This is a genomic window from Pseudomonas laurentiana (assembly GCF_014648275.1).
GTDB lineage: Bacteria > Pseudomonadota > Gammaproteobacteria > Pseudomonadales > Pseudomonadaceae > Aquipseudomonas > Aquipseudomonas laurentiana.
Genome location: NZ_BMQU01000004.1, coordinates 1 through 57671, shown reverse-complemented (window position 1 = coordinate 57671; position 57671 = coordinate 1). Strand labels below are relative to the sequence as shown.

The window sequence follows — 57671 nt, the reverse complement described above, 5'->3', positions numbered from 1 at the left end:
TAAACGCCGCTGGCGCACCACGTGGGGCTCGGCAGCTGTCACCGCTGCCCGGGTGTGAGGTAGCCATGGGCCTGCAGTTGAGTTGTGCCCAGGCCAGTGCCATCGGTCCGCGCGAGGAAAACCAGGATGCACTGCGCCTGGTGACCCCCGCCCCCGAACTGGCCGCCTGCAAGGGCTACCTGTTCGCCCTGGCCGACGGCGTCAGCCAGTGTGCCGACGGCGGCCTGGCAGCGCGAGCCACCCTGCAGGCCCTCGCCATGGACTACTACAGCACCCCGGCGACCTGGGGTGTCGCCCAGGCCCTGGAGCGTCTATTGCTCGCCCAGAATCGCTGGTTACGGGCCAACGGGGCTGGCCAGCCACTGCTGACCACCCTGACCGCCCTGGTGCTGCGTGGTCGACGGTTCACCCTCGCGCATGTCGGCGACTGCCGCGCCTACCGATGGCATGCCGGTCAATTGCAGCGTCTGAGCCAGGACCACGTCTGGGAACAACCCGGTATGCAGCACGTACTCAAGCGCGCACTCGGCCTCGATGAGCATCTGTTGGTGGATTTCCTCGAAGGTGAACTGCAGGCCGGCGAATGTTATGTGCTACTGAGCGACGGCGTCTGGACCCGCCTGAGTGAGCAGCACATCGCTACCCAACTGCGCGAACAAGCCGATCTGGATCAGGTGGCCCGCACACTGGTCAGTGCCGCACACCGTGCCGGCAGCCAGGACAATGCCAGCGCCTTGCTGGTGCGTGTCGAGGAACTGGGGCCAGCCAATCTGGGCGACAGCCTTGCACAGTTGCAGGACTGGCCATTACCCCCCAGCCTGCGCCCGGGCCAGGTTATCGATGGTTGGACGGTCGACCGCCTGCTCGCGCACAGCCGCCAATCAATGCTCTATCGCGTACGTGACAACCAGCACCAGCATTGGCTGCTGAAAACCCTGCCAGCCAGCCGCCAGGACGACCCCAGTGCACAACAGGGTTTGCTGCTGGAGGAATGGTTCCTGCGCCGGGTTGCCGGACGCTATTTCCCCGAGGTCCATACTGCCGGGCAACGCCAGCACCTGTACTACCTGATGCGCGAGTACAACGGCCAGACCCTGGCCGAGCTGCTCCAGAATGAAGGCCCCCTGCCACTGGCGAAGTGGCAGGACGTGGCCCGCCAACTGCTAAGGGCGGTCGGCCAACTGCACCGACGCAACATCCTGCACCGCGACATCAAGCCGGAAAACCTGCACCTTGCCGATGATCAGCTACGTGTACTGGATTTTGGCCTGGCCTACTGTCAGGGGCTGTCCGAAACACCGACAGAGGGCTTGCCAGGAACACCTTCGTTCATCGCGCCAGAAGCCTTTCAGGGCTGTCCACCCAGCGCACAACACGACCTTTATGCGGTTGGCGTAACACTCTTCTACCTGCTGACTGGCCACTATCCCTACGGCGAGATCGAGGCCTTTCAGCAGCCACGCTTTGGCACACCGACCAGCGCAGCACGCCTACGACCCGATGTGCCCGACTGGCTGGACCGCAACCTGAGCCAGGCCATTGCTGCCGACCCACTGCAACGCTATGAAACAGCCGAACAATGGCTGCTGCTGCTTGAGCAGGGCGACCAACAGTCGCCAGCACTACGGCCTCGCCCACTGCTTGAGCGTGAGCCCCTGAAAGTCTGGCGCGCTCTGGCGCTGCTGTCTCTGCTGCTCAACCTGACGCTGCTCGTCTACCTGCTCAAGTCGTGAAGCGCACGCTAAATCGCAGACGAAAAAAAGCCCGGCCTAAGCCGGGCTTTTTCAAGCATCAGACCAATTACTTGGCTTGAGCTTCAACCTGCGCTTCTACGCGACGGTTTACAGCACGGCCAGCTTCGGTGGCGTTGTCGGCAACCGGACGGGTCTCACCGTAACCAACGGACTGAACGCGGCTCGACTCAACACCGTACTGCTGGGTCAGAACCTGCTTGACGGCGCCAGCGCGACGCTCGGACAGTTTCTGGTTGTAAGCGTCAGGACCAACGGAGTCGGTGTGACCTTCAACAGTGGTGGTGGTCTGTGGGTACTGCTTCATGAAGTCAGCCAGGTTTTTGATGTCGCCGTAGCTGTTTGGCTTCACAACCGACTTGTCGAAGTCGAACTTGACGTCCAGCTCTACACGAACGACTTCAGCAACAGCTGGGCAGCCGTCAGCGTCAACGGTAACGTTGGCTGGGGTGTCTGGGCACTTGTCGACGTTGTCGCAAACGCCATCGTTGTCGCTGTCGGAGCACACTTCAGCAACTGGAGCTGGAGCCGCTTCAACTTTCTTCGAGCCACCGCCGAAGTTCAGACCGATACCGACGCTTGGAGCCCACTCGGTGTCGCCCTGGTCGATGTTGTACTGAGCTTCAACGCCAGCACGGGCGTAGAAGTTGTCGGTGAAGTACAGCTTGGCACCGCCGCCCAGGTTGGCGAAGGTGGAACCGTTACGACCGCCACGACCGTTCTGGCCGATGCTCTGGTCCGAGAAACCAGCGGATACGTAAGGGCGCAGCATGTCACCTGGGTTGTTGAAATGGTACAGGGCATCCAGGGCGGTGTTGGAGCCCTTGATGTTACGACCATCTTCAGCACGGGCGTTGTGGACTTCGTCATAGCCGAGACGCAGTTCAACGTCGTCGGTCAGGAAGTAACCAATCGAGCCGCCGAACAGGTTGCCGTTGTTTTTGAAGTCACGAGCGCTGTCGAACATCTCTTTCTTGGCGAAACCTTCCACCTCGACTGCGCCTTGGCCTTGTGCCAGAGCGCCGAACGAAGTTGCGGCTACAAGAGAACCAATGGCAATGCCCAAGGTGTTTTTCAATTTCATCCGTTAAATCCCCATCTGGTGATTGTTAAGCAGTCCCACCAAATCCGGGGGACAACTCGCGGGCAAGTTTAGCAGAACTTGCCGGTACGTTAGAGATATTTGCGTGCGACTAAGTTTCGGAAATGCCCGCAAATTTCTCACGTAGCTTGTCAAGCGCCCGCTTGTACCGCATTTTCGTGGCGCTCAGACCCATGTGCATGATGTCGGCGATTTCCTGAAATTCCAGCTCTGCGACAAAACGTAGCACCAGAATTTCACGGTCAATCGGGTTCACATGCACTAGCCATCTGTCCAGTCCACCCTTCTCTTCCGGTTTCGGGGCCTTGTCGTCCGAGGCCTCCTCGACCGGGTCGAGGCTCAGGGCATCCATCAAGCGACGCTTGCGTCGCTCTTTGCGGTACTGGGTAATGCATTCGTTGTACGTGATGCTGTAGAGCCAGGTCTTGAACTTGGATTTACCTTCGAAGTTCTTCAGGCCATACAGCACCTTCAGCATGACCTCCTGACAGACATCATCAGCATCCCGATCGTTCCCCAAATAACGTGCACAGACGTTGAACAGGGTCCGCTGATAGCGCCGCATGAGCTCCTCATAGGCGCGAGTAACATGAAACAGCTCCTCATGCGAACGCGCCACCAACTCCTCATCAGTGAGCTCGCGGGGGTCGTAACGCATGGACAGCGAGTGAACTTTATTCAAAACAGATCTGGCCGAGAGTCAGGTCAAATGCCCTGCAAAATGGCCAGAGGCCATTTTGCGGCGGCATACATTAGCAGAAAATGCCTGATCAGCGGCTACTGACTCGCTGTTCCAGCAGAATCCGATTGGACAAGGACACCAATTCACCATCATCTGTCAGCAAGGTCGTCTTGACGGTACCGATCTCCTCGATCTGCCCTTCGACCTCGCCAATCCGCACCTGCTGGCCGACTTGATAGAGTTCGCGCACGTAGATGCCCGCCAGAATCTGCCCGGCAATTTCACGACTGCCGAGCCCCATGGCCAAGGCAACGGCCAGACCAACGGTTATCAAGCCAATCACGATCACGTGGTTGAGCAGGTCCGTCTTGACCTCCAGTTGGCTGATCGCAACGGAGATGCTGATGATGATCACCAGCCCCTGAACGATCCGCCCAACCCCGGCGGCGTACTCCAGGCCTATGCCTTCTGCCGCGCCGCGCACCAGGCCATTGGCAACCTGGGCCAGCATGACACCAGCCAACAACACCAGGGCCGCACCGAACACTTTCGGCAAGTACAGGGCAAGCATGTCCAGCGTAGCCGAAACCCGCTCAAGCCCGAGCGACTCGGCAGCGGAGACCAGGAAAATCAGCAACACGAACCAGTAGACGATCTTGCCGACCAGGGTCGAAATCGGCACCTGGATGCCCACTCGCCCCAGCATCTTGGTCAAACCGGTGCCCGCCATCAGGCGATCCAGGCCCACCTTGGCCAGCAGCTTCGACAGCAGGGTGTCGAGCAGCTTGGCGACGACAAAGCCAAGCAGCACCACCACCAGGGCACCGAACAAATTGGGAATGAAGTTCGCCACTTTGGTCCACAACGCCGTCATGGCGGTGACCAGGCTCTGGGTCCAGAGATCTAGTTCCATATTCAATCGGCCTTATCAGCTTTACGGGCAGAAGCACTGCGGCGTACCGGCGCAACATGCGCCGAGCCATTGTTGAGGGCGATCATCAGCGCCTGGATCCAGCGACCCAGCAAGCTGAAAAGATCACCGGCACCGACCTGGCGGTTGGCGGTTTTCAGGACACGGCCCAGGCAAGCGTCATCATCACGCTCGCGGCCGGAAGGCGAAGCCTTTAGCAGGTCTCGCAGAGATTCTTCAAACGGATCGTGCATAGGCACCTCGCGCAGTATCTGTCAAAGACGAGGCCGCCGTGGCATCGGTCACATGGGCCGCACCGGGCACCCGCATCATCATGTGACGACTCAGACCCAACGCAAGCGCCGAAACAACCACCACTGTCCCAACGCCAACGCGATCAGCAGGACACTGGCAAAGAGAAAGCCGTAGGGGCTTTCAGAACCTGGAATACCGCCGACATTGATCCCCAACAGGCCTGTCAGAAAACTCATGGGCAGAAAAATACAGGTAATGATACCGAAACGGTACATGGTTCTGTTCATCCGCTGATTCAAGCGCCGGTCTTCGTTCTCCAGCACCAGTGCAACACGCTCACGGGTCAACTCCAGCTCTTCGAGGTAGCGAATCAGGCTGTTGTTCAGTTCATTCCAGTAATCAGCGTCTTCCTGGGCGAACCACGGCACCTTGTTACGGGCCAATTGCGCGTAGATTTCCCGCTGTGGTGCCAGGAAGCGACGTAACCCGGCAGCACGACGGCGCATGTGCAGCATGCTGCCATGTTCAGGTGCATACCGTTCGTCGGTTTCCAGCTTTTCTTCTTCGCCGTCCACCTCTTCAGACAGATCACTGACCAGTGCCTGGACCTTTTCGGTCAACAACTGGGCCAGTGCCAACAGCAGCTCGGAGGCCGACTTCGGGCCGCGGCCTTCTGCCAACTGCTGCAAGACCTCATCGGACGCCCGCAACGGACGCAGACGCAGCGAAATCACCCGCTGCGCCTCGGCAAAGATGCGTACCGAGACCATATCTTCCGGCTCGGCACCGGGGTTGAGGTTGACCCCACGCAGAAACAACAGCATCTGCGCATCGGGCAACGACAGCAAACGAGGCCGCGTGTTTTCCTCAAGCAAGAGGTCACAGGCGAACTCGTTCAAGCCGCTGTCCTGGCGCAGCCAGGTCTGGGTCTGCGGGTGACTGCGATCCCAATGCAACCAGAGGCTTTGCTCTGACTGCAGTTGAAGATCGTCCAGTTCAGTCCGGGCAATCGAACGCGCACCGCCTTTTCCATCCAGCACCAGGGCATGTACCAGCCCCCATTGCGCGTTTTCTTCCTCGAACATCCCCACCCCACAGACCAGCTTCAGAACTTACTCAGGCATTTTCAACGGGCTTGGCGAAACGATCACACCGTTATTGTCGGCATAGATATATTCACCCGGACGGAAGGTCACACCGGCAAAGGTCACGACCACATTGAGGTCGCCAATACCACGCTTGTCGGTCTTCTTCGGATGGCTGGCCAGCGCCTGGACGCCAATATTGGTCTGGGCAATGGCGTCGACATCGCGGATGCAGCCGTAAATCACCAGGCCTTCCCAGCCGTTTTTCGCAGCTTTCTCCGCGATCATGTCACCCAGCAAGGCGCACCGCAGCGAGCCGCCACCATCAACCACCAGTACTTTGCCCTTGCCATCAAGGTCGGCCTGCGACTTGACCAGGGAGTTGTCCTCGAAACACTTGATGGTGACGATCTCGCCACCAAAGGAATCACGACCACCGAAGTTACTGAACATCGGCTCCAGCACCTGCACCAGGTCAGGGTAGGCGTCACACAAATCAGGGGTAAGGTAATGCATGGGAAACTCCTGTCACTTGCCAAGACAATGGATGTCGGAACTCACAGTTTCTTGCGATTGACGAGACATGGCGATCCGGCTTTAGGCCAAGGCTACACGTCGATACCGATTCGGTCACCCTCATAGGCGAGTCGGAACACCTTCAAGCCGGCACAGGCACCCTGCTGTATCGGCTGACCACACGGCAAACGAAATTCAATGCCATGCCGCTGGCAGCGCAGCACATCCCCTTCCAGGGTCGCACTGTGCAGAGGGGCACCCTGATGCGGGCAGCGGTTCTCAATCAGCAGCGGCTGATTGTCGACTACCAGCAGCAACAGTTGCTGACCACTCACCTGAAAGGTCTTGCGGTAGCCCTCCTGCAGATTGATCAGACGCTCAAGCGCAACAAACATAGCCCTAACTCAAACATAAAGTGACCAAAACAACAGCAATCGTCACATATTAGCCATAACGAGGCTCTGGAGAAACGCTCTGTTCGCGACTGCCCAGCAGCGGCGCCAGCGGATCGTGCAACCAACGCTCTACCAGAGGCCAGACTTGCACCTGAGCCGGCTTGCTCACCAACATGTCGACATGGCCGAAATTATCAAAGCCCTCGTCCGCGCCCAGCCGCACGAACTGCTTGTGCTCGCTACCCAGTTGCTCGAACAGTTTGCGACAGGCCCAGACGGGGTCCTGATGATCCCCTGCCCCTGCCACTGCCAGCACGGGCACCTGAACATCGGCAAGGCCGGCCCACCAGTCCTGCTTCTTGTCACCGAAACGGCCAAACAACCCATGCCAGCGCATACTTTCCAGTGCCAGGCCGATCGGCTCGTCCTCGGGACCGCGTCCCAGCCGAGCACCAGACAGATGCACAAAGCGCTTGAGCAATAGCCGAGAGGTCCATTCCACCGGCGGAATTTTCAGCGGCCAGTAGATGCGACTGACCTGGGTGCCAAAGAATGCGGCACTGGCCACCTGTTCGGCGCCCAGCCAGTTGCCCCCCAATGCCGCCGCCAGGGTCGTTCCGCCCAAGGAATGCCCCAACCAATGCGGCACCTGGCCCGTCTGCTCACACACAAACGCGGCAATTGCCGGCAGGTCGTAACGAGCGTAATCGGCCACGCGATTTTGCCGATACTCGCGGTTGCGCGGCGACAAGCCATGACCGCGCATTTCCGGCATCCAGACATCGAAGCCAGCCCGAGCCAGATGGGCGCCCAGGCCAATGCCTCGCGGCGAATACCAAAAACGCCGGTTGGAAAAACTGCCGTGCAGAAGGATCACCGGCACACCACGAATCTGTTCCTGATCCGCCAGGCCCAGTCGCGTCACTGCCAGCTCTACCGTGCGATCAGGGCTGTTGCCAGCCTTGATGCGGTAGACATCTTCACTCAGGTCGCCCCGGCGCTCGGCACTGAGCAAGGCCACAGGGAAAAGGCTACTGCTGCTTTGCATAGATCTCTTGCACAAAAAAGGGCGAGCACCATCACTGGAACACGCCCTGAAAAATTCGGTGGAAACGCTCGAGCGCCAAACACCGGCGGTCGAGCGTTTCGTTTCAGCGCATCAGTTTGTTGCGCCTTGCCCCTCGGCCAGGAAGAACCAGGTCTCAAGCACGGAGTCAGGGTTCAGCGAGACGCTCTCGATGCCCTGCTCCATCAGCCACTTGGCCAGGTCCGGATGGTCGGATGGGCCTTGGCCACAGATACCGATGTACTTGCCTGCCTTGTTGCACGCCTGGATAGCGTTGGCCAGCAGCTTCTTGACCGCAGGGTTACGCTCGTCGAACAGGTGGGCAATGATCCCGGAATCACGGTCCAGGCCCAGGGTCAGCTGGGTCAGGTCGTTGGAGCCGATGGAGAAACCATCGAAGAACTCCAGGAATTCATCGGCCAGGATGGCGTTGGATGGCAGTTCGCACATCATGATCACGCGCAGACCATTCACACCACGACCCAGGCCGTTTTCGGCCAGTAGGTCGACCACCTGGCTGGCTTCACCCAGGGTACGGACGAACGGCACCATGATCTCGACGTTGGTCAGGCCCATCTCGTTGCGCACACGCTTGAGCGCACGGCACTCGAGTTCGAAGCAGTCACGGAACGACTCGCTGATGTAACGCGAGGCACCGCGGAAGCCCAGCATCGGGTTTTCTTCTTCCGGCTCGTAGAGCTTGCCGCCGATCAGGTTGGCGTATTCGTTGGACTTGAAGTCCGACAAGCGCACGATGACCTTCTTCGGCCAGAATGCCGCAGCCAGGGTGCTGATGCCTTCAACCAGTTTCTCGACATAGAAGCCGACCGGATCGTCGTAGCCGGCGATACGCTTGTCGACGCTGTCTTTCAGTTCTTGAGGCAGCCCGGCGTAGTTCAGCAGTGCTTTCGGGTGCACGCCGATCATGCGGTTGATGATGAACTCCAGGCGCGCCAGACCGACACCGGCGTTGGGCAACTGGGCAAAGTCGAAGGCACGATCAGGGTTGCCGACGTTCATCATGATCTTGAACGGCAGGTCAGGCATGGCATCGACCGAGTTCTGACGCACATCGAAGCCCAGCTCACCCTCAAAGATGAAACCGGTGTCGCCCTCGGCGCAGGAAACCGTCACGCCCTGGCCATCTTTAAGCACCTGAGTGGCGTTACCACAACCTACGACGGCAGGAATGCCCAGTTCACGCGCAATGATCGCGGCGTGGCAGGTACGCCCGCCCCGGTTGGTAACGATCGCGCTGGCGCGCTTCATGATCGGTTCCCAGTCCGGGTCGGTCATGTCCGAGACCAGCACGTCGCCTGGCTGGACCTTGTCCATTTCGGCGATATCGTGGATCACGCGCACCTTGCCAGCACCGATACGCTGACCGATGGCACGGCCTTCCACCAGCACCTTGCCGGTTTCCTTGAGCAGGTAGCGTTCCATGACATTGGCGCTGGAACGGCTCTTCACCGTTTCAGGACGGGCCTGAACGATGTACAGCTTGCCATCATCACCGTCCTTCGCCCACTCGATGTCCATCGGGCGCTGGTAGTGCTGCTCGATGATCATGGCCTGCTTGGCCAGCTCGGTGACTTCGGCGTCGCTGAGGCAGAAACGGGCACGGTCGGCACGCTCGACATCGACGACCTTGACAGAACGACCGGCCTTGGCCTCGTCGCCGTAGATCATCTTGATCGCCTTGCTGCCCAGGTTGCGGCGCAGGATCGCCGGACGGCCAGCCTGCAGCGTGTTCTTGTGGACGTAGAACTCGTCCGGGTTCACCGCGCCTTGCACCACGGTCTCGCCCAGGCCGTAGGCGCCGGTGATGAAGACCACGTCACGGAAACCCGACTCGGTGTCGAGGGTGAACATTACACCGGCGGTGCCGGTTTCGGAGCGGACCATGCGCTGCACGCCAGCCGACAAGGCCACCAGCTTGTGGTCGAAGCCCTGGTGCACGCGGTAAGCGATGGCACGGTCGTTGAACAGGGAGGCAAAGACTTCCTTGGCGGCGCGGATCACGTTGTCCACACCACGGATATTCAGGAAAGTCTCTTGCTGGCCAGCGAACGAGGCGTCGGGCAGGTCTTCGGCGGTGGCCGAGGAGCGCACGGCGACCGCCATGTTCGGGTTGCCCTGGGACATTTCAGCAAAGGCGGTGCGGATCTCGGCATCCAGACGCGCCGGGAACTCTGCGTCCATCACCCACTGACGAATCTGTGCACCGGTTTTTACCAGGGCGTTGACGTCGTCTACGTCCAGCGCGTCCAGGGCGGCGTGGATACGCTCGTTCAGGCCACTCTGCTCAAGAAAATCACGGTATGCCTGAGCCGTAGTGGCAAAGCCGCCAGGAACCGATACACCGGCGCCGGCAAGGTTACTGATCATCTCGCCGAGGGATGCGTTCTTGCCCCCCACATGCTCCACATCATGGACGCCGAGCTTATCGAGGGAAACTACGTACTCTACCAAGGTGATCTCTCCACTAACTGTATTGGAAAAGCTCAGGACGCCGGCGATTTCGCTAGGAACGTGCCGGGCGCTTGTGGCCTGGACCTGGAAAATAAGTGAGAATGCCGACAAGGGTTGTTCGGCAAACCGAACCTATCATATCCAAGATTCGTCACCAGCTTAAGGCCCATGGCGCAAATGAAACGATCTGCTTTCTTTATTTCCGATGGCACCGGCATCACCGCCGAGACCCTGGGACAAAGCCTACTAGCGCAGTTCGAGAACATTCCCTTCAATAAATTCACGCGACCGTACATTGATAGCGTGGAAAAAGCGCACACCATGGTACAGCAAATCAATGCCGCCGCAGAACGCGATGGTGCGCGCCCGATCATCTTCGACACCATCGTCAATCAGGACATTCGCGAGGTACTGGCGACCTCCAATGGCTTCATGATCGATATTTTTTCGACCTTCCTCTCGCCGTTGGAGCAGGAGCTGACCGCCCATTCGTCCTATTCAGTGGGCAAATCCCACTCGATCGGTGGCAACTCCAACTACATGGAGCGTATCGAGGCGGTGAACTTCGCGCTGGACAACGACGACGGCGCGCGCACCCACTACTACGACAAGGCCGACCTGATCCTGGTGGGTGTGTCGCGCTGCGGCAAGACCCCGACCTGCCTGTACATGGCCATGCAATTCGGCATCCGTGCGGCCAACTACCCACTGACCGAAGACGATATGGAGCGCCTGCAACTGCCCTCGGCCCTGAAACGGCACCAGCACAAGCTCTTCGGCCTGACCATCGACCCGGACCGCCTCACCGCAATCCGTCACGAACGCAAGCCCAACAGTCGCTACGCCAGCTTTGCCCAATGCGAATTCGAAGTTCGCGAAGTGGAGAACCTGTTCCGCCGCGAGAACATTCCCCACATCAACTCCACCCACTTCTCGGTGGAAGAGATCTCCGCGAAGATCCTCGTTGAGAAAGGCGTGGAACGCCGCTTCAAATAACAAACAAGGGTACTGGCACGCCAACTCCCACAGGGATCCGTGCAGAACACTGCATTTTCTGTGGGGGCAGGCTTGCCTGCGATGGCGTCAGCGCGGTGTCAGCTAGTGCGCGGTGCCTGTAATCGTTAGCAAGTCAACGTCCCACAAGGGCCAGCGCCAGTCTTGGGTTTAAAAAACAAACCCCCGCTAAAAAGCGGGGGTTTGTCGGCAGGCTGGTTTCGTTATCCCTGCATCAGAGTGTCGACTGCCCGCTCAATGCCAGGTCCACCAGCTCGCGGTTGGCTACGGCATACATGGCGTAGTCCGTCCCCGTCGCAGCACGCAGTTCTTCAAGCATGGCGCGCCAGCGCTTCACCATCACCGCATGCTGCCCCATCCACAACGCCACGCGTGCGTCCATGTCCTGCGGTGCGTCGACCATCTGCAATACCGAGATGGTAATTGCCCGCTGCTGCAGGTCGATGTCGTCACGGAACGCCTCGCGTGCCAGGGCCTGCCAGTTGTTTTCCACCGGCAGGTTGCTGATTTCCTGCAGGTACCAGGTCAGGTCCAGGGCGCTGCCCACGGCGAAGAAGGCCTTGGCCACTTCGGCTGGGTCTTGCCCGGTTACGTCGGACGCCTCGATGATCGGCAACAGCGTGTACAGGTGCGTCGTACCGGCAACCATCCGTGCCAGCAACTCCGGCACACCGGCTTCGACAAAGCCCTGGTAGCGTGCCTGCCAGCGTTCACGGGTCGGACCTTCCAGCAGTTCGTCCAGCTTCAAGCCCAATGCCGCAATTTTCGGCCCGAAGTGCGCCGCATCGCGCCCGGCATCCTGCTCGTTACGGCGGCTGCGCAGGAACCAGCGAGTAGCCCGCCGCCCAAGACGCATCAGTTCGTCCATCAGGGTCAACTGCACCTCGGCCGAGACCTGATAGTCCAGTGCTTCGATCTGGCGGAACCAGTGCGGCAGATGGAAGATGTCGCGGACAATGACATAGGCGCCGGCAACATTCGCCGGGCTCATGCCCGTGGACTCCTTGAGCCGCTGCACGAAGGTGATGCCCATGTTGTTGACCAGGTCGTTGGCGATCTGGGTGCTGACGATCTCGCGCTTCAGGCGGTGGCGACGCATGGCGTCGGCAAACTTGCTGACCAACGACGGCGGGAACGCCGTCTCCATGTCACGGGTCAGGTAGTCATCGTCCGGCACCAGCGACTTGAGCAGCGCTTCCTTGAGGTCGATCTTGCTGTAGGAAATCAGCACCGACAATTCAGCGCGAGTCAGACCCTGGTTCGCCGCCAGACGCTCAGCCAGTTGCTCTTCGCTCGGCAGGAACTCGATGGCGCGATCCAGCTTGCCACGGCTTTCCAGGTCCGCCATCAAACGCTTGTACTCGGCAATGCGCTCCTTGGCACGACGTGCAGCCAGCGACAACGCCTGGGTCTGCTTGTAGTTGTTGCCCAGCACCAGCGCGGAAACTTCCTCGGTCATGCTGCCCAGCAGCTGGTTACGCTGTTTCTCGGTCATATCGCCAGCCTGCACCACTTCGTTGAGCAGGATCTTGATATTGACCTCGTGGTCAGAGCAGTCCACACCACCGGCGTTATCGATGAAGTCGGTGTTGGTTGCCCCGCCATTCAGGCCGAATTCGACGCGACCAAGCTGGGTCATGCCGAGGTTGCCGCCCTCACCCACCACTTTGCAGCGCAGCTCGTTACCGTCCACGCGCAGCGCGTCGTTGGCCTTGTCGCCAACATCGGCGTGGCTTTCTTCACTCGACTTGACGTAGGTGCCGATACCGCCGTTCCACAGCAGGTCAACCGGTGCCTTGAGCAAGGCGTTGAGCAGCTCGGTCGGGGTCAGCTTGTCGGCTTCGATAGCGAAGCGCTCTTTCATTTGCGGGGTAATCGCAATGCTTTTTGCACTGCGCGGGAAGATCCCGCCGCCTTCGGACATGATGCTGGTGTCGTAGTCACTCCAGGCAGAACGCGGCAAGTCGAACAAGCGCTGGCGCTCGGCGAAGCTGCTGGCTGGCTCCGGGTTCGGATCGATAAAGATGTGCAAGTGGTTGAACGCCGCAACCAGCTGCAGCTTGTCGGACATCAGCAAGCCGTTACCGAACACGTCACCGGCCATGTCGCCAATGCCGATCACGCTGATCGAATCTTCCTGGACATTGATACCGCGCTCGCGGAAATGTCGCTGCACGCCCACCCAGGCACCACGGGCAGTAATACCCATTTTCTTGTGGTCGTAACCGGCCGAGCCGCCCGAAGCGAAGGCATCACCCAGCCAGAAGCCGTAGTCGATGGCAATGCCGTTGGCAATGTCGGAGAAGGTCGCAGTGCCCTTGTCGGCAGCGACTACCAGATACGGGTCATCGTCGTCGTGGCGCACCACGTTGGCCGGCGGTACCAGTGCGCCGTCCTTGAGGTTGTCGGTAATGTCCAGCAGGCCGGAGATGAAGATGCGGTAGCACGCGATACCTTCAGCCTGAATGTCATCACGGCTGCCGCCCAGTGGCAGGCGACGCGGAAGGAAACCACCCTTGGCGCCCACCGGGACAATGACCGAGTTCTTCACCTGCTGCGCCTTCACCAGGCCCAACACTTCGGTACGGAAGTCCTCTTCACGGTCGGACCAGCGCAGGCCGCCGCGCGCCACGTTGCCGAAGCGCAGATGCACGCCCTCGACCCGTGGCGAGTAGACAAATATCTCGAACTTCGGCACCGGCTTGGGCAGTTCCGGGATCAGCTTCGGATTGAACTTGAAGCTGAAGTAGGACTTGTTCTGGCCATTGGCATCGGGCTGATAGAAGTTGGTCCGCAGGGTGGCCTTGATCAGGTCCAGGTAGCGTCGCAGGATGCGGTCTTCGTTGAGCACCTGAACGTCGTCCAGGGCACTGAGAATCGCCTGCTCCAAACGCTGCTGCTTGTCGTCCAGGTCTTCAACGTTGAGCTTGCGCGCCAGGTAGAAGCGGGTCTTGAACAGACGCACCAGCTCGCGGGCAATGTCAGTGTGGTTGTTCAAGGTGCTGGCGATGTAGCCCAGGTCGAAGCCCAGACGAATCTGCTTCAGGTAGCGGGCATAGGCACGCAGCAGCGCAACATCGCGCCATGGCAGGCCGGCAGTCAGCACCAGGCGGTTGAACGCATCGTTCTCCGCATCGCCATTGACGATGTGGACAAAGGCATCCTGCAAGGTGTCGTTGAGTTGCTGGATGTCCAGGTGCAGGCCTTCGCTGTAGGTGAAGGCGAAGTCATGAATCCAGAACTCGCGACCGTTGGCATGACGCAGGCGGTACGGGAACTCGCCCAGTACGCGCAGGCCAAGGTTTTCCAGGATCGGCAGCACATCAGACAGCGCCAGCGGCGTATCGGCGTGGTACAGCTTGCAAAACAGTTGATGCTTACCGGTCTGGGTCAACGGCTGGTAGAAACTCATTACCAGCGGCTTGTGCTCGGAAAGCGCCAGCAGGTGCTGCATGTCGACTACTGCCGAATGAGCAGCAAAACGCTCGCGGTAACCTGCCGGGAAGCCTTTCGGGAAGTCCGCCAGGACATTGGTGCCCTGGGCTTCACCAAAGCTCTCGACGGTCAGGCTGACGTAGTCGTCCTGCCACGAACGACAGGCCTGAATGACTTCATTTTCCAGCTGTTGCGGGTCGATCTCGATGCGGTTCTTGGGGTCAACCCGCAAAATCAGCTGCACACGTGCCAGTACGGACTCGGAGAAGAAGGTCCAGAACTCGCAATCGGTGGCTTTCAGGCGATCCATCAGTACCTGCTGGATCTTCTGCCGCACTTCGGTGGAGTAGATGTCGCGCGGCACATAGGCCAGGCAGTAGCAGAAGCGGCCGTAAGGATCCTTGCGCAGGAAGACGCGGATCTTGTTGCGTTCCTGGATCTGCACAATCGACATGACGGTACTGAACAACTCGTCGACCGGCGTCTGGAACAGGTCGTCGCGGGGCAGGACTTCCAGTACCTGCGCCAGCTCCTTGCCCAGGTGCGCCTTCGGATCGAAGAGCGAACGACGCTCGATTTCGGCGACCTTGCCACGAATGTAAGGGATCGCCCGCACGCTCTCACCGTATACGGTGGAGGTGTAGAGGCCCATGAAACGGCATTCCTTGATGACCTTGCCATCTGCGTCCAGCTGGCGAATCGACACGTAATCCGGGTAGGCCGGACGGTGCACCCGGCTTGGATGAGCAGCCTTGGCAAAGGACAGCAGCAGCGGTTCCTTGAGGTAGTTGACGGCGTAGTCTTCAATACGCAATTCGTCGACGGTCAGGCCCTTGCGCAGCAACCGGGCCAGGCCCAGGAAGGACTGTTCGTCATACTGCAGATGAGCGCCCTGGGCGTCATTGCCGACCACGAACTCCTCGTAGCCAAGGAAGGTGAAGTGGTTGCCCACCATCCACTCGAGGAAGCCCTTGACCTCGGCCTTTTCAGCCTCGGCCGGGGCATAGGCGGTCTGTTCGACCAGCGCGAGCATTTCTCGCACCTTGGCTTTCATCGGCTCGAAATCGGCAACGGCTACCCGCACTTCAGCCAGCACCTGCTCCAACTCACGGGTCAACAGGTTCAGTTCGGCGGCGTTGGCGCAGCGATCAATCTCCAGGTACATCAGCGACTCTTGCAGCACACCCTCTGCCTGAGTGCCTTTGGGCAGGATATCCAGCAATTCGCCCTTGGCACCGCGACGGACGCTCAATACCGTGGTCTGCAGCGTGTGAATGCTGTAGCCGCGCCGGTTCAGCTCGGTGCGTACCGAGTCGACCAGAAACGGCAAGTCGTGGTGCAGCACCTCGACGGCGGTGTGGGTCGACTGCCAGCCATGACGTTCATAGTCGGGGTTGTAGACACGGACCTGCGGTTGGGCGTGATCGAAACGCTCCAGCATGCGCCAGGCTGACAGGGTGCAGCCCGCCAGGTCGGAAAGGCGACGCTGGGTCAGTTCGTCCAGAGAGATGATGCCGAAGAATTGCTCGGCAAACAGCGCCACTTGTGGCAGTGCCTGTTCGCTGATGTGCTGCGCCAGGGCCGCTTGCAGTTGATGCTGGAAGTCGGCTTTGCTGGCTGCGGTGAAGAACGCCATCTGTGGTACTCCGCTTGGGCTTTATTATTGAGTGAAGCGTCGTGCGCGTGCGCCTGATACGGGTCAACGATAGCCAACCCTGAGCAGGAAGACGGTAAAACCATTGGTTACATTCACCCATTCCACGGATGAGCATCTGCAAAAACGACTGCCGCCCCAGAGCAGGCTGTGTCTTTACGGGTGACCATCGACAGCGCAGCTTAACGAGGCGCGGGACGCCACTGCTTGCGCCGCTGCGACATATTCGGTCATTGACGTGCAGCCTGACGTTTATACACCGGCTGAACACTGGCAGAATCATCCCTCTACTTATTGATCGAGCCTTCCATGCAACTGACCACCGCCCAATTGATGGCCACCCCGTGCGACGACGAAGAAGACAACATGGCGACGCTGTGTTGCATCAGCGACAAGGGCGAAATGTTCCTGATGACCCGCTACCCAGACGAAGACGAGGTGGAAATCACCCTCGACGACGAGCCTTCTACCCTCGACGGTCTGAAGATCACCCTCGGCCCGCAGCGCCTGTTGATCGAGGTTGCACCTGGCGACGCGGATGCATTGGGGGGCGACGACCACCTGGAAATCACTCACAGCACGCCGGCCGGCGACCTGGCTGAAGTCGAGGAAACCCTGCAGAACATCCTCAAGGGCACCGGCACCTACGTCAGCGAACTGTAAGGAGGTTAGTCGGCGAGCCCCTGGATAGATTAAAGTATCAGCCCCTGCCGACGGCTTTTTCAGACTGCACCTCGGCCCTTTATCCAGGAACCCTCGACGATGGAACATCGTGAAGCGCTGATCGCGCTGCGCACCTTTCTTTCAACCCAGATTCTTGGCCAGGAAAAACTGGTCGAGCGCTTGCTGATCGTGCTCCTTGCCGATGGCCATATGCTGGTGGAAGGGGCGCCGGGCCTGGCCAAGACCAAGGCGATCAAGGAACTTGCCGAAGGCATCGAAGCCGAGTTCCACCGGATCCAGTTCACCCCGGACCTGCTTCCGGCCGACATCACCGGCACCGAAATCTATCGCCCGGAAACCGGCAGTTTTGTCTTCCAGCAAGGCCCGATCTTCCACAACCTGGTGTTGGCCGATGAAATCAACCGGGCGCCGGCCAAAGTGCAGTCGGCCTTGCTCGAAGCCATGGCCGAGCGCCAGGTCAGCGTCGGGCGCAGCACGTATGACCTCTCGCCCCTGTTCCTGGTGATGGCCACCCAGAACCCGATTGAACAGGAAGGCACTTACCCGCTGCCTGAAGCACAACTCGACCGATTCCTGATGCACGTGAAAATCGGTTTCCCGGACGCCGCCGTCGAGCGACGCATTCTTCAACAAGCGCGCGGCGAAGCCCTTAACGGCGAAACCAAACCGGAGCGCCGGGTCAGTCAGCAGGCCATTTTTGCCGCACGCAAGGAAATCCTCGGCCTGTACATGGCAGACGCGGTGGAGGAATACCTGGTGCAACTGGTCATGGCCACCCGTACGCCAGCCAAATTCGACACCGAGATGGCCGACTGGATCGCCTATGGCGCCAGCCCCCGTGGCTCCATCGCCCTGGATCGCTGTGCGCGGGCTCACGCCTGGCTGGCCGGGCGCGACTTTGTCAGCCCTGAAGACATTCAAGCGGTACTGTTCGACGTGCTGCGTCACCGCATCATCCTGTCCTTTGAAGCCGAGGCTGCGGGCATTGACCAGGACCGGGTGATCCAGCGCATCCTCGACGTCGTAGCCGTGGCCTGACCCCATGCCCTCTCAGCTGCTGGCGACCCCCGGCGTTCGTATCGGTCTATCAGAACTGATCGAAATGCGTCATCGCGTGCGCGAGGTGCAGCTGTTTGCCGCCCCCGGCCAACGCAGCCCGCTGATCGGCCTGCACCACTCGAAACTGCGCGGACGCGGCGTGGACTTCGATCAGGTGCGGGTCTATCAAGCCGGAGACGACGTACGCAACATCGACTGGCGGGTTACTGCCCGCACCCAGGAGCCGCACACCAAACTGTTTCACGAAGAACGCGAGCGCCCCATTTACATTCTGGTCGAACAGAGCCACCGGCTGTTCTTCGGCTCCGGACTGATGTTCAAGTCGGTACTTGCCGCCCAGGCTGCGGCACTGATCGGCTGGGCGGCATTGGGCCACAATGATCGTATCGGTGGCCTGGTGTTCGGCGACAATGCGTATTACGAGATCAAGCCGCGTCGCAGCAAGCAGAGCCTGCTGCAATTGCTCAACCGTCTGGCCCGGGCCAATCAGGGGTTGCACACCGAAGCGCAACCTCAAGGCGATACCTTGAGCATGGCCTTGCGGCGGGCGCGGGAAGTCCTGCGCCCCGGCAGCCTGGCCATCGTCATTTGTGACGAACGGGCACTGAGCACCAGCGTCGAGCAACAACTGAGCCTGCTTTCACGGCATTGCGACCTGTTGCTGTTGCCGCTCTCCGACCCCCTTGACCATGCCCTGCCGGCGGCCGGTTTGTTGCGTTTCGCCCAACGCGGCGCGCAACTGGAACTGGACACCCTCGACGCCAATCTGCGTCAGAGCTACCGTAGCCAAAGCGAGGCACGCATTGAGCGCTGGGAGCTGCTGGCACAGAAACTGCGCGTGGTGCTCATGCCATTGAGCACCCAGAGTGAGATGATTGAACAACTGCGCGAGTACCTCAATCCGCAACGTCCAGGGCAAAAACGATGAACGACCTGGAGCAGCTGCAACCCTTGATCACACCTGACCCAATCAGCCTTTGGCCACCTGCGCCGGGCTGGTGGGCATTACTCCTGCTCTTGCCACTGCTCGGCTGGGGCGCCTGGCGCCTGCGTCACTGGCGGCCCGCGAAAAAGCCTATCGTGCGTGCCGAGTTACCCCTTGACCCCATACGCCTTGAAGCGCTGGCCGAGTTGGCACGCCTGAGCAAGCCCTACGACGGTGCCCCCGCCGGTGCCTGGCTGCAACAGATCAATGCGCTACTCAAACGGCTCTGCCGCAATCATTACCCGGGCAGCCATAGCCACACCCTCAATGGTCGGCAATGGCTGGCGTTTCTCGACAATCGCTGCCCGGCGGCGGGCCTGACCCGCTGGATGGTGCTGGTCGAAGGCGCCTACAAGCCCGAGTGCAAGCTCGATGACAAGGCCATCGCCGGCCTGACCCAAGCGGTTGAAATCTGGATCCGTAAACATGTTTGAGCTGGCCTGGCCATGGGTCTTCACCCTCTTGCCGCTGCCTTGGCTGGCGCGCTGGCTGCTGCCCGTCGCCGACAGCGGCGAGCCGGTCCTCAAGGTCGCCTTCCTGGATGAGCTGGAAGGCCTGGCTGGGCGCCGCGCCCGGCTGAACCTGCCCACTTGGCGGCAACAGGCACCGTTCATCGTGGTCTGGCTGTTGCTGTTGCTGGCCGCCGCACGCCCTCAATGGCTAGGTGAGCCCGTGCCTGTAGCGGCCAGCGGCCGTGATCTGTTGGTCGCCGTAGACGTTTCCGGCTCGATGGACTTTCCTGACATGCACTGGCAGGACGACGACGTCAGCCGCCTGACCCTGGTGAAACAGCTTCTGGGCGACTTTCTCCAGGCCCGTCAGGGAGACCGCGTCGGCCTGATCCTGTTTGGCAGCCAGGCCTACCTGCAGGCCCCCCTGACGTTCGACCGGCGCACCGTGCATACCTTCCTCAATGAAGCGCAAATCGGGATCGCCGGCAAGAACACCGCCATTGGTGATGCCATCGGCCTTGCCGTGAAGCGCTTGCGTCAACGCCCAACACAGAGCCGGGTGCTGATCCTGGTCACCGACGGGGCCAACAACGGCGGACAGATCCACCCGCTGACTGCCGCACGCCTGGCCGCCCAGGAAAGCGTGAAAATCTATACCATCGGCATCGGCGCCGACCCCGAGCAAAGCGGCACTGCTGGCCTGCTGGGCATCAACCCGAGCCTGGACCTGGATGAAGCCTCGCTCAAGGAAATTGCCGAGCTGACACACGGTGCCTATTTCCGGGCCCGCGACGGCAACGAACTGACCGCAATCAGTGACACCCTCGACCGCCTGGAGCCGGTGGCCCAACAACCGACGCAGGCCCGTACCGCCGAGGCCCTGTATAGCTGGCCACTGGCACTGGCGCTGCTGTTCAGCGTACTGCTGGTGGTCCGCGAGCGTTGGCACGACAATCCGTTGCAGCGCCTGCTCAGCAACCGACACTTCCTGCAACCGCACCCTGACTGGCGTGAACGCCTTAAACGTCTGCGTCTACGGAGGCGCCGATGATCGAACTCTGGCCGCAATGGCTACGCCCTGTCTGGCTACTGGTAGTACCGCTACTGGGCTGGTTGCTGTGGAAACTCTGGCATCGCCAGAAACGTGCCGGTCGCTGGCAGATGATCCTGCCTCCAGCATTCCATGCGGTACTGCTTGGCGGTGGTAGCGGTCGCGACAGCAAGTTGCCATGGATTGCGTTGGGGGTGGCGTGGCTCCTGACGGTCATCGCCTTGCTCGGGCCGAGCTGGCAGCGCCTGGAGGAAACCCGGCAGCGCCCTGCCGACCCGCTGGTGGTCCTGCTGGAGTTGACCCCGCAGATGCTCGCCACGGATAGCCCGCCCACGCGCCTGGAACAGGCACGACGAAAACTGCTCGACCTGCTCGAACACCGCCGCGACAGCCAGACGGCGATCATCGTCTATGCCGGAAGCGCGCATACGCTGGTACCGCTTTCTGACGACCTGGATACCAGCCGCAATCTGCTTGAGGCTCTGGACCCCTCGATCATGCCGCAAGCCGGGCAGCGCGCCGACCTGGCTGTACGCAAGGGCCTGGCGCTGCTGTCACAAGCCGGCCTTGGCCAAGGTCGTTTATTGCTGATTGGCTCCTCGTTGAGCCCTGAGGAACGGCAAGGCATTGCTCAGGCGCTGGGCCATCATGGGCCCAAACTGCTGATGCTGGGTGTTGGCAGCGCCGAAGGCGCGCCGGTAAAGCAGAGTAATGGCGAATTCCTCAAGGACGCTGAAGGCACGATTCTCATGCCTCGCCTGGACAGTGCAAGCCTGAGGGACTTTGTCATGGAGACGGGTGGCAAGTACCGCCATGCTCGAATCGATGACCTGGACCTGCGTGGCCTCGGCCTGTTCGCCCCGCCAAGGGCGCTGCACAACGACGGCCAGACCGTGCAGCTGGACAGTTGGGCCGACCAGGGCTACTGGCTGCTGCTACCGCTCTTGCTGCTGGCGGCCTGTGCGGGCCGTCGCGGCTGGCTGCTCTGCCTGCCATTGCTGTGGGTGCTGCCACAACCCAGCTATGCGTTTGAACTTGCTGACCTGTGGCTACGCCCCGACCAGCAAGGCCAGCGCCTGCTTGAGCAACAACGCCCCGCAGAGGCTGCCCGACGCTTCCAGGACCCGCAATGGAAAGCCTTGGCGCTGTACGAGGCCGGTGACTATGCCGGCGCTGTGCGTCTGTTCGCCCAAAGCAACACCGCGATTGCCCACTACAATCGCGGTAATGCCCTCGCACGCAGCGGAGAACTGGACGCTGCAGTGGATGCCTATGAGCAGGCGCTGGAGCGCCAACCGGAACTTCAGCCCGCCATTACGAACAAAGCATTGGTCGAGGAACTGCTGCGCCAGCAAAAAGCGGCAGAGCAGGAACAGGCGGCGGCAACTGAAACTGAAACCGAGCAGAACGCACCCGGCACAACGACTGACAGCAACACGAACAGCAGCACGACCTCTGCGGCTGACAGCGAGCACAACACTGACGCCGCGCAAGAACAGCAAGGCCAGAACCCGTCGTCGGGGACAGAGCAAACGCAACAGGGAAACAGCAGCGGCCAGGATGACGAAACCACCCATCCGCCGCAACGGCCAAGCGACAGCAGCCTCGACGCCGAACAGCGCCAGGCGCTTGAGCAATGGTTACGGCAGATCCCGGACAACCCTGCCGAACTGCTGCGCCGAAAATTTTGGTATGAACAGCAACAACACCAGGAAACTCATTGATGAGACGCGCCTGCGCCCTCGTTTTCAGCCTTGCCCTCAGCCTGCAGGTGCAGGCCGCCGCGTTGCTTGCCAGCGTTGACCGCACGCGCCTGAACGCCGGTGAAACGCTCGAATTGACCCTCCAGACCCAGGACATCACCCAGTTTGGCAAGCCCGACCTGGAGCCACTGCAGGCCAGTTTCGAGGTTCGTGGCACCCGCCAGGTAAACAACCTGACCACCCTCAACGGCGAAACCCAGGCCAGTACACGCTGGATCATCACCCTGCTACCGCGCCAAAGCGGTAGCCTGCAGATTCCCGCGCTGCACCTGGGCGAAGTCAGCAGCCAACCGATCGAGCTTCAGGTGCTGCAAGCACAGGACAACGTCATTGAAAACCTGGCACCGGTTTTCATCGAGGCCAGCCTCGACCAGAACAGCATTTATGTGCAGGCCCAAGCCGTTTTGACCCTGAGGATCTACCACTCGGTAGCCTTGTACGATGACAGTAGCCTGAGCCGGCTCCAACTGGACGGCGCGAAGGTCGAACCGCTGGGCGAATCACGGACCTACGAGAAAGAGATCAACGGTGTACGCCATGGTGTGATCGAAATGCGCTATGCGATCTACCCACAACGCAGCGGCGACCTGACCATTCCATCCCTGACCTTCAGCGCCACCACCGTAGAGCCGGCGACAGATCAAGACAGCGCCCCGCGCAGCGGCAAGCAAACCCACGTGAGTTCTGCGCAGATCACGCTGCAGGCCAAACCCATACCGGCAAGCTACCCTGCCAACACACCCTGGCTACCGGCACGCAACCTGACCCTGGAAGAACACTGGAGCCCCGACCCGACGCAAGCCGCGACACAAATCGGCGACTCACTGACCCGCTCCGTGACCATCAAGGCCGAAGGCCTGTCCAGTACACAGATACCGCCGCTACCCGGCGTGGAAGTAACAGGCCTGCGTCGCTACCCCGACCAGCCGCAACTGCGTAATGAGATCAACGACCGCGGCCTGCTCGGTAGCCGCGAAGAGCGCGAGGCGCTGGTGCCAACGCACGCGGGTACGCTTGAGCTACCGAACCAGGACGTCATTTGGTGGAACACCCGGGAAGACCATCTGGAACGTAGCAGCCTGCAAGCACAGACCCTGCAGATTCAGGACAATCCAGCGCTAAGCGCGGATACGCCGAGCACCTCTGTACCGCTTGAAAGCGGTCCGCTTTGGCCTTGGCAACTCAGCACACTGATACTCGCACTGACCACCCTGAGTGGCTTCGCCCTCTGGTGGCGTGCCCGCTCACAACCGGCCGTGCTGCGCGCAGCTCAAAGTGGTCCAAGCCCACGCACACTGCTTGACGACCTCAAGCGCGCCTGTCAGGCCAACGACCCGCAAGCGACCCGGCAAGCCCTCGACGCCTGGGCTCGCCAGCAACCCGAAACCCTTGCCGAAATGGCGGCTCGCTTCGTTCCATTGTCCGATGCGCTGGATGGTTTGAACGGCGCGCTCTACAGCGAAACAGGCCAATACTGGCAAGGTGAAGAGCTGTGGCGGGCCATTGGCACGATCCCTACCGCAGAACAGGCTCAACCGACACCCGGCGAAAGTAGTAGTCTGCCACCCCTCTATCCCAAGTAATCAGCCGCTCTAGCCTGCACATCTTCAGGCTTCCTTAAGATAACTCATCGACACTTGCTCCCAACGATACACAGGAGCAAGCACGATGCCTGAGCCCACCGACGCCATTTGGCCCTTCGCTTTACCGCTTCGGCTAGCACCTGAGAACAGCCCCCTGCTGAGCCTGGTGCAGGCCTTGCCCGACAGCGATGAGCGTCCGCTGTTCGAAGACTTCATCCGCCAGCGTTTTCGCTTGGTACATGGCGCAGAAATACGTCTCTTCATGCCTGAACTGTTCGGCCTGAAAGACCAAAGCAATACCTTGTGTGCCGTCGCAGGGCTACGCCGTGCCAGCACCTCACGGTTGTTTCTGGAACAGTATCTGGATGCGCCAATCGAGCACTACATCCAGTCAGAGAACCAACAACCGACGCCACGCGAGCAGATTGTCGAGGTCGGCAATCTGGCCGCCAGCGATACAGGCAGCGCCCGCCTGAGCATCATCGCCATGACCTGGCTGTTAGGTGCCGCCGGCTTTCAATGGGTGTCGTTTACCGGCAATACCGGTCTGGTCAACAGCTTCCATCGCCTCGGCCTCAAGCCCAACACCCTGTGCGCAGCAGATCCTCAGCGCCTGGGCGATGAGCGCCACACGTGGGGCCAGTATTACGACAGCCGTCCGAGTGTCCACATTGGCAACATCTGCAGTGGCTTCCAACACTTGGCCAAGGTCGGGCTGTTCAAACGACTTGGCCTGCCTCCAGTCGACCGAGAGACCTGCAATGTCGCCTGAACTCAGCCTGTTTGAAAATCAGCTGCAACGCTATGCACAGGAACGCCCTTTTGCCCCGGCCCTATGGGGTGACGAACTACGCCTGGACTATGAATCGTTATGGGCCGAAGTCAGTTACCGCCGAAAAATCTTGAGTGAGCAGCCTGAAGGCGTCGTGGTACTCGCGGTGGACAACGGGCCCGAAGCCATGTTGTGGGACCTGGCGGTGCTCTTTGAAAAGCGCCCTTGCCTGACCCTGCCCCCATTTTTCAGCCCCGCGCAACGCCTGCACTGCCTGGAGCAATGCCAGGCCCCGCTGGTCGTTGCAGAGCCAGGCATGGCCAGCGAGCTCGAATCGGCTGGCTACCGTGACCACGGCAAGCTCTGGTACAAAGCCGTGACCTCTACTGTGGCACTGCCAGAGGGAACCGCGAAGATCACCTTCACGTCAGGCACGACCGGCGCCCCCAAAGGCGTTTGCCTGAGTGCCGAGAGTTTCTTGCGGGTAGCCCGTGAGCTGGCCGCTGCCAGTGAGGCCGTCAAGCCAGAGCATCACCTGGCGCTGTTGCCCCTGGCAATCCTGTTGGAAAACCTCGGTTGCTATGCAGCCCTCTTCGCAGGCGCTGTGCTGAGCCTGCCAAGCCAGGCCAGCCTGGGAATTCGTGGCGCCAGCGGCGTCGATGCCCCGACCTTTCTGGCGTGCCTGGCGTCCCGTCGTCCACACAGCCTGATTCTGGTACCGCAACTGCTACAACTGCTGGTCGGCGCCGCCCGGGCGCATGCCTTCGACCCCTCCTGCCTGCGCTTTGCCGCAGTAGGCGGCGCCAGGGTATCTCCAAGCCTGCTCCACAGTGCACACCAGCTCGGCATCCCAGCCTATGAAGGCTACGGTTTGTCCGAGTGTGCTTCGGTGGTGTGCCTGAACGTGCCTGGCGCTATCAAGCCGGGAAGCGTCGGACGGCCACTTCCGCACCTGAAGGTCAAACTGGCCGACGACGGCGAGGTGCTGATCCAGGGCTCGACGATGCTGGGGTACATGGGAAGCCCGGCCCAAGCGACGGAGTGGCTCGCCAGCGGAGACATAGGCGAATTCGACGCCGATGGCTTTCTGTACATCAAAGGCCGCAAGAAACACCAGTTCGTTACCAGCTATGGCCGCAACGTCAATCCCGAATGGGTGGAGGCAGAACTGACACAAGGCGGAGTCATTGCCCAGGCGTTTGTCCACGGCGAGGCCCTGCCCTACAACGCGGCCCTGCTCTGGCCCCATGACCCGACCTGCAGCGACCAGGTACTTGCCGATGCCGTAGCCCAGGCCAACGCAGCCTTGCCTGACTATGCACGCGTGCATCACTGGCTGCGCTTGCCGCAACCCTTTACCCCTGCCAATGGCCTGCTGACTGCCAATGGCCGACCACGCCGCGATGCCATCCTTGAGCAGTATCAGGCGGCGCTGGAGTCCTTTAATCGTTCCGAGGAACTGTCGTCATGAGTTTTTTTGAAACCCTGCAAGCCGCCACTGCACAGGAACGCAACGCGCTGTTTGAAGTACCGGTCATCCGCAAGGCGCTGGCCGGAGAGGTGACGCTGGAGAGCTATCGCGCCTTCCTGATCCAGGCCTACTACCATGTTCGCCATACCGTACCGTTGATGATGGCGTGCGGGGCTCGCCTGCCCGAACGACTGGAATGGCTACGCCACGCGGTCTGTGAATACATCGAAGACGAGTACGGCCACGAACAGTGGGTACTGAACGATATCGTCGCCTGCGGCGGCGACCGTGAAGCGGTGCGCACCGGCCAACCCGACCAACCCATCGAACTGATGGTTGCGTTTCTCTATGACCTGATCGCACGGCATAACCCGGTAGGCCTGTTTGGCATGGTCAACGTGCTTGAAGGCACCAGCATTGCGTTGGCAACCCATGCCGCCGAGCGCATTCGCGACCGCCTGGCACTGCCTGAGGAGGCCTTCAGCTACCTGAACTCCCATGGTGCTCTGGATATCGGGCACATGCAGACCTACCGCAAACTGATGGACCAACTGGACGACCCTGCCGATCAGGCCGCCGTCATTCACGCCTCGAAAGTGGTCTACCGGCTGTACGCGGACATGTTCCGGGCGCTGCCGCAAAACACCCAATCGCCAACCCTGCTGGAGAGCAATCATGCGGCTCAATGAAGCCCGAGTCGTACTCACCGGTGCCAGTGGCGGCATTGGCCTGGCAATCACCAACGCGCTGCTCGCCAGCGGTGCCCAGGTACTGGCGGTGTCACGCCATGAAGACGCCTTGCGCCCAAGCATGGCGCGTTATCCAAGCCAACTGCGCTGGGTGTCGGCAGACCTGACCTGTGCAACAGACCGGAACAAGGTACTCAATGCCGCCCAGGCCATGGGTGGCATCAACCTGCTGATCAATGCCGCCGGCGTGAACCAGTTCGCCATGCTTGAGCAACTGGAAGACAGCGACATCAGCCACATGCTGGACCTGAACATCATTGCCCCGATTTCGCTGACGCGCGTGCTGCTGCCGCTCCTCAGAGAGGCCCCCGCGGCCATGGTGGTGAATGTCGGCTCAACCTATGGCTCGATCGGCTACCCCGGGTACTCCCCCTACTGTGCCAGCAAGTTTGCCTTGCGCGGCTTCTCCGAAGCGCTGCGCCGAGAACTGGCCGATACCCGGGTGAACGTACTCTATGTTGCCCCACGGGCGACCCAGACGCGCATGAACAGCGCCGCTGCGCAGGCGCTCAACGATGCCTTGAAAGCCAATACCGATGACCCGGAAATGGTCGCCAATGCGGTGATCCATGCCATTGCAGGTGACCGTCGCGACTTATACCTGGGCTGGCCTGAACGGTTTTTTGTAAGCCTCAACCACTTGCTGCCAAGCCTGGTAGACCGCGCCCTGCGCAAGCAGCTGCCGTTGATCAGACGCTTCAGTCATATTGACTCCACGGAGAAAAACAAACCATGAAGAAACTGCTGATCGCCCTGTTGGCTACGGCCTCGAGTACGTCGCTGTGGGCGATGGACGCCAACGACCAACAACGCCTGAGCGACATTCAGCAACAATGGGCCAAGATCCAGTACGAAACCCCGGAGGGTAAACGGGCCGATGCTTTCGAGCAGTTGGCCGCCAAGGCCAATGCCTTCTCCAAAGAACGCCCTGCCACCGCTGAAGCCTGGATCTGGTCCGGTATCGTCACCAGCAGTTGGGCAGGCGCCCAAGGCGGGCTTGGTGCCTTGGGCAAGGTCAAAGAGGCCCGCAGTGACCTGGAAAAAGCCTTGTCGATCGACCCGACGGCACTCCAGGGTTCTGCCTACGCCAGCCTCGCTGCCCTGTATGATCGAGTGCCCGGCTGGCCCGTAGGCTTCGGCGACAGCGACAAGGCCGACACACTGCTCAAGCAAGCCCTGAAGATTAACCCCAACGGTATAGACAACCTGTACTTCTGGGGCGACCATCTCTATCGCCAGAAGCACTACGCAGAAGCCAAGGCGGCCTTGCTCAAGGCACAACAGGCCCCTGCTCGTCCGGACCGGGAAAGCGCCGATAAAGGGCGACACAAGGACATCCAGGCGCTGCTGGTTGACGTAGACAAAAAACTCAACTGACCAAGGAGCCGGCATGCGACTGCTGCTGATCGAGGACGATGTTTCGCTGGGTGAAGGCATCTACCAGGCACTGAGCCGCGATGGCTATACCACCGACTGGATCAAGGACGGTAGCAGCGCGTTGCACTCGCTACTGAGCGAAACCTTCGACCTGGCCATCCTCGATCTTGGCCTGCCGCGCATGGACGGGCTGGAAGTATTGCGCCGCCTGCGCAGCAGCGGCTCGAACCTGCCAGTGCTGATCCTGACCGCACGCGATGCCACCGAAGACCGCATTGCCGGCCTTGATGCCGGTGCAGACGACTACCTGGTCAAACCTTTCGACCTGGCCGAACTCAAGGCGCGCCTGCGCGCCTTGATGCGGCGCAGTGCCGGGCGGGCACAACTGCGCATCGAACATGCCGGCATCAGCCTGGACCCTGTCAGCCACCAGGTCACCTATCAGGGACAGCCGGTTTCATTGACCCCCAAAGAGTACCAACTGCTGTATGAGCTGCTGTCGCCTCCCGGACGGGTCATGACCCGCGAACGGCTGACACAGTTGCTCTACGGTTGGAATGATGAAGCAGAAAGCAACACGCTCGAGGTTCATATTCATCACCTGCGCAAGAAGCTCTCCAGCGACTTGATCCGGACCATTCGAGGCGTTGGCTACCTGGTGCAAGAAGCACAATGAAATCAATTCGGCAGCGCACCCTGACCCTGATCATCGGCCTGTTGATCGGCGGCCTGATGACCCTGTCCGTGCTCAACCTGCACGACAGCAACCACGAAATTGCCGAAGTCTACGACGCCCAACTGGCACAAAATGCCCGCTTGCTACAGGGCATCATGCGTATGCCGATGCACAGCAGCGACCACACCGAACTGTACCGTGCGTTCAACGAGGCCCTGGGACAGGCAACCCCGAAAGTCGATGGGCACCCCTATGAAAGCAAAATGGCCTTTCAGGTCTGGACCCTCGACGGCCAGTTGCTGGTACATACGGCCAGTGCGCCAAGTTTCACCGCACCACCGAGCGATGCCGGTTTCAACAACGTGGTCGATCTGAAGAACCAGCAATGGCGTACCTTCGTATTGGTCGACACCGAACATTCACTGCGTATCTGGGTTGGTGAGCGCGACGATGTGCGCAACGACCTGGTCAACCGCATCGTTCGCCACACCCTGGGGCCCAACCTGATCGGCAGCCTGTTGTTAGCTATGATGATCTGGTTCGCAATTGGCTGGGGGCTCAAACCACTGGCCAATATGGCCACGACACTACGCGCCCGTCACCCGGGTTCACTGGAACCCATTCAGCTGTCGCCACTGCCCAGCGAGCTGGAGCCCATGCAGGCCGCACTCAATCGACTGCTGGGGCAGATCCAGGAAGTCCTTGGTCGGGAGCGACGTTTCATCGCCGATGCGGCCCACGAGTTGCGCACCCCGCTGGCAGTGCTCAGGGTACACGCGCAGAACCTGCAGGAGGCCCGTGACGATACTGAACGCCAACAGTCCCTGCACAACCTGATTGCCGGTGTGGACCGAGCTTCACGGCTGGTCAATCAACTGCTGACCATGGCACGCCTGGAGCCACGGCTTGGCAGTGCACCGCTACAACCCATCGACCTGACGGCCAGTGTCCGTGACTCACTGGCGCAACTGACGCCCTGGCTGCTCGACAGGGGGCTGGAGGTGAGCCTGGAGGCGCCTGAAACGCCCCTGCGGATACTGGGCGAAAGCGCAACCCTCGATATTGCCTTGAACAATCTGGTCACCAATGCCGCGAATTTCTCACCCAAAGGCGGGCTGATCACCGTGCGCCTGGAGGAGACTGCCAGCGAAGTGCTGCTGAGCGTCGAAGACCAAGGCCCTGGCATCGACCCTGAACACCGTGATCGCCTGTTCGAGCGCTTCTTCAGCCGTGGCAACGACCAAGGCGCCGGCCTCGGCCTGGCCATTGTGCAAACCATCGCCAAGCGCCTCGGCGCAAATGTCAGCCTCGACAACCTGCCGCAGGGTGGCCTGCGCGCAAGCGTCCACTTCCCTCAGGCACACGCCTGAAGTTCACCGACTCACGGTTGTCTCGGCCCTGTCGATCCCGGAAACTGGCAACCCCTGGGCGTAGTCGCGCTACCATAGACGACCGCCCCTGCTGGCCAACGCTGCCCAGAGCGACCCGGTTTCCTCTGCACAGGACTTTCAATGCGTCTGTTTCACACCTCCGACTGGCACCTGGGGCAAACCCTCCACAGCCAGGAACGTGACTTCGAACATGCCTGCTTTCTCGACTGGCTGCTCGGCCAACTGGCCCTGCGTCAACCCGATGCCCTGCTGATCGCTGGCGACATTTTCGATACGGTCAACCCGCCGGTCAAAGCCCAGGAACGGCTGTACGACTTCATCGTCCGCGCTCACGAACAGCAACCAACGCTGGATATCGTGATCATCGCCGGCAACCATGACTCCGGTGCCCGTATCGAACTGCCGGCTCCGCTGATGCGCCGTCTGCGCACCCATGCCCTGGGCCGTGTGCAGTGGCTGGATGACGGCCAGCTCGACAGTGATCGCTTGCTGATTCCACTGACCGATGCCAAAGGCAAGACCCGCGCCTGGTGCCTGGCCCTGCCCTTCCTGCGCCCTGCCGAAGTCACTGGCGCGCAGTTGGGTGACGACTACCTGCTCGGCATTGCCCAGGTACATGAGCGCCTGATCGCCGCCGCCGAAAGCCGACGCAAGCCGGGGCAGGCCCTGGTCGCCATCAGCCATGCGCATATGGCTGGCGGGTCGATTTCAGAAGACTCCGAGCGCAGCCTGATCATCGGCAACGCCGAAGCACTGTCGGCCAAACTGTTCAGCGATTCGGTCGCGTATGTCGCCCTGGGTCACCTGCACAAACCGCAGCGGGTCAACGGTGAGGAACGCATTCGCTACAGCGGTTCACCGCTGCCCTTGTCATTCTCGGAAATCGGCTATCAACACCAGATACTCGAAGTGGAGCTGGACGGCGCCGTACTGCGCAGCGTCGAGCCACGGCAGGTGCCGCGGGCCGTGCACCTGCAACGCCTGGGCCCGGCCCCGCTACGCGAAGTACTGGAACACCTGGCAGCACTGCCGGAAGTCGACCTGCTCGCCGACCTGCAACGCCAGCCCTGGCTTGAGGTGCGCGTACGCCTGGACGAGCCGCAACCCGACCTGCGCCAGCAAATCGAACTCGCGCTACATGGCAAGGCCGTACGCCTGGTGCGGATCGCCGTCGAGTATGCGGGTGTTCAACAGGACGATGACGACAGCAGCGCCTTGATTGAGCTCGGTCAGGTCAGCCCTCAGGACCTGTTCAGTCGCGCCTGGGAGCAGGCCTATGGCAGTGCCGTGGACGCGCAGACGCTGGCCGACTTCGCCCAACTGCTGCAGGACGTGCAACAGGAGGAGCACCCATGAAAATTCTCGCCATTCGCCTGAAGAACCTTGCATCCCTGGCGGGTCCTTTCGAAGTCGACTTCACCGCCGAGCCCCTGGCCAGTGCCGGCCTGTTCGCCATCACGGGGCCCACCGGCGCGGGCAAGAGTACCCTGCTCGACGCGCTGTGCCTGGCCCTGTTCGGCGCGGTTCCGCGCCTGAACAGCATTGGCCGGGAAACCAAACTGCCGGAAGTCGACAGCGAGATCCTCACCAGCGACCCACGCACCCTGCTACGCCGGGGCACCGGCAGCGGCTTTGCCGAGGTTGATTTCGTCGGTATCGACGGCCACCACTATCGGGCACGCTGGGAGACCAACCGCGCCCGCGACAAAGCCAGCGGCAAACTGCAAGGCAGCCGCCAGAGCCTGCACGACCTGGACGGTAACCAGTTACTGAGCAGCCAGAGCAAAAGCGAGTACAAGCAGCTGATCGAGGCCAAGCTGGGGCTCAACTTCGAGCAGTTCACCCGTGCGGTAATGCTGGCCCAAAGCGAGTTCAGCGCTTTCCTCAAGGCTGACGACAAGGACCGCAGCGAACTGCTGGAAAAACTCACCAACACGGCGATCTACAGCCAGTTGGGGCGGCGTGCCTACAGCAAGAGCAAAGAAGCCGAAGAGATCCACAAGGCCTTGCAACAACAGGCCAGTGGTGTCACGCCGCTCAGCCCTGAGGCACGCGCCGAACTCGATCAGCGCGTTGAGCAGGCACAACGCCAATTCAAGACCGAACAGGCGCAACTGCGCCAGTTCGAGCAGCAGCGCAGTTGGCTGACGGAACGAGACCAGTTGCAGGCGCAACAACGTGCGGCAGCCGAAGACGCCCACAGTGCCCAGCAACATTGGGAGCAACTGGCCGCAGAACGCTTGAGCCTGGAGCGCCTGGAACAGTTGGCACCACAGCGCCATCAGTTTGCCCGACAACTGGAGCTGAGCCACCAGCGCTCGCCACTGGCCATGGCCATTGAACAACAGCGCCAACAACAGGTTGAGTTGCAGACGGCCCAGCAACAGCTGGAACAAGACCTGCGTCGCGCACACGAAGTGCTGACCCAGGCACTGGCTCATCAGGCGCAAAACGCGCCGCTGCTGCGCCAAGCCTTCGCCGAACAAGACACCTTGGCGCGCCTGGAACAGGAACTGGCCGACAGCCTCGCCCTGCACCAGCAGGCCGAGCAAGCCTCCCGCGATGGCCAACAGCAGCTGCAGGGCCTGATCGAACAACAGCGCAACGGTGAGCGCCTCACCCAACTGGACGAACACCTTGCGCACAGTGCGCACCTGTCCGGCCTGGGCGAAGCCTGGAACGCCTACCGGGGCCAACTGCAGCAACTGATGCTCATTGGCAATCGACTCAACAAAGGCCGCGAGGAACTGCCGGCCCTGCAGCAACGCGCCATGGATGCGGCCCGCCAACTGGAAGAACAGCGCACCCACCTGGCGCAGATCTACCACGAAGCCGGCGCTGAACCCGAGGCCCTGGCCGAGCAGATCAGCCTGCTGGGGACGCTGCTGCAAGACAACCGCAAGCAACAACGCGCCGTCGAAGAGCTGACCCGGCTCTGGACCAGCCAGCAGGAACTGGAAAAACACATCCACGCCTTGCGCGAACGCCAGCAGGCCGCTCAACAGCAACGCGAACAGTTGATCAGCGAGGGGCTGCAAGGCAAACAAGACCTGATTGCCGCCGAGCAGGCACTGAACCTCACACGGCAGTTGCTTGAGCGTCAGCGCCTGGCTCGCAGTGCCAGCGTCGAAGAACTCCGAGCGCAATTGCAGGACGACCAGCCTTGTCCCGTCTGCGGCAGTCAGGAACACCCGTACCACCATCCCGAAGCGCTGTTGCAAAGCCTGGGCCGACATGACCTGGATGAAGAAACCAGCGCCCAACGTGTCGTCGACGGGCTGAAAGAAAAACTGGATGAACTGCGGGCGAAACTGGCCGGCGTTAACAGCCAGATCAAGGAATACCTGCACCAGCATGAGCACCTTGTCACTCAACAGCAGGCGTTGGCCCCCAGCCTTGATGCTCACCCGCTCTATGCCCAGTTGGCCCATCAGGACAGCAACGCCTGCTCGGCCTGGCTAGCACTTCAACTACGCCGTCTGGACGATGACATCAATCGGGATGAACAACGCCAGCACACGCTGCTCACCCTTCAGCAGGATGCCACCCGCCTGCAACAGCAACTGCAGGTGGCCATCGAGGCCAGCCAGCAAGCGTCCCTGCACCTGAGCCAGCAACAACAAGCGCTGAGTGACGACGAGGAGCGCCTGGAACAGGCGCTGGCAAGCTTCGCCGGCCTGCTGCCTGCCGACATCGTGCAAGCACTGCGTCAGGAACCGTCGGCCGCCTTCCTGCAACTCGACCAGCAACTGGCTCAGCGCCTGGAACTGGTCGACCGGCAAAAAGACGAACAGCAGGACTTCAACGAACGCCAGCAGCAGCTGGAAAAGGCCAACCTGCAACAACAGGCGCGGGTACAAAAGCTGGAGGAACTGCAGCAGCAGGTGGTTGCCCGGCAAACACAACAGCAACAGGCAAAAGCCACCCTCGACGGCCTGCTTGGCGAGCACGAAAACGCCCAGCACTGGCAACACCAACTGGAGCAGGCCGTTGAACAGGCGCGTAACGCGCACGCAACCACACAGCAGCAACTGCAGGACAGCCTTGCCCGTTCAATCGAGCTGACAGCCGAGCTCAAGGCCAAAGAGCAACAGCGAGAAGCCCTGGAGCAGGAATGCCGCCAACTGGAGGCAGTCATTGGCCAGTGGCGACAGGCCCATCCTGAGCTGGACGATGCCGGCCTGGCACAGTTACTGGCGTTCGATGACGAACAACTCGGTCAGTTACGTCAGCGCCTGCAAGACGCCAAAAAGGCCATCGAGCAGACTCAAGTGCTGGTGCAAGAGCGCGAACAGCGCCTTCAGCAGCATCAGGCCCAGGCCAATGGTGAACTGCCCGCCGATCAGTTGGAACAGGCCATGGCCGCGCTGCAGCAACAGCTGCACAGCCGCGAGCAACAGTGTGCCGAACTGCGCGCCGAGCAAGCCGACGACCAACGCCGTCAACAGGCCAACCAAGCACTGGCAGCACACATTGCCCAAGCCTATACCGAGTGGCAACGCTGGGCGCGCCTGAACGCCCTGATCGGTTCTGCCACTGGCGATACCTTCCGCAAGATCGCCCAGGGCTACAACCTCGACGTGCTGGTGCACCACGCCAACGCACAGCTACGTCAATTGGCCCGCCGCTACCGGCTCAAACGCGGTGGCAGCCTGCTAGGCCTGCTGGTGCAGGACACCGAGATGGGCGATGAGCTGCGCTCGGTGCACTCATTGTCCGGGGGCGAAACCTTCCTGGTCTCGCTGGCACTGGCCCTGGGGCTGGCCTCGATGGCCTCGAGTACGCTGAAGATCGAGTCACTGTTCATCGACGAAGGCTTCGGCAGCCTCGACCCGGAATCGCTGCAACTGGCCATGGACGCACTGGACGGTTTGCAGGCTCAAGGCCGCAAGGTCGCGGTGATCTCTCACGTGCAGGAAATGCACGAGCGAATTCCGGTACAGATCCAGGTTCGGCGCCAAGGCAATGGCCTGAGTACCCTGGAGGTCAGCGGATGATCCTCTATTCGTTTCGGCGCTGCCCCTACGCCATGCGTGCGCGCATGGCCTTGCGCTACAGCCAATGCCCGGTAGAAATCCGCGAGGTCAGCCTCAAGGAAAAACCAGCCGAGATGCTGGCCTTGTCACCCAAAGGCACCGTGCCGGTGTTGAGTGTCGAGGGCCACGTACTGGAGGAGAGCCTGGACATCATGCGCTGGGCCTTGGCCCGGCATGACCCGCAAGACTGGCTGCTGAGGACCGACGCACAGGCTGCGCAACAGGCCAACGCACTGATAGCGCGTAACGACAGCGTGTTCAAAGTCAGGCTCAATCATTACAAGTATGCCGAGCGCTACCCGGCGCATTCGCGAGAGGATTACCGACAGCTGGCCTGTGAAATCCTGGATGACCTGGAGATGCGGCTGGCGCACCACGACTACCTGCTCACTTCACATCCGAGCCTGGCGGATGTAGCCCTGATGCCGTTCATTCGGCAGTTCGCCGGGGTCGAACCGGACTGGTTTGCCCAGGCCCCCTACCCCCGGCTACGAGCATGGCTGCAGGGCTGGCTGGAGTCGGCGCTGTTCAAGGCGATCATGGCCCGCTGAGGCCACTCGCCATTTTCTGGGGCTTGTCCATTTGTCGGCGTGCGCTGCCCTTGTGGGAGCGGGCTTGCCCGCGATGGGGGGGTGGCGTATCAGCAGGTGCGCGGCGCCTGTATTGCAGGCAAGACCTGCTTCCATAAGGAGCGCACGGCTCAATTCATCAATTGACGAACTTCAGGTCCGAAGGTGCATCCTGGGCAAGCTTCTGCACGGTCTTGCCCAGCAGGCCGGTATGCCGATCACGCTGGATAACCACGATCTCGTTGCTCTTCTGGTTGGCGACCAGCACATAGTCACCACTCGGGTCGAGCGTGAACTCGCGAGGATGATCACCCTCCACGGAACGCCGTTGCAGGGGCGTCAGCGTTCCCTTGACCGGGTCGATTGCGAACACCCGCAATTCGTTGGCGGTACCGCGGTTGCTCACGTACAGGAAACGCCCGTCCGGCGAGAGGTGCAAGGCACCTGCCGCTTTGCTCGCCGGATCCTGCGTATCGCTCAAGGGTAGCCGTTGACGCTCGACAAGGCTGCCATCCCGGGCGTCGAACACCACCACTTCGGCGCTCATCTCCAGGGTCAGGTACGCCTGTCTGCCGTTGGCTGCGAATACCAGATGGCGAGGCCCACTACCCGGCGGCAGGCTGACCGATGCCGGGCTGGCCGGGCTCAAGGGGTGCTCGAGGTCAGTACGGTCGTAGCGGTAGACAAACACCTTGTCGGCACCCAGGTCGCAGGCGAACACATAGCGCCCATCCGGCGACAGTACCGCGGCATGCACATGAGAACCGGCCTGACGCTCAGGATTGACGTAGCTGGGCGGGTGGCGCTCTTGTTGCACCACCGGCAACAAACGCCCGTCAGCCGCCACAGGCAGCACCGACAGGCTACCGCCCGGTGTCGGCTGAACCGCATAGTTCGCGACGAACAGGTAATGGCCATCGTCGCTGAGGCTGGCGTGGGTCGGTTCGTCGCCCAGGCTGTCGATGCGATTGAGCGGGCTTAAGACACCACTGCCGGGGCTAATCGCAAAGCTGCTGACCTGCCCGCGCCCGGCGCCGTTCTCATTGACCGCGAACAGCAAGCGACGGTCACCGGACACAACCAGCCACGATGGGTTGACGCTCGACACCACCTGCAGCGGCACTGGCGCGATGTGCCCACGCTGGCTGTCAAAACGGTAGCGATAGATCCCTTCGCTACGGCCCTCGGTGTAGCTGCCGACCAGCAGTTCGTGCCCCTGTGCTGTGGCAGTCATGGCAATGGCACTATTGATCAATAGAGACATCAGTAGACGTTTCATCGTCGTCCTCTTCCGAGGCGCGCAAGGCACTCATGCACACCAGACGGTGCTCGACGCCGTCGGCCGCGATCAACCAGTCGCCGCCCTCCGCGCGGGCCGCATTGACCTGCTCGATGCTGAACTGCCAGCGCTTGAGAGCACGGCCATCCATGCATTCAACCCGCAGGCCGGTCTCATCGAAGGTGAAATCAAAAGCATGCAGGCCGTCGATCAGCAGCATGTCGCTGGCTTGCAAAGCGTGGGAAAGGGTCGTCATGAGCGCGGCATCATCTTGCGGAAAAGCACAATGATACTCCAATGCAAACGACATCGCCGGCAACGCCAGCCCCCGAAGGAGCCGGGATTGCCGGCAACGCCAGCCCCCGAAGGAGCCGGGATTGCCGGCGATGCGCTCAACCGGGCGATCAATGGGCGAAAATCGACCCACCCTCCTTGCCCGCCAGTTTCTCCGGCTTGATCAGGAAACGTGCCAGTGCCGGCAACAACCACAACGCACCGAACATGTTCCAAAGCAACATGAAGGTCAGCATCAAGCCCATGTCGGCCTGGAACTTGATCGCCGAGAAGATCCAGGTCGCGACGCCGATGGCCAGGCACAAGCCGGTGAACAACACCGCCTTGCCGGTGGACTTGAGGGTTTGATAGTAGGCTTCTTGCAGCGGCAACCCGGCGCGCAAGAAGCTCTCCAGGCGGCTGTAGATGTAAATGCCATAGTCCACCCCGATACCCACACCCAGCGCCACCACGGGCAGGGTTGCCACCTTCACCCCGATACCCATGAAGGCCATCAGCGCATTGCCCAACACCGAGGTCAGTACCAGCGGCAGGACAATGCACAAGGTCGCGGCAAAGGAGCGGAAGGTGATCATGCACATCACGGCCACACAGATGTACACCAGGATCAGGATGGTCAGCTCGGCCGACTTGATCACGTCATTGGTCGCGGCCTCGATCCCGGCATTGCCCGCCGCCAGCAGGAACTCCAGGCCGTCCTTGTTGTGTTCCGCAGCGAAGGCCTTGGCTGCCGTGACCACACGCTCCAGGGTTTCAGCCTTGTGGTCGTTGAGGAACACCAGCACCGGTGCCAGCGAACAGTCGCTGTTGTAGAGACCGTCGGCACGGGAGATCGAACTGTTCAGCACATCCGGGTTACGCGACAGGGTTTCCCATTTCAGGTTGCCCTCGTTCATGCCCTTGATGACCTGTTTGGACACGGTCACCAGCGAGATCGCCGACTGCACGCCCGGGGTGTTTTCCATCGTCCACATCAGCTCGTCGATCGGCGCCATGGTCGAATAGACCGAACAGCCTTCGGACGGTGTCTTGACCATGATCACCAGCACATCGGAGCTGGTCGAGTAATTGCTGATGATGAAGCGGTTGTCCAGGTTGTAGCGTGAGTCGGGGCGCAGTTCAGGTGCGCCTTGGTCGAGGTCACCGATCTTCAGGTTCTGGCTGTACCAGAGACCACCACCGAAAGCGAACAGGGCCAGCACCACTGACACAGGCGCTACCTTGGCGCTGGCGAAGCCGGACAGCAGCCGCCAGAACGGGTGCTCACGCGTGGCATCGCGCTTGCTGCGCTCGATAGCCTTCTTGCTGATGCCAACGTAGGAAATCGCCACCGGCAGCAGGATCAGGTTGGTAAAGACGATGACTGCAACACCGATGGAAGCACCAATGGCCAACTCGCGGATCACCCCGATATCGATGATCAGCAGGGTGATGAAACCCACCGCGTCGGCCAGGATGGCGATCATCCCCGGCAAGAACAGTTGGCGGAAGGTTCGTCGCGCCGCGATCAGGGCGTTGTCGGCATCGCTGGACTGCAAGGCGATACCGTTGATCTTCTGCACCCCATGGGAAATGCCGATGGCGAAGATCAGAAACGGCACCAGCATCGAGTATGGGTCCAGGCCGAACCCCACCGCGTGCATCAGGCCCAGTTGCCAGACCACCGCCACCAAGGTGGTGATCAATACGGCGATGGTGCTGCGGATACACCAGGTAAACCAGTACAGCAGCACCCAGGTAATGAGCAGGGCGACACCGAAGAACATCGCCACCATCATCAGGCCATCGATCAGGTCACCCACTTTCTTGGCGAAACCGACGATATGGATTTTGACATTGGGGTTCTGCGCCTGGAACTTGTCGCGGATCTTCTCTTCCAGCTGATGGGAGAACTGCTGGTAATCCAGCTTGATCTGTTTACCCTGGTCCTGTGGGTCGGGGTAAGACTCCAGCAGCGGTACATCGACAATGCTGGATTTGAAGTTGTTGGCCACCAGGCGGCCGATCTGCCCAGACTTGAGCACGTTGCTGCGCAGTTCATCCAGGCTGTCGGCGGAGCCATCGTAGGTCTTCGGAATGACCTCGCCACCGGCAAAGCCCTCTTCGGTCACCTCGGTCCAGCGAATGTTCGGGCTCCACAATGACTTGAGCGCAGAACGGTCGACACCGGGAATGTAGAACACCTCATCATGGATCTGCCGCAGGGTTTCCATGTACTGCTTGTCGAAGATATCGCCATCGACTGCTTCCACCGAGATCCGCACCGTATTGCCAAGGTTGGCCAGGTCGTTACGGTGTTCGAGCATTTTCTCGATGAACGGATGCTCAAGCGGGATCATCTTCTCGAAGCTGGTCGAGGGGCGGATCAAGGTGGCCTGCCAGAACAGGAACAGGCTGACGACCAGGCAGATGAAGATGACCGCGGGGCGATTGTTGAAAATCAGGCGCTCAAGCACTGACGCCTTGTCCTTGTGGTGCTGGTTCATGCCAAACGATTCACGACTGGTCATGGTTGTACCCCCTCGGCGCCAGAGGATGCAGCGATATGCACGCCACCCTGGCCGACCAGAATCAGCTTGCCATCCGTGAGTGCGCTGGCAGCCGCCAGCGCGATACGATCGGTCCGGTTATAGACACTGAAGCGTGCACCATCGTCAGTGCTGCGCAGAACGCTGCCGCCATTACCGACCAGTACCAGGCTGCCATCATCCAGCAGCGTCGCGCTGGACAAGCCAAACTCAAGCTGACCGCGTTCGGCCTGCAGGGGGATGGTTTGCCAGGTGTCGCCAAAGTCGGTAGAGCGAAACAGATTGCCGCGCAAACCATAAGCCAGCAGCGTGCGCGGTTGCGCCGTACCGACCACACCGAACAACGACCCTTGATAGGGGCTTTCCACCCGGTTCCAGGTTTGCCCAGCGTCGGCTGAACGGAACATCACGCCCTGCTCACCGACGATAAACAGGCCTGCATCTTTCACCGCCGCGATACCATTGAGGTGCAGTTGATCTTCGTTGTCCAGGCGGTCACTGACCTCCTGCCAGGCTGCGCCACCATCAACGGTTTCAAGCAAGGCCCCGTAAGCCCCAACGGCAAAACCGTGCTGCGGGTCCTGGAACCACACATCCAGCAGAGGCGCTTCACGCTTGAGGTCTTCGAATTGCTTGCTCCAGGTCGCACCGCCGTCACTGCTGGCGAGGATCTGCGCATCATGCCCCACCGCCCAGCCATGGCTGGCATCGACAAAGTAAACCGCCGTGAGCATCTGCCGGGTAGGTACCCGTGCCTGGGTCCAGGTCTGCCCCTGGTCATCGGAAAAGAGGATGTGGCCACGGTCACCGACCGCTACCAGCCGCGCGCCGGCCTTGGTGACATCGAGCAGCAGACTGTGGGCAGCCTTGTCGGAATCAATGGCGTAGACCGTTGCAGAAGCTGCTGGCGCCTGCGCCGCCTCGATAGCATTGGCAAACATGCCCAGGGCCAACGCCAGAAGGCTGCTGCCAACCAGCACCGTCGCGCCCCTGCGCCCTTGCCCTGCACCATACCCGGTGCGCGCCATGACGGGCTCACCCATAGATCTCTCCCCCGATTTAATTGTTATTTGGGTCAAATCTATTTGCGGGCACTGCCAAAAACCCTGTTCCAGAGCCCCGCAATAGCTGAGAACCATCCTATCGGGGTTTAGAAAGGGCTGACAACGAACAAGACGTTATCTTTTGTTAAGCGCGGGAACGGAGAGGACGAGTGCGTGGCGCCTGCATCGTTGGCAAGCCAACGCTCACAGGGCCTTGTGTAGCCCTGTGGGAGCCGACTTGCCGGCGACGGCATCAGCGAACGCTGACGCTGACGCTGACGCCTGCAAGCGTGTGAAAACAACCGTCAAGCGAGGCTTTTGCTGACCACCTCATAGACATCACTGGACAGCGCACCAGACGCGAGAATGCGCTCCAGCTCACCCTTCATCAGCGCCTGACGCGCAGCGTCGTACTTGCGCCAGCGGGTCAGCGGTGCCAGTTGCCGCGAGGCGATCTGTGGATTCAGCGCATTGAGCTCAATCACCAGGTCCGCCAGGAAGCGATAGCCAGAACCGTCTGCCGCATGGAAGTTAACCAGGTTCTGCCCGGCAAAAGCGCCAATCAGGGCACGCACCTTGTTCGGATTCTTCATGGTGAAGGCCGGATGCTGCATCAATGCTTTAACCCGTGCCAAACCGCCCGGCAAGGTACTCGCAGCCTGGACACTGAACCACTGGTCCATCACCAACGGATTGTCCTTGAAGTGTTCGGCGAAGGTCTCCAGCGCCTTGGCCCGTTCGGCCTCGAACGACGAGTTGACCAGCACGGCCAGCGCGGTCAGGCGCTCGGTCATGTTGTCACACGCGTCGAACTGCTCCAGGGTCGCTTCCAGTACCTGTGGTTTGCCACTGAGCATCAGGTACGAGAGCACGATGTTCTGCAGGCTGCGACGGGCAAAATGCTCGGCTTCGGCAACATACGCGGTGTTGCGCGACACCGCGCGATTGGCCTGGTAACGGGCCCACAATGCGTCGAACAACTGCTCGGACAATTGTTTGCGGGCGAACTCGCGGGCCGTATGGATCGCGTCGACATCCGCCACTTCACTGATTTCAGTGAGGTAGGCCTCACTCGGCAACGAAAGCATTTCAGCGACCATCGCCTGATCCAGTTGATCATTGCTCAGGACGCTGCCCAGTGCCGTGACCAGACGCGGGTCCAGCACCAGCTCCGCGCCCCGCTTGTACTGCTCGATCAGTTCTTGCAGGACCTGCACCGACAGTTGCTGGCCTGCTTCCCAACGGTTGAAGCCGTCGCTGTCATGCTGCATCAGGAACATCAGTTGGTCGCGGTCATACGGGAAGCTCAGCTTGACCGGTGCACTGAAGCCGCGCAGCAGTGAAGGCAGTGGCTTGGCCGCAACATCGACAAAGGTGAAGGTTTGTTCAGCCTCGGTCACCGACAGCACGCGGCTGGTGCCTTCGGCGGCCGCCTCACCGAGCAGACGCAGTGGCACGTCGTTGCCCTGCGCATCGAGCAGGCCCAGTTCTACCGGGATGACGAAAGGCTGCTTTTCCTGTTTGTCCGGAGTTTGTGGATAACTCTGCCGGAAGGTCAGGCTGTAGGTCTGCGCGGCGCTGTCATAGGCATCGCTGACCGCCAGGCGTGGCGTCCCGGCCTGGCTGTACCAGCGCTTGAACTGGCTCAGGTCGACACCGTTGGCATCTTCCATGGCCTTGATGAAGTCATCGCAGGTTACCGCCTGGCCATCATGGCGCTCGAAGTACAGGTCACTGCCCTTGCGGAAGCCTTCAGCCCCCAACAGGGTGCGCACCATCCGCACCACTTCCGACCCCTTCTCATACACGGTCAGGGTGTAGAAGTTGGAAATCTCGATGAAGCTGTCCGGGCGTACGGCATGGGCCATTGGACCGGCATCTTCGGCAAACTGGTGGGTACGCAGGTAGGCCACGTCTTCGATACGCTTGACCGTCCGCGAGTTCATGTCGGCCGAGAACTCGGCATCGCGGAACACGGTAAAGCCTTCCTTGAGCGACAGCTGGAACCAGTCGCGGCAGGTCACGCGGTTACCCGACCAGTTGTGGAAGTATTCGTGGGCAACCACCGCCTCGACACGCTGGTGCGCAGCGTCGGTAGCGGTTTCGGCGCGAGCCAGCACGCAGCTGGAGTTGAAGATGTTCAGACCCTTGTTTTCCATGGCGCCCATGTTGAAGTCGTTGACCGCAACAATCATGAAGATGTCCAGGTCGTACTCACGCCCATAGACCTCTTCGTCCCAGCGCATGGACTTCTTCAGGCTGGTCATGGCGTGCTGGCACTTGTCGATGTTTTCCGGCTCGACATAAATGCGCAGGGTCACGTCACGCCCCGACTGGCGGGTGAAGGTATCTTCGACACACCACAGGTCGCCCGCTACCAGCGCAAACAGGTAGGCCGGCTTCATGAACGGGTCTTCCCAGGTCGCCCAATGCCGGCCGTCTTCGCCAGGCCCGGTGCCGACCGGATTACCGTTGGACAACAGCACCGGGTAACGATGCTGCTCGGCAATCACCGTGGTGGTGAATTTACTCATCACATCCGGACGGTCGAGGTAATAGGTGATCTTGCGAAAGCCCTCGGCTTCGCACTGGGTGCAGAACATGCCACTCGATTTGTACAGGCCTTCCAGCGCAGTGTTGCTTTCCGGATGGATCTTGACCGTGGTGTCGAGGGTGAAGCGGGCGGCCGTTGGTTGCAGGCTCAGGTGGCTATCGCTCAGCTCATACTCGGTAGCGCTCAGTTCGCGGTCGTCGAGCTGTACCGACAGCAGTTCCAGTTGCTGGCCATCCAGCGCCAACGGTGGCAAGCCAGCCCCGCGCGCCGGGTTGCGGCGCATGACCAACTGCGCGTGGACCAGTGTGTGGTCCTCGAACAACTCGAAGGTCAGGTGGGTCTCGTCGATCAGGTACTCGGGGGCCTGATAGTCCTTGAGGTAAATCACTTGCGGCTGTTCGGTACGCATGTGGCGATCCTTTTACTGATGCACGGCGAGTTGATAGGCCGTGTACTTGCGAATATTGATCACGCCGGTGTCGAAGATCAGGTACTGGCCCTTGATGCCCAGCAGCGTGCCTTCAGCCACCGGATTCTTGTCCAGGTTGAAGCTGACGATCTTGCTCGGGTAGGCCTCGACCGGATAGCGAATGTCGACGGGCTGAGCGTCTGACAACGGCTGGATGGCCTGCAGACCAAAGCGTGCGTGCAACGCCTGGAGACCTTCGTCGCACTGTTCGAACAGTTGATCGCGCACGGCAACCAGGTCCACTGCCTCGGCATCGCCCTTGAGCAACGCACGCCAGTTGGTGCGGTCCGGTACATGGGCACGGAACAGGTCCTCGACCAGCCCCGACTGTTGCCGGGTGGCCACACGCATGATCGGCAGTGCCTGGCTGGCCCCCTGATCGAGCCAGCGGGTCGGCAACTGGCTGGCACGGGTAATACCGACCTTGAGCCCGGACGAGTTGGCCAGGTAGACGATATGGTCCGTCATGCAGAACTGTTCGCCCCACGCCGGCTCACGGCAGGTGCCCTGGTCGTAGTGACACTTCTCCGGGGCCATGATGCAGACATCGCACTGGGCCAGCTTGCTCATGCAGGGGTAACAGTAACCCTGGCTGAAGCTGGTCTTGGTCTTGCGCCCACAATGGATGCAGTGGATTGCCCCCAGGTACTCAAGACGCACGGTAGTGCCCAGCAAGGGATTGACCGGTACTTCACTGTCGCCAAGACGAAACGCGTATTGAACCAAAGGCGATTCGAGGCGCGCCGACATTTTGCTGATGGATCCGCGACCGAGCTCGATCAATGGAGCGCATCCGACTTGAACAGAATGTTAGGCACCGGTGCCGACTTCGACGCGCACTCCTGCGGGCCCATGTAGCCCGTACGCTGTTCTTCCGGCAGGTTCTGCATTTCCCAGGCGATGACCGCCTGCAACGACAGCTCCTTCTGCTCGGCAGTGAGCTTGCGCCCGTCGGACCATTTACCGATTTCTACGGCGAGTTTCAGGCTCTCGTAGATTTCCGGGGTGATGTTTTCGATCATTTGCGAAAAAGTGGACATAGCGTCTCCAAAAATCAAGTCGTCAGTTTACGCCGGGCCAGCGCCCCGCCCAAGAGCCCGCTCAGGCAACCGACCAACAACCCACCGACATGGGCGGCGTTGGCGATCTGGCCGAAGCCGAGCAAGCTGATCAGGCCGGACAAGCACAGCAGCAGCCAGATCAGCATCATGACCAACACCCCACGCGGCATGCGATACATCGGATTGGGGGCAAGCCACTGATACAACCAGATGTAACCCAACAGGCCGTAAAGCACCCCGGACAATCCACCAAACAGGCTCGGACCACCGAACTGGTACTGTGCAGCGTTGGACACCACGCCAAACAGCAGCGTCAGGCCAAGCATCGCCCACGCGCCCTGGCGCCATTCGATACGGCGGCCCAGCTCCCAGAACCACATGCCGTTCATGGCCAGGTGCAACACGCCGAAATGCACCAGCATGGGTGTCGCCAGGCGCCACCACTGCCCCTTGGCCAGGCTCTCGGCCAGCGGTGTGAAGTAGAGGTAGTCGCCATGCACGGTGAAATCGAGAAAGGTCAGCCAACTCAAGGTCGACAGGTTGTCACCCAGGCCCGTCAGGCCTGCCACCACCAGGCACAGCAGCAAGATCGCCGCGGTGGCCTTGCTTGCGCGAAGTTGCTCGACGACACCGGGCCGTATTGACTCAGTGTTTGGCAGTGGCTCGGCGGCAAACTCGGCATTGCCTTCCGGGAAACGCTGATACAGCGCCAGCACTTCGCCGGCCAGCGGCTCACTGACCCATAAGACCTGCTCGCCGCCCTCCTCACTGACCCGGTGCGGTACCTGCAGGCGCCTCAGCAAGCCGATAAAACCACTCAGGTCGATGCTCAACGGCAGGCGCAGCACCTCGACCACATTCACCACGCTCATACGTTGGCCTCCGGCCGCTCGACATCGACCCAGACGAACTTGTGCGGATCGAGCCGGGTTTCATTGTCCAGCCGATAAGCCACCAACTTGCCGTAAAGCACCGCACTGTAGTCAAGGCAAGCCAGGTTAGGCCGAATCGGTGCGGGCTTGCCACTGCGCCAGTAATGCCCGACAAAGAGCATCGGCTCATCCTCACCGTAGCGCAGCAGATTACTTTTTTGCGTGTGGGTCAGCGGCGTGCTGGCAACCTGTTCAGGCAAGGCATCGGGCTGGAAAACGATGTCGCCGTAGGTCTGCGGGTCTTCTTCCCAGAACTTGGTACGGAAGAACGCTCGGGTCAGGCCGTCGCCACCGGTCAGGGTCAAGCCGCCCGGCAGACGCATGTCGGTACCCCGCAACAGGCGATTGCATACGACAGAGGCAAAGCTGTCGGACACAGCCGACGCCTGGACGAAATGCTCGTCGATGCAACCGTTCGGACGTTCCAGCCGCAACGGCTCGATCAGGTTGGCGTCCCAACAGGCGTGAACCAAGCGAAAACGCCCGGCATCAAGGAACAACGGCAGCTCATAGAACCAACCGAGAAAATCGTGCCAATCAGCAGGATGATGAGCGAACTGGGTCAGTGTCGCGTCAATCAAGTGGGCATGACGCGGCGTGTGTTCACGCACATAGGTCTTGCCACTGCCCGGCAAGGCTGGAGTGCTCCAGCCCAGCGCACTGAACTCGTGGTTACCCATGATGCAACGGGCCTGGCCGGCCTCGACCATGTCATGCACAAGGTGCAGCGCCTCGCGGATCCGTGGCCCACGGTCAATAATGTCGCCCAGAAACAGCGCCTGACGCTGCGCATGCCTCCAGACTCCCCCCAGGCGTCTGTAGCCAAGGGTTTCAAGCAGGTGTTCAAGGGTTTGGGCGCACCCATGTACATCACCGATCAGATCGTAACTGCGCGCGGGATCGAGCATCAGTCGCCTCCACCGCCCAAACGGCTGCCCCAGCCGAGTTTTGTTCTGCACACCTCGTAGTAATTGTGGTCCAGCGGATGAATCAAGCGCAGCTTTTGCGGCTTTTTGTTCACCGTGATGGTGTCACCCGGGGCACAGGTAAAGTGGTTCTGACCGTCACAGGAAACCTGCGGGTAAATTTGCAGGTCCTTGGACACGACGATCTTCAGTTCGCTGTTGCCGTCGACTACGATCGGTCGCCCGGACAGGGTGTGCGGGTACATCGGCACGATGACGATAGCGTCGAGTTTGGGGTGCATGATCGGCCCACCCGCCGACAGCGCATAGGCGGTCGAGCCGGTCGGGGTGGCGACGATCAGACCGTCGGCCTTCTGGCTGCAGACGAACTGGCCGTCAATGTAGATCTCGAACTCGATCATCCGCGTCGACTTGCCCGGATGCAGCACCACGTCGTTCAGCGCATCACCCTGGCCAATGGCCTCGCCATGCCGGCGTACTTCGGCCTGAAGCAGGAAGCGGTTTTCCACCAGGTAATGGCCATCGAGTACTTCAGCGACCTTCACCTCAAGCTCGTCGGGGCGAATATCGGTGAGAAAGCCAAGGCTGCCACGGTTGATCCCCAATACCGGGATATTGTGCCGGGCCAAGGCTCGGGCGGCACCCAACAGGCTGCCGTCGCCCCCTACCACGATGACCATGTCGCAGACTTCGCCGAGCAACTTGCGCGACGAGGTTTGCAGGCCATGGCCTGGCAGTACTTCGGCGATGGTGTCCTCAAGGATGACGTGCAGATGCCGCGCCAGCAGGAATTTTTTCAGTCGGCGAATGGTATCGAGCACCTGGGAACTGCCAAGGCGGCCGATGATACCGATATTGCGAAATTGCTCCATGGGGCTCCTGCAAGGCTCTGCGGCGGGTGAAATGGCCAGTGGGCGAAAGACTCCGATTATGGGCGAAAGCGCTATGCAGCGGCAAACGCTGGCGTTTTTTCGCAATCCATCGGGCATCGGGGCTATGCTCGCAGAATGAACCCTTTTCCTGACCTGACCGACCTGCCCCGCCAACTGCGCCAAGCGCAGGTCCGTGATCTGGCCTGGGTAATCCTGGCCCCGCCGATGCTCAGCGCGACGCCCTGGCCTCAGCGCCACCCGCTGCGAGGCAGCGACTGGGTAGGGCAACCGGAACACCTGCGCCAATGGCTGTACGACCTGGATCAGGACAGCGGCCCCCTGCTGCATTGGCTGGCGCAGGCCGCCAACCGACGACTGGGCCTGTACTACGAACGCCTCTGGCAGTTTGCACTGCACCATGCTCCCGGGATCGAGTTACTGGCCGCCAACCTGCCGATCCGTGATGGAGGGCACACACTGGGCGAACTCGACATCCTCCTGCGTGACCACGAAGGCGTGCATCACCTTGAGCTGGCCATCAAGCTCTACCTGGGCCCCCAGGCGGGAGGCGGCAGCGATCCGGCGCTATGGCTGGGCCCCGGCTGTCATGACCGCCTCGACCTCAAACTGGCCCACCTGGCACAGCACCAACTCCCCATCTCGGCCCGCGCCGAAAGCCGCGAAGCCCTGGCAGCCCTGGATATCGAACAGTTCAGCGCGCACTTGTGGCTGGGCGGCTACCTGCTCTATCCCTGGCCGGGCCATACCGCATCGCCCCGTGGGGCGAATCCCCAGCACCTCAAAGGCCGCTGGCTACATCAACGGGACTGGCCGGCTTTTTTTGCGCAGAGCCCGGCCGGTCGCTGGCAACACCTGCCGCGCCACGCCTGGCTGGCACCAGCACGCTACCCGGCTGAACAGACGTGGACAACCGAGCACCTGCAGGCTTGGCTAGACGCCCTCGACCCACTGGCCCCGGCACAACTGATGGTAAGGCTGGTGGAAACCGGGTCCGGCGACTGGGAGGAGGCCGAACGCGTTTTCCTGGTGGCCGATGCCTGGCCGAATCTGCCCGGCTGACAGACGCCCTTCGCGCCCCTAGACAACCGTCAAGCGCAGCGCCAGCGCCATCAGGGTCAGCAGCAACACCGGCACGGTAAGGACAATGCCGACCTTGAAGTAATACCCCCAACCAATGTGTACGCCCTTGCGCTCAAGCACATGCAGCCAGAGCAGGGTCGCCAGGCTGCCGATCGGGGTGATTTTCGGCCCCAGGTCGCTGCCAATGACGTTGGCATAGACCATCGCTTCCTTGACCACACCCGTGGCCTGGCTGGCGTCGATGGACAAGGCGCCGATCAAGACGGTCGGCAAATTGTTCATGATCGACGACAAGACAGCGCTGAGCAGCCCTGTGCCCAGTGCCGCCCCCCATACACCGGAGCGGGCGAACGTATCGAGCAAGGTGGCCAACTGCCCGGTCAACCCCGCATTGCGCAAGCCATACACCACCAGGTACATACCCAGCGAGAAGATCACGATATGCCATGGGGCTTCCTTGAGCACCTTGCGCGTGGAAATAGCGTGACCACGGGCAGCGACCAGCAGCAAGACAGCCGCACACACCGCCGAGATCGCACTGATTGGAATGCCGAGCGGTTCCAGGGCAAAGCACCCCAATAACAAGATCAGCAACACCAGCCAACCGGCCACGAAGGTGGCCGGATCCTGAACCGCACTGCGCGGCTGATCCAGTTGCAGCGGGTTGTAGTCGCGCGGAATGTCACGGCGAAAGAACCACATCAGGATACCCAGCGTTGCCGCCACACTCACCAGGTTCACTGGCAGCATGACGGCAGCATATCGGTTGAAACCAATGCCGAAAAAATCCGCCGAAACGATGTTCACCAGGTTCGACACCACCAATGGCAAGCTGGCGGTGTCTGCAACAAAGCCTGCAGCCATGACGAATGCCAGGGTCGCCGCTGGCGAAAAACGCAAGGCCAGCAACATGGCAACGACGATAGGCGTCAGGATCAGCGCCGCGCCGTCGTTGGCAAACAGTGCCGACACCAGCGCCCCCAGCAACACAATGTAAGCGAACAGCCGCCGCCCGCTGCCACGCCCCCACCGCGCCACATGCAAGGCCGCCCAGGCGAAGAAGCCCGCTGCGTCGAGGAGCAGGCTGATGATGATCAATGCGATGAAGGTACCGGTAGCGTTCCAGATGATCTGCCAGACCACGGGAATGTCGCTCCACTGCACCACACCACTGAACAGCGCCAACAAGGCCCCGAAGGTCGCGCTCCAACCGACACCGAGCCCCTTGGGTTGCCAGATCACCAAGGTGATAGTCAGCAGAAATATCAATGACGCCATCAGCATGAGACAACAGCCTTGCACAAGGTAGAGGGGAAAAGTCGATAGAGTTTAACGAGCGTTCGTTTGCTCGCTAACGAAATTTTGCTGCAATTTCCCCTATGATCTGTGAAACAAACAATTACAGTTAATGTTCGGCGCCAACAAGAGCGCGAAATACGACCTGATAACGAGGAGCTCATATGACGCTAACCAACACCCGGGACCGCTACGGCAGCCTGTCGATTGCCCTTCACTGGCTGATGCTGATACTGCTGGCAGCGGTGTATGCCTGTATCGAGCTACGGGGCATCTTCCCCAAGGACAGCGCCGAGCGCGCCCTGATGAAAGACCTGCACTTCATGCTTGGCCTGAGCGTATTCGTGTTGGTCTGGCTGCGCCTGTTGCTGCGTGTCATCAGCCCGACACCCCGTATCGAACCCAACCCACCCGCCTGGCAGCGCGGCCTGGCGACACTGATGCATTGGGCGCTGTACGCCATGATGATCGGTCTGCCTGTGGCGGGCTGGCTGATTCTCAGCGCCAACGACAAACCGATCCCGTTCTACGGTATCAACCTGCCAGCCTTGGTTGCGCCAGACCCAGACCTGGGCAAGCAGATCAAGGGCTGGCATGAGTTGATCGCCTCACTGGGCTACTGGCTGATCGGCCTGCACGCCCTGGCAGGGCTATATCACCATTACGTCAGCCGCGACAACACATTGCGTCGCATGCTGCCTAAAGCCGACTAAACCAGCCCACGGCGGCCTTGCAGGCCGCCGGTGTGCAGGAAAATCAGCCGCGTGCCCGGCGCGAAGGCGCCCTGCTCCACCTGCTCGTACAGGGCGAGCAGGGCTTTTCCGGTGTACAGCGGTTCCAGAGGAATGCCCGACTCTGCCTCGGAGGCCTCAATAAACGCCAACAGCGCGGCATCGACCTTGGCAAAGCCTCCGCGACTAGCCTCATGCAGCACGTAACCTGCGCGGCCTGCACCCAGCAAGCTATCGACCTGCTCGGCAACACCATGGTCGCCAGGCACCGCCAAAGCGCCCTGCACCCAGTGAGCGCCTGTTTCAGCCGCCACCAGTCCGGCCAATGTGGTACCGGTCCCTACCGCCAACCACCAGCCATCGTAATCAGGCCACCCCAGCGCCGAGAGCTGACAACGGGCCTGCTCCACGATCCGTGCACACCCTTTGACGCCCTGCGCCCCGCCGCCACCTTCAGGCACACAATGCCAGCCAGGGTAGCGAGCGAGCCAAGGCACCCAGAAGCCCGGTTCATGCCGCGCCCGATAGCCGCCATAACCTAACCAGTGCAGCTCCATTCCAAAGCTGTGCAGGTCTCGGACCGTGGGCGTGTCCTGTGGATGGCCACGCAGCAAACCGACCGTACGAAAGCCAAAACGAAGACCCGCGGCCGCAAGCGCATGAAGGTGATTGGAATGCGCCCCCCCCAGGCTGATGATGCCGGGAGCTGCCGCGGCACGTGCCTCACGTACGTGCTCCAGCAGTTTGAACCACTTGTTGCCACTGATCAGCGGGTCGATGAGGTCAAGGCGCAGGACGGCCACCTCGACACCCGCACGGCTCAACCAGGGCAGTGACAGCGGCTGAAGTGGGGCCAGGGGGAGTGACTCGAACATTGGAGCAGCAGACTCGGTACTGGGCGGGAGGCGCAGTCTAGCGCACCCCGCCGTACCGGCTACATCAGAGTTCGGCCGCCAGCCGCGAGCCCTGATTGATTGCGCGTTTGGCATCCAGCTCCGCCGCGACATCGGCCCCCCCGATCAAGTGCACCGACTGGCCGGCAGCCTGCAAGCCGTCATACAGCTCACGCAGTGGCTCCTGACCGGCACAGATAACCACATTGTCGACCGGCAGAAGCTGCGGCTCGCCTTCGCCAATACGGACATGCAGCCCTTCATCATCGATGTTCAGGTACTCGACGCTGTTGAGCATCTGCACCTGCTTGTTTTTCAAACCGGCGCGATGAATCCAGCCAGTGGTCTTGCCCAGCCCATCCCCCACCTTGGATTTCTTGCGCTGCAACAGGAATACCTGACGGGCCGGCGCATGCGGTTGCGGATGCACCCCGGCAACGCCGCCACGGGCCTGCAGGGTGGTATCAATGCCCCACTCCTTCCAGAACGCCTCACGGTCCTGGCTGGTCGCCACGCCTTGGTGAACCAGGTATTCGGACACATCAAAGCCGATGCCACCGGCACCGATGACCGCCACACGCTGGCCTACTGGCTTACGGGCCAGCAAGACGTCCAGATAGCTCAACACCTTGGCATGCTCGATACCGGGAATTGCCGGCAAACGCGGCGCAATGCCGGTCGCCAGAATGACCTCATCGTAGCCGCCGTCGAGCAACTGTTCGACACTCATGCGGCGGTTGAGGCATACCTCGACACCGGTGGTCTGCAGCTTGCGCTTGAAGTAGCGCAGGGTTTCATAAAACTCTTCCTTGCCCGGCACACGCTTGGCAACGTTGAACTGCCCGCCAATCTCACTGGCTGAATCGAACAGGGTGACCTGATGCCCACGCTCAGCGGCCACCGTAGCGGCTGCAAGGCCGGCAGGGCCTGCCCCGACCACCGCAATTTTCTTCAACTGACGGGTCGGCAGGTAGTTGAGCTCGGTTTCATGGCACGCACGCGGGTTGACCAGGCAACTGGTCAGCTTGCCGCCAAAGGTGTGATCCAGGCATGCCTGGTTGCAGCCAATACAGGTATTGATCTCGTCAGCACGCCCCGCCGCAGCCTTGTTGACGAACTCCGGGTCAGCCAGGAACGGACGCGCCATCGAAACCATGTCGGCGTCGCCCTCGGCGAGGATCTGCTCAGCGACCTCAGGCGTATTGATGCGGTTGGTCGTAATCAGCGGGATCGTCACCGAACCACGCAACTTGGCGGTGACCTTACTGAAGGCGGCACGCGGCACCTTGGTCGCAATAGTCGGAATACGCGCTTCGTGCCAACCGATACCGGTGTTGATCAGCGTGGCTCCGGCCAACTCAATGGCCTTGGCCAACTGCACGATCTCCTCCCAGTTACTGCCGCCCTCGATCAGGTCAAGCATCGACAGGCGGAAGATAATGATGAAATTCGGCCCGACCGCCTCACGCACCCGGCGCACGATCTCCACCGCCAGGCGCATGCGGTTCTCGTAACTGCCACCCCAGCGGTCCGTGCGGTGGTTGGTATGGGCCGCCAGGAACTGGTTGATGAAGTAACCTTCCGAGCCCATGATCTCGACGCCATCGTAATCGGCGCTCTGTGCCAGCACGGCACAGTTCACGAAATCCCGAATCTGCTTCTCGATACCCTCCTCGTCCAGCGCCTTGGGCTTGAACGGGTTGATCGGCGCCTGAATGGCACTGGGTGCAACCTGCTTGGGGCTGTAGGCATACCGCCCGGCATGGAGAATCTGCAGACAAATCTTGCCACCTGCCTCATGCACCGCCTGAGTCACGATACGGTGCTTCTGCGCCTCCTCCGGGGTGCTCAGTTTGGCTGCACCGGCATACACCCCCCCCTCTTCGTTGGGACCAATACCGCCGGTCACCATCAACCCCACCCCACCCCGGGCGCGCTCGGCAAAATAAGCCGCCATACGCTCGAAACCACCTGGCCGCTCTTCAAGGCCGGTGTGCATCGATCCCATCAAGGTACGGTTACGCAACGTGGTGAACCCCAGGTCTAGCGGAGCCAACAGATGCGGGTATTGGGCAGCGGCCATAACGTACTCCACGGCAAGCGTTAATCACGGAATGCGGGCGTCTCGACCGTTGGCGGAGCCCGTCAGTTATCTGAATCCGACATTAAAGAGCTGCGCCCAGTCGCTCAATGACCGAAAGTGACAACTTATTGATCCAACCGCGCAGCACGACTACCCTAGGGGCTCAACTCCTCTGCCGGCCTTGCCCGCCCCATGCAAAAACTCCTGCTCGGCGCACTTGCCCTCGTTGTCATCACCATGCTGTGCGGCTATGGGCTGTGGACGGAGCAACGTCCTGTAGGCCATTACCTGTCAGACCTGCGTATCGAGCTGACGCTGAATCAGGGCGTGCCCGCCAACCAGGGCAACTTGCTGGGCATCGAGCCAGAACTTTTCCCCGGCGACTATCAAAGCCTGCAGCGCTTGCACCTGAAACTGGCGGCGTACCTGCAACACGCACGTGAGCTGGGCCTGATCAACGCCAAGACGGTTGTCATCCTGCCCGAACACATCGGCACCTGGCTTTGGGCGCGCGGCGAAAAGAACGAAATGTACCAGGCCACACGCCTTGACCAGGCCCGACAATGGCTGGAGTTGAGCAACCCGTTCCACTACGGTCTGGCGATGCTTCGCGCCACGGGAGATGACCGCCGTTCCGACGCTCACCTGCGCATGAAAGCGAGTCAGATGGCAGCCGACTATCAAGCAGTGTTCGGTGGCCTGGCACGCGAGTTCGACGTCACGCTAGTGGCAGGCTCCATTGTCCTGCCCGAGCCCTATATCAAGGACGGCAGGCTTCGAGTGGGCTCAGGCCCCCTGTACAACAGCAGTGTGGTGTTCGCCAACGACGGCTCGGTGCTAGGCCAGCCCTTGCGCCAACAACACCCGGACAATGCCGTACGCCGCTTCATTCATGAGGGCGATCAACCCTTGCAGGTGCTGGAGACGCCAGCTGGGCGCCTGGGTGTACTGGTGGGCAGCGACAGCTGGTACCCGGACAACTACCGCCAGCTCGAGCATCAGGCAGTACACCTGATTGCCAACCCGGCGTTCATTGGTGCCAAGAATGGCTGGAACGCCCCCTGGCGCGGCAACCGCCATCAACCGCTGGCGACACAACTGCCGCTTAAGCCCGGAGAGGTGAGTGAAGGCGAAGCCTGGCAACGCCTGATACTTGCCAGCAAAGGCAGTGAACAGGCCAGCATGAGTGTGTTCCTGCAAGGTCGGTTCTGGGAAATCAGCGCAAACGGCGAGGGCTTTGCCAGCCGTAATGGCCAAAACTTCAGCGTCAGCGCCAAACCTGGCGCGCGGCTGCTCAACCTTTGGCTGTAAGACAATGCCTAGTCCACGGGTACGCCTGGGAGATCTATCGGTAGGGTTTATCCAGAGCCTGGAGGAAACCTTGCGATACCTCGGTCACGACCCGGCGCCGCTGCTAGCACACTACGGCCTGGAGCCGGCGCGCCTGGCCGAGCCGGGTGCCCGGCTATCGATACCGCGCTACATGCACCTGGGCCATGCCGCTATCACCCTCACCGGCAACCCGGCCCTGGGCCTGCACATGGGCCGCCTGAGCCGTATGAGCCAGGCAGGCCTGGCCGGGGTCACCGCCGCCCAGGCACCCACCGTAGGCGAAGCTGCTCGCACCCTGCTGCGCTTTGAACCCCTGTATGCCGCCAACTACCGGGGGCAGTCGACGTTTCATGAAGACCCCCAAGGGGCTTGGCTGCGCTTCTATTCGATCAGCCCATACAACGCCTACAACCGCTTCGTGGTCGACTCACTCCTGGCGGGCTGGTTGACGCAACTGTCGAGTGTGGCAGGCATGCCCCTGCAGGCCGAACGCATCGATATAGAGTTTGAGGCACCCGCCTATGCCGAACAGTATCAAGGACTGAGCCTGACGCCTGTCCATTTTGCGGCCCAGACCAACCAGTTACGCCTGAGCCGCAGCCAGCTCGAACTGCGCAACCGCACTCATTGCCCTAGCACCTGGCAGCACCTTCTGCAGTTATGCGAACGTGAACTGGAACAGCGCACCCGTATTCGCAGCCTCAGCGAACGTATCGTGCAACTGCTGGGGCCGCTACTCAGCGGTGGGCATGAACCGGATCTGGAAGAAGTCGCCAGCCGCCTGCAGCTTCCGACCTGGACGCTACGACGTAAACTGGCTGAGGAAGGCACGCAATTCCGGAGCATTCTCAACGACACGCGACGCGACCTGGCGATGGCCTACATCCGTGATACGGAGTTAGCCTTCGGCGAGATCGCCTACCTGTTGGGATTTGCTTCGGCAGAGGCCTTCCAGCGCGCCTTCAAGCGTTGGAGCGGGGTCACCCCGGGAGATTTCCGCCGCAGTCAACGGCGCACGGCCTAGAGCTCTGTAGCGTCATCTGCCGGTTCAGGCAGATCGAGTTCGTAGGCGTTGTAGTCGAGAAGCTCTTCTTGATAGTCGTCCATTGCCTGCTCCATTTCTCTCATTCATGTCATTGATTCGTCATTCACCTTAAAGTGCCGGGGTGAAGGAAAAATGACAAGACCACCGTTTGAAATAAACGTAGCAGACGCTGGACGATTTATCTGCGCCCTTTACGGGGCTGGTTGTTCCGCGCTGACCGTGGGGTTCGCCACGGGTGCTGGCTCACTGCGTACAGGCGTGAGCGGAGCAGCAGGTACTTCCTGAACCGTGATCGGCGCCGCGTCGACCGGAGGCGCCACAGGCTTCGAGCCGGCACTGTCATTGGCCACTGGCGGAGCGGGCGGCGCAACGGGTGGTGGCACCAGGGGCGCCGGCTCTGGCGCGCTGGCTGGCGCTGCCGGGGTTGGGGTCGGGGTCGGGGTTGGGGTTGGGGTTGGAGCCAGATTGCTTTCCGGTACGCCCAGCTCAACCGCTGGCACAGCCACAGGAGCGTGCTCAGGCGCCTTCTCAGGCTCAGTCGCTTTCTTCTGCGGCTTCTTCTGCTCTTTGGGCAGGAAGCTCTCAACCAACGCGAAGTAGCGCTCATAGAACTTGGCCGACGTAACGGTCTCGCTGGCCACCTTGACCATGGAGTCGTCAGTGGAGCCAATGGGCATCGACACCGAGCCAAGCACCCCAACCCCAAGACTGGCCGAGGTATTGGACTTTTTCAGCGCATAGCGGTCTTGCAGGGCGTTGGCGAACATGGTCGAGCGCTTGGCACTGCTATTGTCAGCCGCACAGACCACATTGAAACTGATCTGCATGTGGGTATCGCCGGTCTGCTGGAAACTCTTGTTCCCCGTGAGCTGACCCGCACCGCTGGAGGTGATGATGTAGCCCTGGCTGAGCAAGGCGCGTCGTGCGGCCTCACAGGAACTGGCCTCGCTCACTGGAAAGCTGCGTGAGAAGGTGCCCGAATCGTCGAAATTCTCATGCTCGTAGATGGCGGCTTTTTTTGAGGAGCAGCCGGAAACACCCGCCAGCACTAGGGCCAGCCCGAGCGCACCGAAGACGGTTGACTTTGACATTGCAAATCCTGGGGGAGAACGTTCGGCGCCTATTGTGCAACACAACGGCGAATCACTGAAGTGTCGAGGCAAGATTGGGCAGTAAATTGCCCGGAAGCGCCCAGACCTCGAGGCAGCGACCAAATCGAGTAGGAGGCGAGTTCACACCCGCCGTCCTCTCACACCACCGTGCGTACGGTTCCGTAC

At 61.0% G+C, this 57671-nt stretch carries 48 protein-coding genes (1 of these 48 running past the window's edge); 24 read left to right on the top strand and 24 right to left on the bottom strand.

The features are described 5' to 3' along the window. Positions 1-58 carry the end of a nitrate/nitrite transporter gene (locus IE038_RS05655; protein ID WP_163935334.1) on the top strand. Its footprint begins 1154 nt before the window's first position, so 58 of the gene's 1212 nt are visible here — the last part of the coding sequence; the start codon falls outside the window, past its left edge; the stop codon is at positions 56-58. A gap of 7 nt (positions 59-65) precedes the next feature. Continuing rightward, on the top strand, positions 66-1733 hold the full coding sequence (locus IE038_RS05650; RefSeq protein WP_163935337.1) for a bifunctional protein-serine/threonine kinase/phosphatase: 1668 nt from the start codon (positions 66-68) through the stop codon (positions 1731-1733). 67 nt (positions 1734-1800) lie between these two features. On the opposite strand, the gene IE038_RS05645 is transcribed toward IE038_RS05650, so the two are convergent. The 9 genes from IE038_RS05645 to ppsA all read right to left on the bottom strand — a co-directional run bounded on the left by IE038_RS05645 (position 1801) and on the right by ppsA (position 10234). Then, entirely contained in the window at positions 1801-2835 is a 1035-nt protein-coding gene (locus IE038_RS05645) for an OmpA family protein (RefSeq protein ID WP_189395290.1), read from the bottom strand. A 109-nt stretch (positions 2836-2944) separates the two neighbouring features. Beyond that, positions 2945-3535 carry an RNA polymerase sigma factor SigX gene (sigX, locus tag IE038_RS05640; RefSeq protein WP_176717403.1) on the bottom strand — a complete coding sequence of 197 codons (591 nt, stop codon included), beginning with the start codon at positions 3533-3535 and terminating at the stop codon, positions 2945-2947. Between the two features lie 88 nt (positions 3536-3623). Further along, positions 3624-4448, bottom strand: coding sequence for a mechanosensitive ion channel family protein (locus IE038_RS05635; RefSeq protein WP_163939583.1), 825 nt, complete (start codon positions 4446-4448; stop codon positions 3624-3626). Positions 4449-4450: 2 nt separating this feature from the next. Next, positions 4451-4705 carry a CrfX protein gene (locus IE038_RS05630; protein WP_176717402.1) on the bottom strand — a complete coding sequence of 85 codons (255 nt, stop codon included), beginning with the start codon at positions 4703-4705 and terminating at the stop codon, positions 4451-4453. 84 nt (positions 4706-4789) lie between these two features. After that, positions 4790-5785, bottom strand: coding sequence for a divalent cation transporter CmaX (gene cmaX, locus IE038_RS05625; protein WP_163939585.1), 996 nt, complete (start codon positions 5783-5785; stop codon positions 4790-4792). A 27-nt stretch (positions 5786-5812) separates the two neighbouring features. Next, positions 5813-6301 (bottom strand): ribonuclease E activity regulator RraA, encoded by a 489-nt coding sequence (rraA, locus tag IE038_RS05620; RefSeq protein ID WP_189395289.1) that lies wholly within the window; start codon positions 6299-6301, stop codon positions 5813-5815. A gap of 92 nt (positions 6302-6393) precedes the next feature. After that, the gene (locus IE038_RS05615) at positions 6394-6696 is read right to left on the bottom strand and encodes a Rieske (2Fe-2S) protein (RefSeq protein WP_163939587.1); all 303 of its coding nucleotides are present in this window, start codon (positions 6694-6696) and stop codon (positions 6394-6396) included. A 49-nt stretch (positions 6697-6745) separates the two neighbouring features. After that, the gene (locus IE038_RS05610) at positions 6746-7744 is read right to left on the bottom strand and encodes an alpha/beta fold hydrolase (RefSeq protein ID WP_163939588.1); all 999 of its coding nucleotides are present in this window, start codon (positions 7742-7744) and stop codon (positions 6746-6748) included. 111 nt (positions 7745-7855) lie between these two features. After that, the gene (ppsA, locus tag IE038_RS05605; protein ID WP_163939590.1) at positions 7856-10234 is read right to left on the bottom strand and encodes a phosphoenolpyruvate synthase; all 2379 of its coding nucleotides are present in this window, start codon (positions 10232-10234) and stop codon (positions 7856-7858) included. Positions 10235-10411: 177 nt separating this feature from the next. Here ppsA and ppsR point away from each other — a divergent pair, with 177 nt between their 5' ends. Further along, positions 10412-11230: a posphoenolpyruvate synthetase regulatory kinase/phosphorylase PpsR gene (ppsR, locus tag IE038_RS05600; protein ID WP_163939592.1), complete on the top strand. Its 819-nt coding sequence runs from the start codon at positions 10412-10414 to the stop codon at positions 11228-11230. A gap of 232 nt (positions 11231-11462) precedes the next feature. Here the strand turns inward: ppsR and IE038_RS05595 are convergent, their stop codons facing one another. After that, positions 11463-16319, bottom strand: a complete 4857-nt coding sequence (locus tag IE038_RS05595) for an NAD-glutamate dehydrogenase (protein WP_163935588.1) — start codon at positions 16317-16319, stop codon at positions 11463-11465. Positions 16320-16646: 327 nt separating this feature from the next. Here IE038_RS05595 and IE038_RS05590 point away from each other — a divergent pair, with 327 nt between their 5' ends. From IE038_RS05590 to IE038_RS05510, 17 genes are all read left to right on the top strand, one after another. Continuing rightward, positions 16647-17000 (top strand): hypothetical protein, encoded by a 354-nt coding sequence (locus IE038_RS05590; RefSeq protein ID WP_189395288.1) that lies wholly within the window; start codon positions 16647-16649, stop codon positions 16998-17000. Positions 17001-17099: 99 nt separating this feature from the next. Then, positions 17100-18059, top strand: coding sequence for an AAA family ATPase (locus tag IE038_RS05585; RefSeq protein WP_163935594.1), 960 nt, complete (start codon positions 17100-17102; stop codon positions 18057-18059). A gap of 4 nt (positions 18060-18063) precedes the next feature. Then, positions 18064-19008 carry a DUF58 domain-containing protein gene (locus IE038_RS05580; protein ID WP_163935597.1) on the top strand — a complete coding sequence of 315 codons (945 nt, stop codon included), beginning with the start codon at positions 18064-18066 and terminating at the stop codon, positions 19006-19008. Next, entirely contained in the window at positions 19005-19499 is a 495-nt protein-coding gene (locus tag IE038_RS05575; RefSeq protein ID WP_163935600.1) for a DUF4381 domain-containing protein, read from the top strand. Before IE038_RS05580 ends, IE038_RS05575 begins: the two co-directional genes overlap by 4 nt. Beyond that, positions 19492-20568: a vWA domain-containing protein gene (locus IE038_RS05570; RefSeq protein WP_163935603.1), complete on the top strand. Its 1077-nt coding sequence runs from the start codon at positions 19492-19494 to the stop codon at positions 20566-20568. Before IE038_RS05575 ends, IE038_RS05570 begins: the two co-directional genes overlap by 8 nt. Beyond that, positions 20565-22292, top strand: a complete 1728-nt coding sequence (locus tag IE038_RS05565) for a tetratricopeptide repeat protein (protein ID WP_163935606.1) — start codon at positions 20565-20567, stop codon at positions 22290-22292. Before IE038_RS05570 ends, IE038_RS05565 begins: the two co-directional genes overlap by 4 nt. Next, a complete protein-coding gene (locus IE038_RS05560; RefSeq protein WP_189395287.1) occupies positions 22292-23914 on the top strand; it encodes a BatD family protein in 1623 nt (540 codons plus the stop codon). The genes IE038_RS05565 and IE038_RS05560 overlap by 1 nt, the downstream gene beginning before the upstream one ends. Positions 23915-23999: 85 nt before the next feature. Further along, a complete protein-coding gene (locus tag IE038_RS05555) occupies positions 24000-24686 on the top strand; it encodes a thermostable hemolysin (protein ID WP_163939764.1) in 687 nt (228 codons plus the stop codon). Then, the gene (locus IE038_RS05550) at positions 24676-26157 is read left to right on the top strand and encodes an AMP-binding protein (protein ID WP_189395286.1); all 1482 of its coding nucleotides are present in this window, start codon (positions 24676-24678) and stop codon (positions 26155-26157) included. The genes IE038_RS05555 and IE038_RS05550 overlap by 11 nt, the downstream gene beginning before the upstream one ends. After that, the gene (locus tag IE038_RS05545) at positions 26154-26846 is read left to right on the top strand and encodes an iron-containing redox enzyme family protein (RefSeq protein WP_163936499.1); all 693 of its coding nucleotides are present in this window, start codon (positions 26154-26156) and stop codon (positions 26844-26846) included. The genes IE038_RS05550 and IE038_RS05545 overlap by 4 nt, the downstream gene beginning before the upstream one ends. Further along, positions 26833-27642: an SDR family oxidoreductase gene (locus tag IE038_RS05540; RefSeq protein WP_189395285.1), complete on the top strand. Its 810-nt coding sequence runs from the start codon at positions 26833-26835 to the stop codon at positions 27640-27642. The genes IE038_RS05545 and IE038_RS05540 overlap by 14 nt, the downstream gene beginning before the upstream one ends. Next, the gene (locus IE038_RS05535; RefSeq protein ID WP_163936496.1) at positions 27639-28283 is read left to right on the top strand and encodes a hypothetical protein; all 645 of its coding nucleotides are present in this window, start codon (positions 27639-27641) and stop codon (positions 28281-28283) included. Before IE038_RS05540 ends, IE038_RS05535 begins: the two co-directional genes overlap by 4 nt. A 13-nt stretch (positions 28284-28296) precedes the next feature. Continuing rightward, a complete protein-coding gene (locus IE038_RS05530; protein ID WP_189395284.1) occupies positions 28297-28959 on the top strand; it encodes a response regulator in 663 nt (220 codons plus the stop codon). Next, a complete protein-coding gene (locus tag IE038_RS05525; RefSeq protein WP_163936493.1) occupies positions 28956-30329 on the top strand; it encodes an ATP-binding protein in 1374 nt (457 codons plus the stop codon). Before IE038_RS05530 ends, IE038_RS05525 begins: the two co-directional genes overlap by 4 nt. Positions 30330-30470: 141 nt before the next feature. Continuing rightward, positions 30471-31706: an exonuclease SbcCD subunit D C-terminal domain-containing protein gene (locus IE038_RS05520; RefSeq protein WP_163936490.1), complete on the top strand. Its 1236-nt coding sequence runs from the start codon at positions 30471-30473 to the stop codon at positions 31704-31706. Then, positions 31703-35347 carry an AAA family ATPase gene (locus IE038_RS05515; protein WP_189395283.1) on the top strand — a complete coding sequence of 1215 codons (3645 nt, stop codon included), beginning with the start codon at positions 31703-31705 and terminating at the stop codon, positions 35345-35347. The genes IE038_RS05520 and IE038_RS05515 overlap by 4 nt, the downstream gene beginning before the upstream one ends. Beyond that, positions 35344-35937 carry a glutathione S-transferase gene (locus tag IE038_RS05510; protein WP_163936487.1) on the top strand — a complete coding sequence of 198 codons (594 nt, stop codon included), beginning with the start codon at positions 35344-35346 and terminating at the stop codon, positions 35935-35937. The genes IE038_RS05515 and IE038_RS05510 overlap by 4 nt, the downstream gene beginning before the upstream one ends. A gap of 157 nt (positions 35938-36094) precedes the next feature. On the opposite strand, the gene IE038_RS05505 is transcribed toward IE038_RS05510, so the two are convergent. From IE038_RS05505 to IE038_RS05460, 10 genes are all read right to left on the bottom strand, one after another. After that, a complete protein-coding gene (locus IE038_RS05505; RefSeq protein WP_189395282.1) occupies positions 36095-37234 on the bottom strand; it encodes a lactonase family protein in 1140 nt (379 codons plus the stop codon). Continuing rightward, positions 37200-37490, bottom strand: a complete 291-nt coding sequence (locus tag IE038_RS05500; RefSeq protein WP_163936484.1) for a DUF5629 family protein — start codon at positions 37488-37490, stop codon at positions 37200-37202. The genes IE038_RS05505 and IE038_RS05500 overlap by 35 nt, the downstream gene beginning before the upstream one ends. A 148-nt stretch (positions 37491-37638) precedes the next feature. Next, positions 37639-40014, bottom strand: coding sequence for an efflux RND transporter permease subunit (locus IE038_RS05495; RefSeq protein ID WP_163939279.1), 2376 nt, complete (start codon positions 40012-40014; stop codon positions 37639-37641). A gap of 20 nt (positions 40015-40034) precedes the next feature. After that, positions 40035-41099 carry a WD40/YVTN/BNR-like repeat-containing protein gene (locus IE038_RS05490; protein ID WP_407682222.1) on the bottom strand — a complete coding sequence of 355 codons (1065 nt, stop codon included), beginning with the start codon at positions 41097-41099 and terminating at the stop codon, positions 40035-40037. A 305-nt stretch (positions 41100-41404) separates the two neighbouring features. Next, positions 41405-44062 carry an aminopeptidase N gene (gene pepN / locus IE038_RS05485; protein WP_163939273.1) on the bottom strand — a complete coding sequence of 886 codons (2658 nt, stop codon included), beginning with the start codon at positions 44060-44062 and terminating at the stop codon, positions 41405-41407. Positions 44063-44074: 12 nt separating this feature from the next. After that, positions 44075-44905, bottom strand: a complete 831-nt coding sequence (locus IE038_RS05480; protein ID WP_189395281.1) for a DUF2797 domain-containing protein — start codon at positions 44903-44905, stop codon at positions 44075-44077. Beyond that, on the bottom strand, positions 44902-45162 hold the full coding sequence (locus IE038_RS05475; RefSeq protein WP_065758578.1) for a YeaC family protein: 261 nt from the start codon (positions 45160-45162) through the stop codon (positions 44902-44904). Before IE038_RS05475 ends, IE038_RS05480 begins: the two co-directional genes overlap by 4 nt. 14 nt (positions 45163-45176) lie before the next feature. Beyond that, positions 45177-46046, bottom strand: coding sequence for a rhomboid family intramembrane serine protease (locus IE038_RS05470; protein WP_163939275.1), 870 nt, complete (start codon positions 46044-46046; stop codon positions 45177-45179). 5 nt (positions 46047-46051) lie between these two features. Further along, positions 46052-47026, bottom strand: coding sequence for a metallophosphoesterase (locus IE038_RS05465; protein ID WP_189395347.1), 975 nt, complete (start codon positions 47024-47026; stop codon positions 46052-46054). Continuing rightward, positions 47023-47913, bottom strand: coding sequence for an NAD(+) kinase (locus tag IE038_RS05460; RefSeq protein WP_102053349.1), 891 nt, complete (start codon positions 47911-47913; stop codon positions 47023-47025). Before IE038_RS05460 ends, IE038_RS05465 begins: the two co-directional genes overlap by 4 nt. Before the next feature lie 135 nt (positions 47914-48048). Between IE038_RS05460 and IE038_RS05455 the strand changes: the two genes are divergently transcribed. After that, a complete protein-coding gene (locus IE038_RS05455; RefSeq protein ID WP_163939271.1) occupies positions 48049-48993 on the top strand; it encodes a DUF1853 family protein in 945 nt (314 codons plus the stop codon). 18 nt (positions 48994-49011) lie between these two features. Here IE038_RS05455 and IE038_RS05450 read toward each other — a convergent pair whose 3' ends face one another. After that, positions 49012-50298, bottom strand: a complete 1287-nt coding sequence (locus tag IE038_RS05450) for an arsenic transporter (RefSeq protein ID WP_189395280.1) — start codon at positions 50296-50298, stop codon at positions 49012-49014. 176 nt (positions 50299-50474) lie between these two features. On the opposite strand from IE038_RS05450, the gene IE038_RS05445 reads away from it, so the two are divergent. After that, positions 50475-51023 (top strand): cytochrome b, encoded by a 549-nt coding sequence (locus IE038_RS05445; protein WP_163939269.1) that lies wholly within the window; start codon positions 50475-50477, stop codon positions 51021-51023. On the opposite strand, the gene IE038_RS05440 is transcribed toward IE038_RS05445, so the two are convergent. Next, positions 51020-51916, bottom strand: coding sequence for a 1-aminocyclopropane-1-carboxylate deaminase/D-cysteine desulfhydrase (locus IE038_RS05440; RefSeq protein WP_189395279.1), 897 nt, complete (start codon positions 51914-51916; stop codon positions 51020-51022). The two genes, IE038_RS05445 and IE038_RS05440, sit on opposite strands and share 4 nt — an antisense overlap. Positions 51917-51980: 64 nt before the next feature. Beyond that, a complete protein-coding gene (locus IE038_RS05435) occupies positions 51981-54017 on the bottom strand; it encodes an NADPH-dependent 2,4-dienoyl-CoA reductase (RefSeq protein ID WP_189395278.1) in 2037 nt (678 codons plus the stop codon). A gap of 192 nt (positions 54018-54209) precedes the next feature. Here IE038_RS05435 and IE038_RS05430 point away from each other — a divergent pair, with 192 nt between their 5' ends. Both IE038_RS05430 and IE038_RS05425 read left to right on the top strand, forming a co-directional pair. Then, entirely contained in the window at positions 54210-55328 is a 1119-nt protein-coding gene (locus IE038_RS05430; RefSeq protein ID WP_163939267.1) for a nitrilase-related carbon-nitrogen hydrolase, read from the top strand. 4 nt (positions 55329-55332) lie between these two features. After that, complete coding sequence (locus IE038_RS05425) at positions 55333-56373, top strand: AraC family transcriptional regulator (RefSeq protein WP_163939265.1); 1041 nt, start codon at positions 55333-55335, stop codon at positions 56371-56373. A 212-nt stretch (positions 56374-56585) separates the two neighbouring features. Here the strand turns inward: IE038_RS05425 and IE038_RS05420 are convergent, their stop codons facing one another. Then, positions 56586-57485: a DUF2242 domain-containing protein gene (locus IE038_RS05420; RefSeq protein ID WP_189395277.1), complete on the bottom strand. Its 900-nt coding sequence runs from the start codon at positions 57483-57485 to the stop codon at positions 56586-56588. Positions 57486-57671: the final 186 nt, after the last annotated feature.

Coding starts and splice junctions, on each gene's coding strand:
- IE038_RS05650 (WP_163935337.1), top strand. CDS start 66: ATGGGCCTGCAGTTGAGTTGTGCCCAGGCCAGTGCCATCGGTCCGCGC.
- IE038_RS05645 (WP_189395290.1), bottom strand. CDS start 2,835: ATGAAATTGAAAAACACCTTGGGCATTGCCATTGGTTCTCTTGTAGCC.
- IE038_RS05635 (WP_163939583.1), bottom strand. CDS start 4,448: ATGGAACTAGATCTCTGGACCCAGAGCCTGGTCACCGCCATGACGGCG.
- cmaX (WP_163939585.1), bottom strand. CDS start 5,785: ATGTTCGAGGAAGAAAACGCGCAATGGGGGCTGGTACATGCCCTGGTG.
- rraA (WP_189395289.1), bottom strand. CDS start 6,301: ATGCATTACCTTACCCCTGATTTGTGTGACGCCTACCCTGACCTGGTG.
- IE038_RS05615 (WP_163939587.1), bottom strand. CDS start 6,696: ATGTTTGTTGCGCTTGAGCGTCTGATCAATCTGCAGGAGGGCTACCGC.
- IE038_RS05610 (WP_163939588.1), bottom strand. CDS start 7,744: ATGCAAAGCAGCAGTAGCCTTTTCCCTGTGGCCTTGCTCAGTGCCGAG.
- ppsR (WP_163939592.1), top strand. CDS start 10,412: ATGAAACGATCTGCTTTCTTTATTTCCGATGGCACCGGCATCACCGCC.
- IE038_RS05595 (WP_163935588.1), bottom strand. CDS start 16,319: ATGGCGTTCTTCACCGCAGCCAGCAAAGCCGACTTCCAGCATCAACTG.
- IE038_RS05590 (WP_189395288.1), top strand. CDS start 16,647: ATGCAACTGACCACCGCCCAATTGATGGCCACCCCGTGCGACGACGAA.
- IE038_RS05585 (WP_163935594.1), top strand. CDS start 17,100: ATGGAACATCGTGAAGCGCTGATCGCGCTGCGCACCTTTCTTTCAACC.
- IE038_RS05580 (WP_163935597.1), top strand. CDS start 18,064: ATGCCCTCTCAGCTGCTGGCGACCCCCGGCGTTCGTATCGGTCTATCA.
- IE038_RS05575 (WP_163935600.1), top strand. CDS start 19,005: ATGAACGACCTGGAGCAGCTGCAACCCTTGATCACACCTGACCCAATC.
- IE038_RS05570 (WP_163935603.1), top strand. CDS start 19,492: ATGTTTGAGCTGGCCTGGCCATGGGTCTTCACCCTCTTGCCGCTGCCT.
- IE038_RS05565 (WP_163935606.1), top strand. CDS start 20,565: ATGATCGAACTCTGGCCGCAATGGCTACGCCCTGTCTGGCTACTGGTA.
- IE038_RS05560 (WP_189395287.1), top strand. CDS start 22,292: ATGAGACGCGCCTGCGCCCTCGTTTTCAGCCTTGCCCTCAGCCTGCAG.
- IE038_RS05555 (WP_163939764.1), top strand. CDS start 24,000: ATGCCTGAGCCCACCGACGCCATTTGGCCCTTCGCTTTACCGCTTCGG.
- IE038_RS05550 (WP_189395286.1), top strand. CDS start 24,676: ATGTCGCCTGAACTCAGCCTGTTTGAAAATCAGCTGCAACGCTATGCA.
- IE038_RS05545 (WP_163936499.1), top strand. CDS start 26,154: ATGAGTTTTTTTGAAACCCTGCAAGCCGCCACTGCACAGGAACGCAAC.
- IE038_RS05540 (WP_189395285.1), top strand. CDS start 26,833: ATGCGGCTCAATGAAGCCCGAGTCGTACTCACCGGTGCCAGTGGCGGC.
- IE038_RS05535 (WP_163936496.1), top strand. CDS start 27,639: ATGAAGAAACTGCTGATCGCCCTGTTGGCTACGGCCTCGAGTACGTCG.
- IE038_RS05530 (WP_189395284.1), top strand. CDS start 28,297: ATGCGACTGCTGCTGATCGAGGACGATGTTTCGCTGGGTGAAGGCATC.
- IE038_RS05525 (WP_163936493.1), top strand. CDS start 28,956: ATGAAATCAATTCGGCAGCGCACCCTGACCCTGATCATCGGCCTGTTG.
- IE038_RS05520 (WP_163936490.1), top strand. CDS start 30,471: ATGCGTCTGTTTCACACCTCCGACTGGCACCTGGGGCAAACCCTCCAC.
- IE038_RS05515 (WP_189395283.1), top strand. CDS start 31,703: ATGAAAATTCTCGCCATTCGCCTGAAGAACCTTGCATCCCTGGCGGGT.
- IE038_RS05510 (WP_163936487.1), top strand. CDS start 35,344: ATGATCCTCTATTCGTTTCGGCGCTGCCCCTACGCCATGCGTGCGCGC.
- IE038_RS05505 (WP_189395282.1), bottom strand. CDS start 37,234: ATGAAACGTCTACTGATGTCTCTATTGATCAATAGTGCCATTGCCATG.
- IE038_RS05500 (WP_163936484.1), bottom strand. CDS start 37,490: ATGACGACCCTTTCCCACGCTTTGCAAGCCAGCGACATGCTGCTGATC.
- IE038_RS05495 (WP_163939279.1), bottom strand. CDS start 40,014: ATGAACCAGCACCACAAGGACAAGGCGTCAGTGCTTGAGCGCCTGATT.
- IE038_RS05490 (WP_407682222.1), bottom strand. CDS start 41,099: ATGGGTGAGCCCGTCATGGCGCGCACCGGGTATGGTGCAGGGCAAGGG.
- pepN (WP_163939273.1), bottom strand. CDS start 44,062: ATGCGTACCGAACAGCCGCAAGTGATTTACCTCAAGGACTATCAGGCC.
- IE038_RS05475 (WP_065758578.1), bottom strand. CDS start 45,162: ATGTCCACTTTTTCGCAAATGATCGAAAACATCACCCCGGAAATCTAC.
- IE038_RS05460 (WP_102053349.1), bottom strand. CDS start 47,913: ATGGAGCAATTTCGCAATATCGGTATCATCGGCCGCCTTGGCAGTTCC.
- IE038_RS05455 (WP_163939271.1), top strand. CDS start 48,049: ATGAACCCTTTTCCTGACCTGACCGACCTGCCCCGCCAACTGCGCCAA.
- IE038_RS05450 (WP_189395280.1), bottom strand. CDS start 50,298: ATGCTGATGGCGTCATTGATATTTCTGCTGACTATCACCTTGGTGATC.
- IE038_RS05445 (WP_163939269.1), top strand. CDS start 50,475: ATGACGCTAACCAACACCCGGGACCGCTACGGCAGCCTGTCGATTGCC.
- IE038_RS05440 (WP_189395279.1), bottom strand. CDS start 51,916: ATGTTCGAGTCACTCCCCCTGGCCCCACTTCAGCCGCTGTCACTGCCC.
- IE038_RS05435 (WP_189395278.1), bottom strand. CDS start 54,017: ATGGCCGCTGCCCAATACCCGCATCTGTTGGCTCCGCTAGACCTGGGG.
- IE038_RS05430 (WP_163939267.1), top strand. CDS start 54,210: ATGCAAAAACTCCTGCTCGGCGCACTTGCCCTCGTTGTCATCACCATG.
- IE038_RS05425 (WP_163939265.1), top strand. CDS start 55,333: ATGCCTAGTCCACGGGTACGCCTGGGAGATCTATCGGTAGGGTTTATC.
- IE038_RS05420 (WP_189395277.1), bottom strand. CDS start 57,485: ATGTCAAAGTCAACCGTCTTCGGTGCGCTCGGGCTGGCCCTAGTGCTG.